Annotated in this window: 46 protein-coding genes and 1 pseudogene (1 of these 47 running past the window's edge); 27 read left to right on the forward strand and 20 right to left on the reverse strand. The window is 69.7% G+C overall.

Annotated features, from left to right (window positions below; genetic code table 11):
- Positions 1 to 110 precede the first annotated feature (110 nt).
- On the reverse strand, positions 111 to 1,958 hold the full coding sequence (locus tag ACGFY9_RS26235; protein ID WP_393758006.1) for a transketolase: 1,848 nt from the start codon (positions 1,956 to 1,958) through the stop codon (positions 111 to 113).
- A gap of 135 nt (positions 1,959 to 2,093) precedes the next feature.
- Between ACGFY9_RS26235 and ACGFY9_RS26240 the strand changes: the two genes are divergently transcribed.
- A complete protein-coding gene (locus ACGFY9_RS26240; protein ID WP_393758008.1) occupies positions 2,094 to 2,441 on the forward strand; it encodes a VOC family protein in 348 nt (115 codons plus the stop codon).
- A 30-nt stretch (positions 2,442 to 2,471) separates the two neighbouring features.
- Here the strand turns inward: ACGFY9_RS26240 and ACGFY9_RS26245 are convergent.
- A pseudogene (locus tag ACGFY9_RS26245) lies at positions 2,472 to 4,432 on the reverse strand (DUF5107 domain-containing protein).
- Positions 4,433 to 4,591: 159 nt separating this feature from the next.
- On the opposite strand from ACGFY9_RS26245, the gene ACGFY9_RS26250 reads away from it, so the two are divergent.
- Positions 4,592 to 4,939 carry a DUF6204 family protein gene (locus ACGFY9_RS26250; RefSeq protein ID WP_393758010.1) on the forward strand — a complete coding sequence of 116 codons (348 nt, stop codon included), beginning with the start codon at positions 4,592 to 4,594 and terminating at the stop codon, positions 4,937 to 4,939.
- Here ACGFY9_RS26250 and ACGFY9_RS26255 read toward each other — a convergent pair.
- The 7 genes from ACGFY9_RS26255 to ACGFY9_RS26285 form a co-directional block, all read right to left on the reverse strand.
- Entirely contained in the window at positions 4,911 to 5,462 is a 552-nt protein-coding gene (locus ACGFY9_RS26255) for a GNAT family N-acetyltransferase (protein WP_393758012.1), read from the reverse strand. The genes ACGFY9_RS26250 and ACGFY9_RS26255 overlap by 29 nt on opposite strands.
- A 20-nt stretch (positions 5,463 to 5,482) precedes the next feature.
- The gene (locus ACGFY9_RS26260) at positions 5,483 to 5,725 is read right to left on the reverse strand and encodes a LapA family protein (RefSeq protein ID WP_266774077.1); all 243 of its coding nucleotides are present in this window, start codon (positions 5,723 to 5,725) and stop codon (positions 5,483 to 5,485) included.
- A 43-nt stretch (positions 5,726 to 5,768) separates the two neighbouring features.
- Positions 5,769 to 7,562 carry a CocE/NonD family hydrolase gene (locus tag ACGFY9_RS26265; protein ID WP_393758014.1) on the reverse strand — a complete coding sequence of 598 codons (1,794 nt, stop codon included), beginning with the start codon at positions 7,560 to 7,562 and terminating at the stop codon, positions 5,769 to 5,771.
- Between the two features lie 148 nt (positions 7,563 to 7,710).
- Positions 7,711 to 8,643 (reverse strand): LD-carboxypeptidase, encoded by a 933-nt coding sequence (locus ACGFY9_RS26270; protein WP_393758016.1) that lies wholly within the window; start codon positions 8,641 to 8,643, stop codon positions 7,711 to 7,713.
- Positions 8,640 to 10,592: an LpqB family beta-propeller domain-containing protein gene (locus ACGFY9_RS26275; protein WP_393758018.1), complete on the reverse strand. Its 1,953-nt coding sequence runs from the start codon at positions 10,590 to 10,592 to the stop codon at positions 8,640 to 8,642. The genes ACGFY9_RS26270 and ACGFY9_RS26275 overlap by 4 nt, the downstream gene beginning before the upstream one ends.
- A 15-nt stretch (positions 10,593 to 10,607) precedes the next feature.
- On the reverse strand, positions 10,608 to 11,918 hold the full coding sequence (locus ACGFY9_RS26280) for a M20/M25/M40 family metallo-hydrolase (protein WP_393758020.1): 1,311 nt from the start codon (positions 11,916 to 11,918) through the stop codon (positions 10,608 to 10,610).
- A complete protein-coding gene (locus tag ACGFY9_RS26285; RefSeq protein WP_393758022.1) occupies positions 11,911 to 12,744 on the reverse strand; it encodes a M55 family metallopeptidase in 834 nt (277 codons plus the stop codon). The genes ACGFY9_RS26280 and ACGFY9_RS26285 overlap by 8 nt, the downstream gene beginning before the upstream one ends.
- Before the next feature lie 364 nt (positions 12,745 to 13,108).
- Between ACGFY9_RS26285 and ACGFY9_RS26290 the strand changes: the two genes are divergently transcribed.
- A complete protein-coding gene (locus ACGFY9_RS26290) occupies positions 13,109 to 17,389 on the forward strand; it encodes a discoidin domain-containing protein (protein WP_393758023.1) in 4,281 nt (1,426 codons plus the stop codon).
- Between the two features lie 76 nt (positions 17,390 to 17,465).
- On the opposite strand, the gene ACGFY9_RS26295 is transcribed toward ACGFY9_RS26290, so the two are convergent.
- Positions 17,466 to 18,818: a beta-1,3-glucanase family protein gene (locus ACGFY9_RS26295; RefSeq protein WP_393758025.1), complete on the reverse strand. Its 1,353-nt coding sequence runs from the start codon at positions 18,816 to 18,818 to the stop codon at positions 17,466 to 17,468.
- A gap of 268 nt (positions 18,819 to 19,086) precedes the next feature.
- Between ACGFY9_RS26295 and ACGFY9_RS26300 the strand changes: the two genes are divergently transcribed.
- The gene (locus ACGFY9_RS26300) at positions 19,087 to 19,893 is read left to right on the forward strand and encodes a thioesterase family protein (protein ID WP_393758027.1); all 807 of its coding nucleotides are present in this window, start codon (positions 19,087 to 19,089) and stop codon (positions 19,891 to 19,893) included.
- A 21-nt stretch (positions 19,894 to 19,914) separates the two neighbouring features.
- Here ACGFY9_RS26300 and ACGFY9_RS26305 read toward each other — a convergent pair whose 3' ends face one another.
- Both ACGFY9_RS26305 and ACGFY9_RS26310 read right to left on the reverse strand, forming a co-directional pair.
- Positions 19,915 to 20,685 carry an SDR family NAD(P)-dependent oxidoreductase gene (locus ACGFY9_RS26305; protein WP_393758029.1) on the reverse strand — a complete coding sequence of 257 codons (771 nt, stop codon included), beginning with the start codon at positions 20,683 to 20,685 and terminating at the stop codon, positions 19,915 to 19,917.
- Between the two features lie 21 nt (positions 20,686 to 20,706).
- Entirely contained in the window at positions 20,707 to 22,242 is a 1,536-nt protein-coding gene (locus ACGFY9_RS26310) for a long-chain fatty acid--CoA ligase (protein ID WP_393758031.1), read from the reverse strand.
- 212 nt (positions 22,243 to 22,454) lie between these two features.
- Between ACGFY9_RS26310 and ACGFY9_RS26315 the strand changes: the two genes are divergently transcribed.
- The 3 genes from ACGFY9_RS26315 (at position 22,455) to ACGFY9_RS26325 (ending at position 25,521) form a co-directional block, all read left to right on the forward strand.
- The gene (locus ACGFY9_RS26315; protein ID WP_393758033.1) at positions 22,455 to 23,234 is read left to right on the forward strand and encodes an enoyl-CoA hydratase/isomerase family protein; all 780 of its coding nucleotides are present in this window, start codon (positions 22,455 to 22,457) and stop codon (positions 23,232 to 23,234) included.
- Positions 23,235 to 23,306: 72 nt separating this feature from the next.
- Positions 23,307 to 24,365: a 2,3-butanediol dehydrogenase gene (locus ACGFY9_RS26320; protein ID WP_393758035.1), complete on the forward strand. Its 1,059-nt coding sequence runs from the start codon at positions 23,307 to 23,309 to the stop codon at positions 24,363 to 24,365.
- A 1-nt stretch (position 24,366) separates the two neighbouring features.
- Entirely contained in the window at positions 24,367 to 25,521 is a 1,155-nt protein-coding gene (locus ACGFY9_RS26325; protein ID WP_393758037.1) for an acyl-CoA dehydrogenase family protein, read from the forward strand.
- Positions 25,522 to 25,564: 43 nt separating this feature from the next.
- Here ACGFY9_RS26325 and ACGFY9_RS26330 read toward each other — a convergent pair whose 3' ends face one another.
- Positions 25,565 to 26,272: a TetR/AcrR family transcriptional regulator gene (locus ACGFY9_RS26330; protein WP_393758039.1), complete on the reverse strand. Its 708-nt coding sequence runs from the start codon at positions 26,270 to 26,272 to the stop codon at positions 25,565 to 25,567.
- A gap of 141 nt (positions 26,273 to 26,413) precedes the next feature.
- On the opposite strand from ACGFY9_RS26330, the gene ACGFY9_RS26335 reads away from it, so the two are divergent.
- Positions 26,414 to 28,411: a pyruvate dehydrogenase complex E1 component subunit beta gene (locus tag ACGFY9_RS26335; RefSeq protein ID WP_393758041.1), complete on the forward strand. Its 1,998-nt coding sequence runs from the start codon at positions 26,414 to 26,416 to the stop codon at positions 28,409 to 28,411.
- 63 nt (positions 28,412 to 28,474) lie between these two features.
- Here the strand turns inward: ACGFY9_RS26335 and ACGFY9_RS26340 are convergent, their stop codons facing one another.
- The gene (locus ACGFY9_RS26340) at positions 28,475 to 29,524 is read right to left on the reverse strand and encodes a cyclase family protein (RefSeq protein ID WP_393758043.1); all 1,050 of its coding nucleotides are present in this window, start codon (positions 29,522 to 29,524) and stop codon (positions 28,475 to 28,477) included.
- A gap of 156 nt (positions 29,525 to 29,680) precedes the next feature.
- On the opposite strand from ACGFY9_RS26340, the gene ACGFY9_RS26345 reads away from it, so the two are divergent.
- Positions 29,681 to 30,079 carry a YybH family protein gene (locus ACGFY9_RS26345; RefSeq protein WP_393758045.1) on the forward strand — a complete coding sequence of 133 codons (399 nt, stop codon included), beginning with the start codon at positions 29,681 to 29,683 and terminating at the stop codon, positions 30,077 to 30,079.
- Between the two features lie 50 nt (positions 30,080 to 30,129).
- On the forward strand, positions 30,130 to 30,528 hold the full coding sequence (locus ACGFY9_RS26350) for a nuclear transport factor 2 family protein (RefSeq protein ID WP_393758047.1): 399 nt from the start codon (positions 30,130 to 30,132) through the stop codon (positions 30,526 to 30,528).
- A 63-nt stretch (positions 30,529 to 30,591) separates the two neighbouring features.
- Here the strand turns inward: ACGFY9_RS26350 and ACGFY9_RS26355 are convergent, their stop codons facing one another.
- The gene (locus tag ACGFY9_RS26355) at positions 30,592 to 32,220 is read right to left on the reverse strand and encodes a flavin-containing monooxygenase (protein ID WP_393758049.1); all 1,629 of its coding nucleotides are present in this window, start codon (positions 32,218 to 32,220) and stop codon (positions 30,592 to 30,594) included.
- 245 nt (positions 32,221 to 32,465) lie between these two features.
- Here ACGFY9_RS26355 and ACGFY9_RS26360 point away from each other — a divergent pair, with 245 nt between their 5' ends.
- Genes ACGFY9_RS26360 through ACGFY9_RS26385 form a run of 6 tightly spaced genes read left to right on the forward strand, consistent with a single transcriptional unit; the run spans position 32,466 to position 37,377 of the window.
- On the forward strand, positions 32,466 to 32,861 hold the full coding sequence (locus ACGFY9_RS26360) for a carboxymuconolactone decarboxylase family protein (RefSeq protein WP_393758051.1): 396 nt from the start codon (positions 32,466 to 32,468) through the stop codon (positions 32,859 to 32,861).
- 55 nt (positions 32,862 to 32,916) lie between these two features.
- Positions 32,917 to 33,657, forward strand: a complete 741-nt coding sequence (locus ACGFY9_RS26365) for an SDR family NAD(P)-dependent oxidoreductase (protein ID WP_393758053.1) — start codon at positions 32,917 to 32,919, stop codon at positions 33,655 to 33,657.
- Between the two features lie 44 nt (positions 33,658 to 33,701).
- Entirely contained in the window at positions 33,702 to 34,907 is a 1,206-nt protein-coding gene (locus ACGFY9_RS26370; protein WP_393758055.1) for an NAD(P)/FAD-dependent oxidoreductase, read from the forward strand.
- A 28-nt stretch (positions 34,908 to 34,935) separates the two neighbouring features.
- A complete protein-coding gene (locus ACGFY9_RS26375) occupies positions 34,936 to 35,130 on the forward strand; it encodes a ferredoxin (protein ID WP_033279370.1) in 195 nt (64 codons plus the stop codon).
- Between the two features lie 52 nt (positions 35,131 to 35,182).
- Positions 35,183 to 36,424 carry a cytochrome P450 gene (locus ACGFY9_RS26380; protein ID WP_393758057.1) on the forward strand — a complete coding sequence of 414 codons (1,242 nt, stop codon included), beginning with the start codon at positions 35,183 to 35,185 and terminating at the stop codon, positions 36,422 to 36,424.
- Between the two features lie 38 nt (positions 36,425 to 36,462).
- Entirely contained in the window at positions 36,463 to 37,377 is a 915-nt protein-coding gene (locus ACGFY9_RS26385; protein ID WP_393758059.1) for an SDR family NAD(P)-dependent oxidoreductase, read from the forward strand.
- A 47-nt stretch (positions 37,378 to 37,424) separates the two neighbouring features.
- Here the strand turns inward: ACGFY9_RS26385 and ACGFY9_RS26390 are convergent, their stop codons facing one another.
- From ACGFY9_RS26390 to ACGFY9_RS26405, 4 genes are all read right to left on the reverse strand, one after another.
- The gene (locus ACGFY9_RS26390) at positions 37,425 to 38,150 is read right to left on the reverse strand and encodes a class I SAM-dependent methyltransferase (RefSeq protein WP_393758061.1); all 726 of its coding nucleotides are present in this window, start codon (positions 38,148 to 38,150) and stop codon (positions 37,425 to 37,427) included.
- A gap of 162 nt (positions 38,151 to 38,312) precedes the next feature.
- Positions 38,313 to 40,769 carry a SpoIIE family protein phosphatase gene (locus tag ACGFY9_RS26395; RefSeq protein ID WP_393758063.1) on the reverse strand — a complete coding sequence of 819 codons (2,457 nt, stop codon included), beginning with the start codon at positions 40,767 to 40,769 and terminating at the stop codon, positions 38,313 to 38,315.
- Positions 40,770 to 40,917: 148 nt separating this feature from the next.
- Complete coding sequence (locus tag ACGFY9_RS26400) at positions 40,918 to 43,308, reverse strand: MFS transporter (RefSeq protein ID WP_393758065.1); 2,391 nt, start codon at positions 43,306 to 43,308, stop codon at positions 40,918 to 40,920.
- Positions 43,309 to 43,474: 166 nt separating this feature from the next.
- A complete protein-coding gene (locus ACGFY9_RS26405) occupies positions 43,475 to 43,918 on the reverse strand; it encodes an SRPBCC family protein (RefSeq protein WP_393758067.1) in 444 nt (147 codons plus the stop codon).
- A gap of 180 nt (positions 43,919 to 44,098) precedes the next feature.
- On the opposite strand from ACGFY9_RS26405, the gene ACGFY9_RS26410 reads away from it, so the two are divergent.
- The 4 genes from ACGFY9_RS26410 (at position 44,099) to ACGFY9_RS26425 (ending at position 47,904) form a co-directional block, all read left to right on the forward strand.
- Positions 44,099 to 45,145 (forward strand): Rv2578c family radical SAM protein, encoded by a 1,047-nt coding sequence (locus tag ACGFY9_RS26410; RefSeq protein ID WP_393758069.1) that lies wholly within the window; start codon positions 44,099 to 44,101, stop codon positions 45,143 to 45,145.
- A gap of 139 nt (positions 45,146 to 45,284) precedes the next feature.
- Positions 45,285 to 46,865 (forward strand): alpha/beta hydrolase, encoded by a 1,581-nt coding sequence (locus ACGFY9_RS26415; RefSeq protein ID WP_393758071.1) that lies wholly within the window; start codon positions 45,285 to 45,287, stop codon positions 46,863 to 46,865.
- Between the two features lie 66 nt (positions 46,866 to 46,931).
- Positions 46,932 to 47,330 carry a RidA family protein gene (locus ACGFY9_RS26420; RefSeq protein WP_393758073.1) on the forward strand — a complete coding sequence of 133 codons (399 nt, stop codon included), beginning with the start codon at positions 46,932 to 46,934 and terminating at the stop codon, positions 47,328 to 47,330.
- A gap of 40 nt (positions 47,331 to 47,370) precedes the next feature.
- Positions 47,371 to 47,904, forward strand: a complete 534-nt coding sequence (locus ACGFY9_RS26425; protein WP_393758075.1) for a GNAT family N-acetyltransferase — start codon at positions 47,371 to 47,373, stop codon at positions 47,902 to 47,904.
- Positions 47,905 to 47,925: 21 nt separating this feature from the next.
- Here ACGFY9_RS26425 and ACGFY9_RS26430 read toward each other — a convergent pair whose 3' ends face one another.
- Positions 47,926 to 48,501 (reverse strand): adenylosuccinate lyase, encoded by a 576-nt coding sequence (locus ACGFY9_RS26430; protein WP_393758077.1) that lies wholly within the window; start codon positions 48,499 to 48,501, stop codon positions 47,926 to 47,928.
- Positions 48,502 to 48,841: 340 nt separating this feature from the next.
- On the opposite strand from ACGFY9_RS26430, the gene ACGFY9_RS26435 reads away from it, so the two are divergent.
- The 7 genes from ACGFY9_RS26435 to ACGFY9_RS26465 form a co-directional block, all read left to right on the forward strand.
- Positions 48,842 to 50,647, forward strand: a complete 1,806-nt coding sequence (locus ACGFY9_RS26435; RefSeq protein WP_393758079.1) for a 3-hydroxyacyl-CoA dehydrogenase family protein — start codon at positions 48,842 to 48,844, stop codon at positions 50,645 to 50,647.
- 118 nt (positions 50,648 to 50,765) lie between these two features.
- Positions 50,766 to 51,593, forward strand: coding sequence for a TetR family transcriptional regulator (locus ACGFY9_RS26440; protein WP_393758081.1), 828 nt, complete (start codon positions 50,766 to 50,768; stop codon positions 51,591 to 51,593).
- A gap of 428 nt (positions 51,594 to 52,021) precedes the next feature.
- Positions 52,022 to 53,365 carry a crotonyl-CoA carboxylase/reductase gene (ccrA, locus tag ACGFY9_RS26445; protein ID WP_393758083.1) on the forward strand — a complete coding sequence of 448 codons (1,344 nt, stop codon included), beginning with the start codon at positions 52,022 to 52,024 and terminating at the stop codon, positions 53,363 to 53,365.
- Between the two features lie 10 nt (positions 53,366 to 53,375).
- Complete coding sequence (locus ACGFY9_RS26450) at positions 53,376 to 55,415, forward strand: protein meaA (protein WP_393758085.1); 2,040 nt, start codon at positions 53,376 to 53,378, stop codon at positions 55,413 to 55,415.
- Entirely contained in the window at positions 55,412 to 56,383 is a 972-nt protein-coding gene (locus tag ACGFY9_RS26455; protein WP_393758087.1) for an HpcH/HpaI aldolase/citrate lyase family protein, read from the forward strand. The genes ACGFY9_RS26450 and ACGFY9_RS26455 overlap by 4 nt, the downstream gene beginning before the upstream one ends.
- Before the next feature lie 5 nt (positions 56,384 to 56,388).
- Positions 56,389 to 56,901, forward strand: coding sequence for a MaoC family dehydratase (locus ACGFY9_RS26460; protein ID WP_393758089.1), 513 nt, complete (start codon positions 56,389 to 56,391; stop codon positions 56,899 to 56,901).
- Positions 56,902 to 56,903: 2 nt separating this feature from the next.
- On the forward strand, positions 56,904 to 57,671 hold the 5' portion of the coding sequence (locus ACGFY9_RS26465) for an acyl-CoA dehydrogenase family protein (protein WP_033279387.1). 438 nt of this gene lie beyond the right edge of the window; 768 of the gene's 1,206 nt are visible here — the first part of the coding sequence; it begins with the start codon at positions 56,904 to 56,906; its stop codon lies off the right edge, out of view.

Raw genomic sequence — 57,671 nt, forward strand, 5'->3', positions numbered from 1 at the left:
ACGGGAATGGCTGCGGCTTGCGTCATCCACAGGCTTCGTGGCCCGGAACGGACGGGGGGGGGGGGCCCGCCGCGCGCGGGGGGGCCCCGGGCCCCTGGCGTTGAGCGCGTTCAGCGCACGATCGCCGTCTCCACCAGCAGCCGCCCGGCCGCCGCGATCGACGCCGCGTCGATCCCGGCCTCGTGCAGCTGCTCGGCCGGGCTCGCCGAGCCGGGCATGGTGCGTACGGCGAGACGGACCAGGCGCGGCACCGGCCGACCGTCGAGGAAGGCGTCGAGGACCGCGTCCCCGAGGCCGCCCTCGGGGTGGTGGTCCTCGACGGTGAGCAGACAACCGGTGTCCTCGGCGGCCTGGCGCAGGGTCTCGACGTCGACGGGCTTGACCGAGTACAGGTCGATCACTCGCACCTGGATGCCCTCGCGGTCGAGTGCGTCGGCGGCGGCCAGCGCCTCCTTCACGGTGACACCGGCGGCCACGACCGTCAGCCGGTCCCGGCTGGAGAAGCGCAGCACCTTGCTGCCGCCGACCGGGAACTCCTCGTCGGGGCCGTAGACGACCGGCCCGGCGCCCCGCGAGGTCCGCAGATAGCGCACGCCCTCCAGGCCTGCCATCGAGGCGACGAGCCGGGCGGTCTGGTTGGCGTCGCACGGGTACAGCACCGTCGAGCCGTGCACGGCGCGCATCATCGCGAGGTCTTCGAGCCCCATCTGCGAGGGCCCGTCCTGCCCGATGGACACACCCGCGTGCGAACCGACCAGGTTGATCCCCGCGCCACTGACGGCAGCCATGCGGATGAAGTCGTACGCGCGGGTGAGGAACGCCGCGAACGTGGAGGCGTACGGCACCCAGCCGCGCGCCGCCAACCCGACGGCCCCGCCGACCAGTTGCTGCTCAGCGATGTAGCACTCGAAGTAGCGGTCGGGGTGCTCCTTGGCGAAGTACTCCGCGCGCGTGGAGTCCCCGACCTCACCGTCGAGCGCCACGACGTCCCCGCGGGCGGAGCCGAGCGCGGCGAGGGCCTGGCCGAAGGCGTCGCGGGTGGGGACGTCGTCGCCGCGGTCGTAGCGCGGGAGTTCCAGGCGGTCGGCGCGCACGGAGTGCAGCGCGCGGGCGTCCAGGGGCTCCCGTACACGGACGCGGAGGTCGCGCCGGCCACCGAGTTCGGCGATCGCCGCCTCCGCGTCCGGCAGCGGTTTGCCGTGCAGTCCCTCGCGGTCCTGGACGGAGGCGACGCCCTTGCCCTTGAGGGTGCGGGCGAGGATCACGGTCGGCTGACCGCTGGTGGACGCGGCCTCGCCGTAGGCGCGGTCGACGGCGTCCACGTCGTGTCCGTCGACCTCGACCGTGTGCCAGCCGAAGGCCCGGAACCGGCGCGCGTACGCATCGAGATCATGTCCGTGCCGGGTCGGGCCGCGCTGCCCGAGCCGGTTGACGTCGACGATCAGGGTCAGATTGTCGAGGTGTTCGTACGCCGCGTGCTCGGCGGCCTCCCACACCGAGCCCTCGGCCAGCTCGCTGTCCCCGCACAGCACCCACACGCGGTAGCCGGTGCGCTCCAGCCGCTTGCCGGAGAGGGCGATACCGACGCCGACCGGCAGCCCCTGCCCGAGCGAACCCGTGGCGGTCTCGACCCACGGGAGCCGCTGCGGAGTGGGATGCCCTTCGAGACGGCTGTCCAGCATGCGGAAGGTGAGCAGTTCGGCGTCGTCCACGGCTCCCACGGCCTTGTAGGCGGCGTAGAGCAGGGGTGAGGCGTGTCCCTTGGAGAGGACGAAGCGGTCGTTGCCGGGGTGGGCGGGGCGGTCGAAGTCGTAGCGGAGGTGGTGGGCGAGCAGGACGGCCATCAGATCGGCGGCGGACATGGAGGACGTGGGGTGTCCGGAGCCCGCCGCGTCGGCGGCCCGCACACTGTCCACGCGCAGTTGCTGTCCGAGTTCGACGAGTTCACCGGTGTCCATGAGGCTCCTTCCGGGGATGTTCCTGCGAGGCATTCCGCGTCCCCCTGATCAAGCCGCCCAAACACGTGCCGAACGGTCACCGGGATCGTCCGAAAGGATCACCAAGTCCCGCCCGCCCCAACTAGGCTCGTCCGTATGGAGATTCTGGGAGCCACGCTGCGTATCTGCGTCGACGACCTGGAGACCGCCGTCCCCTTCTACGAACGGCTCGCGGGTGGCACCGCGCTCCGCTTCGAGCGCGGTGGGGTGTCGGTGGCCGCGGTCGGCTGTTTCCTGCTGATGAGCGGGCCTCCGACGGAGCTGGAGGTGTTGCGCAAGGTCGCCGCCACCATCGCCGTCAAGGACGTCGACGAGACCCACGCGGTGCTGACCGAGCTGGGCGCCCACATCGTCGCGGGCCCCATCGCCTCACCGGCGGGCCGCAACCTGATCGCGATGCATCCGGACGGCATGGTCTACGAGTACGTGGACCGGCGGGCCTGATCGGCGACCGCCGGTCCGCGGTCCGTCGTCTCAGGGCGTGTCCGGCCGCATCCTGAAGTCGTAGCGCGTCGGCAGTGGTTCATCGGTGAGCCGGGACCACAGCCGGCCGATCGACTCGGCGCCCTCGCGCAGATCGGCGACCTCGAACCCCTCGTCGAAGACGGCCCACGCGTCGTCGCGCCGCCCTTCAGCGAGCAGCAACTCGGCCTGGAGCAACAGGAATCGGCCGCGTTCCCGGGTGACGGGATGCAGCATCTCCCAGACCGCGCGGGCATCGGCAGTCCGTCGCACCCGCAGCAACGCCTCGACGGCCTCACGCCCGAGCGCGGCCGTCGCGGCGGTCCACCGCTCCCCGCGTCCCGCCGCTCATGACACAGGTCCGCGAAGGCCTCGTTGTACCGGTCCGCGGCCCGCCCGTGGTTCCCCGCCTCCTGATCCGCCACGGCGAGACAGCGCAGCAACGGCCAGAGGGACGGGGCGAGTTCGAGGGCCCGCTCCCAACTGCGCACCGCCTGCGCCCGATCGCCGGCGTGCCACTGCGCGACACCGAGGTGGTACTCGGTGAGCGGGGTCGCGGGCGCGGTCTCCAGCATGTCCCGCCAGTGCGAGGCGACCAGCGTCTCCCCGGGCGGCCGGACCCGGCGCGGCTCGGGCAGGACGCCGCTCCGCAGCAACTCCGCCCAGGGCGCCTGTGCCTCGCCGAGCATGGACTCCTCGAAGGGGGTACCGGGCAACTTCCAGTCGGTGCGCAGGACTTCGAGCGCGCCCCACCCCGAGCCGGTGGCGAGTATCTCCCCGGGTTCGGTGTCGGCGTGCGGCTTCCATGCGGCGTAGGCGGCGTCGAACTCGGCGCGGGGCAGGGCGGTTTCGAGCCGCGCCTCGGCACCGTCCACGACGGTGGCCCACTCCCCCTCCGTCTGCGCGTCGAGCGGTCCGTACGCCTCCAGCCAGGACGCCTCGCTCTCCGGGTCCAGCCGTACATGCTCCAACTGCGTGCGGGCCAGGCCCGCTTGGATCTCGCAGTAGCCGCCGGTCCCCGGCTCGGTGAGCCACTCCTGCCAGCGCCGGCCACCACTGCCGGCGCCCCACACGAACAGCTTGCGGCCCCGCAGCACATCGGTGGATGTCTGCACCAGCCCGTGCCCGTCCGCGTCGAGCGCGGCGATCCATCGGCGCCGGCCGTCCGGCAGTTCGTAGAAGTAGTCGGCGGCGTAAGGGCTGTTGAGGGGATAGGACCGGTCCACTCCGTCGTACGACGGCACCGGCACCCGGCGCAGCCGCCGCTCGTACCCGAAGTGCCAGGCCTCCGACGCCGGTGCGAGAACCCGGCGTTCCTCCGGTACGGCGATGTTGGACCACCAGTAGGTGGGCGCGGGCCGCTCGTGCGGGTTGCGGACGCGGACGCCGACGTAGAGGAAGTCGGAGCCGTCCGGGAGCCAGAGGTCGACCTGGAAGGGGAGGTCGCGGAGGCGTTCCCACTCCCACAGGCGGAGCATCTCGCCGCCGCCGGGGGCGGGGACGCGGGCGGCGTGCAGGGGTGCGCAGGAGAGGGTGGTGTGGCCGGTCGCGCCGATGTTCCACTCGATGCCGCCGGAGAACCAGGCGCCGTTGAGGGCGAAGTTGGCGGGCTGCAACACCGGGTTGCGGTACAGGAGTTCACGGTCGGCGGGCTTGTGGACGAGGGAGGCGATGCGGCCGCCGAGGGTGGGGAGCACGATGGCGCGGAGCCGGTCGTTCTCGATCACGAGGGCGTCGATGCGGCGGGGGGTGCGGTCTCTGTCGTAGCCGTCCCGGACGCGGGTCGGCAACAGGCTGCGGAGGGGTTCGTAGCCGACCTGGCGGGCCATGTCGCGCGGGAGGTCCTCGCGGTCGCGGTCGTCTATGCGGTGTTCCTCGTCGAGCGGACGCAGTGGGGGCAGCGGATTGTCGGGACCCAACTCCGCGGCGGGGAGCGTCAGTACCTCACGTCGGATCGTCGTCACGATCACCATGGAACCCGGCAACGGGTGCGGTGGCCAGGGGCATTGCCAGTCAGGATTCCGCAAAGACGGTGGCCCGCGGGGAGCGGGCGGAAAAATCCGCGTGCGGTCGCCGCCCGCCGCCGTACAGTCGGGCCGTTCGACGACATGGACCGAGGAGTGGAACGGCTGATGGGCGAGCAGCACACGTACCGGGTGATCGTCCGGGGCACCTGGGACGCGCTGACGGACGAGGCGCGGGAGCGGCTGCTCGGCGAGGCGGCGGAGCACGGGATGCTGAGCATGCGGTTCGCCGAGGAGGGCTCGCTCAGTTACGAACCGGCGCCGCTCAAGCACTTCTCGTGGCGGTATGTGGTGGTCTCGGACGCGGTCGACGGCGACGAGATGGCGGCCGCGCTCGCGGAGGACCGCGCCGAGACCGCGCTGAAGGATCTCGGCTACGGCTTCCGTGACCTGAAATCGACGGTCACGGACCTCGACACGATGAAGGTCAACCGGAAGTCCGCATCTCGGCGGTGATCGCCCAGCGCTCGTGGTCCCGCCACGCGCCGTCGATGTAGATCATGTCCGGCGAGAAGCCTTCGAGGCGGAACCCGCAGCTGCGGGCGAGGGCTATGGAGGGGAGGTTGGTGGGCTGCACGTTGATTTCGAGCCGGTGCAGCCGCATCGGCCCGAAGGCGTGTCCCACCACGAGGTTCATCCCCTCGCGCATCAGCCCTCGCCCTGCCGCGTGCGCGAAGACTCCGTAGCCGAGCGCTCCGCACTGGAAGCCGCCCTCGACGATGTTGTTGATGTTGATGAACCCGGCGATGCCCCCGCCGTCCAGCTCGCACACGAGAAATCCGGCTTTGGACCGGTCCTCGATCAGCCGCCGCGCGTAAGCGGTGTACGCGTCCCCGCCGGCCGGCGGGAACAGCCACGGCTGGTGCAGGTCCTTGCTCTCCCGGGCACACGCGGTGAACTCGGCACCGTCCTCGTACGTGAAGTGGCGTATGCCCACGCGGGGGCCCTCGGCGAGATAACGGGATGCGGTGTGCGGCATCCCGTCACCTTAGTTCGGGGTCAGCGGCGCCGTCGCATGAAATACCACCCGCACAGGGCGCCGATGACCGCCGTGCCCAGCAGTGCCATCCACAGAGGCATGGTGACCTCGGGGATCAGCAGACGGATCTTCGTGGCGCGGGTGTTCTCGAAGATGAAGATCAGGGCCAGGACGGCGAGCAGCAGCACCGTGATCCGGGCGGGCGTCAGCACGCGTTCCCGCTGGCCGGTCCTGCCGCCGCTCTCGGTGGTCTTCGGGCTCATGCCTCCAGGGTGAGCCCGAATCGGCCATCACGCACGGTGAGACTCAGTCCGCGACGACCGGCAGCTCCAGCACCCCGGTGTCCTGCGGCGAGCTGACCACGGTGACCGGCTTGATGCCCCGGTTCCCGGTGTACGCGTCGTCGCTCGCCGCGATCACGAACTGGAGCCGGTGCCCCTTCGCGTACCGGTGCACGATCCCCGGCAGGGTCACCGTGAAGCTCTTCGTGACGTCCGGCACGCGGACAGGGGCGACCAACCTGTGGACAAGCGTCTTGCTGCCGTCGGGGGCGACATCGTAGAGCTTGGCGAAGAGGACGAGGTTGTCGGCGGCGTCGCCGGAGTTCTGGGTGCGCTGCGCCTTCGGGGAGACGACCTTCAGCGTCGCTTTCGGGGCGCCCACGACGTCCGTGGTGCGGGTCAGGGGCTCACTGGTCCACCCCAGGTACGTGCCCGCCGTGTCGTACGGCGCCGGGTCCGGCAGGCCGATCGTTCCGCTCAGCGAGCTCTCCGAATGGTTGGTGGGGACAAGCCAGTTGGTGTAATCACGGCTGCCGCGCGCCACCTTCGCCCGGTTGTCCACGAGCTTGCCGTCGCCGGAGAGGTAGAACTTCTCGTCGAGCGCGGGGAGTTGGCTCGCCGTGGCGTAGGTGTCGGCCGGGTCCGTGATCCAGTCCCGGTAGTAGGCGAAGGCCGGTCCCGTGTCCGTGTTCTTGCGCTGGAGCAGGTACCGGTCGAACCAGGCGAGAATCCGCCTCCCGACGTAGCTCGATTCCAAGTCACCCTTGCTGAGGTCGAGTTCACCGGCGGCGGGGTCGGTCATCCCGCCGCTGTGACCCCACGACTGCCAGACCATCTTGGCGGTCGTCCCCTGCGCCTTCAGCGTCTTGTACGTCGCCGTCGCCTCGTTGAGGTTGAAGAGGGTGTCGGCCTGCCCCTGGACGAGGAGCGTCGGGGCCTTCACCCGGTTCAGATACGACACCGGCGAGACGCTGTGCGCGTACGCGAGCAGGTCTGCCGTCGCCTCGGCCGGATAGCTGCCGGAGTTCAGGGTGCGGATTATGGCGCAGGCCCGGGTGACGAAGTGCAGGCAGCTGAGGGAGTTGATCCGGGTCGGGTCGAGGTTCGGGACGGTCAGGGGCTGGGTCTCGCCGATGAGGTAGAAGCCGTTGGTCCACTGCCATTTGAAGGCGCCTGGAACGGTCCGACTGCCTTGACCCACCGCGTTGTCGGGGTCGAGGGAGTACACCAGGTCGTTCCAGGTGATCAGGGGGACGAGCGCGTCGACCCGGTGGTCCACGGCCGCCGTCGCCAGCTGGATCGCGCCGCCGTACGATCCGCCGATCATCCCGACGCGCGGGTCGCCCTTCGCGTCGAGGGTCACGAAGTCGGCCTTGGTCCCGTCGTCGGCGGCCCGTGTGCCCGCCAGGAAGTCGATCAGCCCGGACGCGGCCTCGCCGTCGATGTCCGGGTCGTCGAGGGAGACGAGACACCCGGACTTGCCGAAGCCGAGCCCGGAGTAGACGAGTCCGACATAGCCGCGCTGCGCGAAGGCCTTGCCGATGGCGTCGGTCGAGCCGTCCGACTTGCTTCCCCCGAAGCCGTTGGTCGCCAGCACGGCGGGCGCCGGGTGGGCGCGGTCCACACCCGCGGGCCGGTACAGATCGGCGTCGACCGCGCAGTCGCGGCCGCCCGCGGGGACGGTGAACTTCAGTGCGGTGACGGTGTATTGGCCGGCGGCCGCGGCGGGGCGGCCCAGGACGAGCGGGGCGGTGAGGGTGAGCGGGGCGGTGAGAGTGAGAGCCAGCGCGGCGCGGATTCCAGGCACACGACGGGACACAGGGACCTCCACACTGAGGACAACCCGACTGAGCGAACGGCGACTTACCGACCGGTAAGTACCGGTCCACGCCCATGGTGTGACACGTGTCAGGCCAGGTCAATCACCGTGAAGGGTGTTTCTTGACAGGAATTCAACAAGCGCGCGGCTACCGCAGCGCGGGCTCGTCCAGCGTCAACGTGCCCGCTTCAGCGTCGAGTTGGGCAGTCACGCCGAGCGGTATCGTCAGCGCCCCGTCGCCGTGTCCGAACCCGAACTCCTCGACGACGGGTACGCCCAGCCCGCCCAGCCGGTCCGCGAGCACGGGGCGCAGTTTCTCGTACGGTCCGCAGCCGGCCCACGAGCCGAGGGCGATCCCGGCGACGCCGTCCAGCCAGCCGCTGCGCAGCAGTTGGGTCAGCATCCGGTCGATGCGGTACGCCAGTTCGCCGACGTCCTCGATCATCAGCAGCCCGCCACGCGCACCGGCGGACGCGTGCGGGGTGCCGAGGTCGGAGGTGAGCAGGCTCAGGCAGCCGCCGAGGGTTACGCCCCGGGCCCGCCCCGGGACGAGTGCGCCGCCGCCGGTCGGAACGGCGTGGATGGTCCGTACGGACTCCGGGTCGAAGAGGGTCGCCCTCAACTGCTCCTGTGTGCGGGCGTTCTTGATGAAGTCGACACCGGCCGCGGCGGGTCCGTACAGGGTGACGAGGCCCAGCCGGGCGGCGAACGCCTGGTGCAGCACGGTGGGGTCGCTGAAGCCGACGAACACCTTCGGCCCGGCGGCGCGCATCGCCTCCCAGTCGAGGAGGTCGACGATGCGCTGCACGCCGTAGCCGCCGCGGGCGCACAGCACGGCGGACACGGACGGGTCGCACCAGGCGTTCTGCAGATCGGCCGCACGGTCCGCGTCCGTGCCCGCCAGATAGCCCAACTCACCGTGCCGATCCCGGACATGGGGTGCCACGACCGGGTCCAGGTCCCAGCCGCGCAGGATGTCGAGGCCCGCCTCCAGCCGTTCCTCGGACACCGGCCCGCTGGGTGCGACGACGGCCACGCGGGCGCCGGGGGCGAGTCGGAACGGGCGGACGAGCGGGGTCACTTGGTGAGCTCCAGGGTGGGGACGCCGGGCGGGTCGATGCCGAAGACCTGGGCGTACAGGGAGAGTTCTGCCTCCAGGGCGCGGGTCATGGTGTCGGCGCGGCGGAAGCCGTGGCCCTCACCCTCGAACGCGAGGTAGGCGTGCAGTACTTGGCGTCCGCGCATCCGCTCCAGGAAGCGTTCGCACTGGACGGGCGGGCAGATCACGTCGGCCAGGCCCTGCATCAGCAGGAAGGGCGCGGTGACGCGTTCCGCGTGCTCGACGGGTGAGCGTTCGACGTACCGGGCGGGCACCTCGGCGAGCGGGCCGACCAGGGTCTCCAGGTACCGGGACTCGAAGTCGTGGGTCTCCCCCGACCCCCAGTTGGCCAGGTCGAGAACCGGATAGATGATCGTGCCGCAGGCGTAGACGTCGGTCGTCACGAGGGACGCGGCGCTGGTCCAGCCGCCCGCGCTGCCGCCCCGGACGGCGAGCCGGGCGCGGTCGGCGGTGCCTTCGTCTGCGAGGGCCAGCGCGACGGCCGCGCAGTCCTCCACGTCGACGACACCCCACTGCTCACGCAGCCGGTTGCGGTACTCCCGGCCGTGCCCGGTCGAGCCGCCGTAGTTGACCTCGGCGACGCCGATGCCGCGCGAGGTGAAGTAGGCGATCTCCAGGTCGAGGACGAGCGGCGCCCGGCTGGTGGGTCCGCCGTGCGCCCAGATGACGTACGGCGGCAGTTCGTCGCCCGGTGCGGCCCAACTCGGGCTGTGCGGCGGGTAGATGTGGGCGTGGATGTCGCGTCCGGCGGGGCCGGTGAAGGTGCGGATCTGCGGTTCGGGATAGTGCGCGGGGTCCACGGGGTCGTCGTGGGCGGCGCCGATCACCCGGGCTCTGCCGGTGCAGGTGTCGAGTTCGACGACCTCGTAGGCGCTGCGCGGGCTGGCCCCGACGCCGACGATGCGCTCGCCGTTCACCGCGAGGGTGGACGCGAACTCGGTCCAGGGTCCGGCCGCGTCGACGACCTCGCCGGTCTCCGGGTCCAGGATGCCGAGCAGGGTGGCGCCGCGGCCGTGCACGACGGCGATCGGCCCGCTCTCCAGGGGGGCGAACCAGCGCTGGCCGAGCTTCCACAGCGGCCCGCCGAACTCCTCCTCGCGGGCGCACAGCGGCTGGTGGTCGCGGTAGAGGTTCCACCAGCCGGTGCGGTCGCTGGCGTAGAGCAGCGAGCCGTCGAAGCCCCAGTCGACCTGCGCGATCGACTCCTCGGGCCCGCCTGCGACGGCCCGGGGCTCCCCGAACGTGCCGTCGTCCGCGACCTCGGCGAGCAGCAGCTCCGTGCCGTCCCACGGCATCCGAGGATGGTCCCAGGCGAGCCAGGCCGCCCGCCGCCCGTCGGGCGAGACGCGCGGCCCGGACACGAACCGGTGCCGGTCGTCGGTGAGTTCACGTACCGCGCGCCGGTCCTCCGCGGCGGATCCGTCCAGCGGTACGGCGCCCAGCACACGCCGTACATCGCCGGGGGCCTCGCCGGTGAACTCCTCCAGCACGCACCACACTTCACCCAGGTCCGGGCGCAACTGCGGTTCCGCCCAGCGCAGTCCGCCGCCCACCCGCGACACGGGAGTGAGCGGGCTCGGCTCGCTCCCGGGGGCGTAGCGGTACAGGCGCTGGTCGGTGAAGTTCACGAACACCACGAGGGGTTGACCGTCTTGGACCGTTCCAGCCCAGGGCTGTCCGCCGTACTCCATGACCCGGCTGCGGACGTTCCACGGCGCGGGCAGCACCGACTCCTCGGAGCCGTCCGCGAGGCGCCGGACCAGGGTGCGGCGCCCGCCCTCGGTGGGCCGGGGCTCGGTCCACCAGGCCTCGTCGCCGACGAAACCGACGTACTCGGGGTGTCCGTCGTGCGCGGCGGCGAGGGCCGCGTCGATGGGCGAGGGCCACGAGCCGTACGCCAGAGTCTGCACGTTCTCCCCCACTTGCTAGGCCGTCCTCAGGAAGCGGTCCAGGACGCGGACGCCGAAGTGCAGTGCCCCGACCGGGACCCGTTCGTCGACTCCGTGGAACAGCGCCTGGTAGTCGAAGCCCTCGGGGAGCTTCAGCGGTGCGAAGCCGTAGCCGGTGATGCCGAGGCGCGAGAACTGTTTGGCGTCCGTGCCGCCGGACATGCAGTACGGGACCACGTGTCCCTCGGGGGCGAACTCCTCGACAGCGGCCCGCATCTGAGCGTATGTCAGGGAGTCGACCGGTGCCTGGAGGGCCACTTCGCGGTGGTGGAACTCCCAGTCGACGTCCGGTCCGGTGAGCCGGTCCAGGGTGGTGCGGAACTCGTCCTCGCCGCCCGGGAGATAGCGTCCGTCGACGTAGGCCACGGCCTCGCCAGGGATCACGTTGACCTTGTAACCGGCGTTCAGCATGGTCGGGTTGGCGCTGTTGCGGACGGTGGGCTCGACGAGTTTCGCCGCCGGGCCGAGCTTGGCGAGGAGTCCGTCGACGTCGTCGAGGTCGGCCTTGATGTCGTACAGGGCGGCGAGTTCGGTGAGGGCGGCGCGGACGGTCGGGGTGAGCCGCAGCGGCCATTCGTGTTCGCCGATGCGGGTGATCGCGGCGGCGAGACGGGTGACGGCGTTCTCGTGGTTGACCTTGGAGCCGTGGCCCGCGCGGCCGTGCGCGGTCAACTTCAGCCAGCCGGTGCCGCGTTCGCCGGCGGCGATGGGATAGATCTCCCGGCCGGTGCCGTCGTGGAAGGTGAACGCCCCTGATTCGCTGATGCCTTCGGTACAGCCGTCGAAGAGCCCAGGGTGCTGGTCGGCGAGGAATCCGGAGCCGTCCTCGGCGCTCGCCTCCTCGTCGGCGGTGAACGCGATGACGACGTCGCGCCGGGGCCGTACGCCCAGCCTGGTCCAGGCGCGGACGACGGCGAGGATCATCGCGTCCATGTTCTTCATGTCGACCGCGCCGCGCCCCCAGACGACCCCGTCGCGGATCTCCCCGGAGAAGGGATGCACACTCCAGTCCTCGGCCTGCGCGGGCACGACGTCCAGGTGACCGTGCACGAGCAGCGCGTCTGCGGAGGGGTCGGTGCCCTCGATGCGGGCGACGACGTTGGTGCGGCCCTTGGAGCGTTCCAAGAGGGTCGGTTCGAGCCCCGCACTGGCCAGTTGCTCGGCGGCGTACTCGGCGGCGGGCCGCTCCTGGCAGTCGCCGCCACCCCGGTTGGTCGTGTCGATGCGGATCAGGTCCGAGGTGAACGTCACGACCTCGTCCAGGGCCCGCTCGTCGATGTCAGCCATACTGCTCCTCCACCGCGGCCGAGACGATCGTGGTGACCGCCTTGAAGGTCCGGATGCCCTCGTACATGGTGTCGCTGGTGTACGCCACCTTCCGCTCCCCGACCCGCCCGACGCCGGGGACGACGGTGGCGGCCATGGCGAGGTGCTCGGCGTCGAATTCGAGGGCGACGGTGAACGGGCCGCCCCGCACCGGTTCCTGACGGCCCGCCAGTTTCGCCGCCTCCTTCGCCGCCGCGCGGATGTCGGCGGCCGTCCTGGCCGGCGTACGGCACACGGCCGCGTACCGCGACACGTGGTCCTTGACCGCCACCTTCAGCGCCTCGGGCGCGTACCCGAGGGCGTCCTCGCAGGCCACATCGTCACCCGTGACCAGGACGACCGGTACCCCGTACTCGGCGACGACATGCGCGTTGAGGAGTCCCTCGCTCGCGCGCACGTCGTTCAGCCACACGCCGGTGATCGAGTTCGCGAGGTAGGTGTGGGCGAGGACGCCCTCCATGCCGGCGCCCGCGTGGTAGCCCACGAACGCGATGCCGTCGACGTCGCCGTGCTGCACGCCCTCCACCATGGAGAGGGACTTGTGGCGTCCGGTGAGCATCTCGGTCCGCTCGTCGAGCCGTTCGAGCAGCAGGTTGCGCATCGTCCAGTGGGCCTCGTTGACGAGCACCTCGTCGGCGCCGCCGTCGTAGAAGCCGAGGACGGCCGCGTTCACGTCCGAGGTGAACATCGAACGGCACCGCTCCCACTGCGGTGTCCCCGGCAACACGTCGGCCGGCCAGGTGACGCCGGTCGCACCCTCCATGTCGGCGCTGATGAGGATCTTCATGGGGCATCACGTTACGCGTCGACGAGGAATCCGCCAGGAAGAAGCGGCACGGAATTCAACGACATTGGATCGCGCAAGAATTTGCGCGACTTGCGTTCACTTTCGTCCAGCAGACGTAAGCGCACGCAAGCCAACTCCCGCGTGACTCCAGGGCGATGAGTGCTTCTGGTGAATATTGCGCTGTTCCAGCTGTAGACCCGCTCACGTCGCTCTGCAATATTTCGATGAAACAACGCAAAATCCTGCCTCTCAGGGGCAGCATGCACCTCGTCACCTCGCACCTTTCTGCTCCTGCACCACCCACCGGGAACGAGCCGCCCTCGCCGCCCCACCGGCGCGCGAGCCTCCGCAGGAAGTGACCCGTATGACTCGACCGACTCGACACAAGCAGAGATCCCCCAGACGGCGCGCGGCGATCGCCGCGCTCGCCTCCGCGGTGATGGTGCTGGGCCTGCCCGCCGTCGGCGCACACGCGGCCGGCGGTCCCAACGTCGCCGCGGACGCGAACACCACCGCGGGCAGCACCCGCGGCGCGCACAAGGCCACCAACGTCACCGACGGCGACACCGACACCTACTGGCAGGCCGGGAAGAAGTCGGCCCAGTGGGTGCAGACCGACCTCGGGAAGAGCGAGCGCGTCCGGCAGGTCGTGCTGCGGCTGCCCGAGGGCTGGCAGACCCGCAAGCAGACGCTGGCGCTCCAGGGCAGCGACGACGGCAAGAGCTTCGCGACGCTCAAGTCGTCGGCGCAGTACGTCTTCAGCCCCGGTGACGACAACACCGTGAAGATCTCGGTGCCTTCGACCCTGGCCCGGTACGTGCGGGCCGACTTCAGCGCCAACTCGGTCGCCGGTGCGGCCCAGTTGGCCGAGATGCAGGTCCTCACGGCCACCGCCGAGACCGCCAACCTCGCCCAGGGCAAGCCCTTCAGCGAGAGCGGGCACGCCGATGTCTACGGCGCGGCCAACGCCGGTGACGGCAATCGGAACACCTACTGGGAGAGCACGAACAACGCGTTCCCGCAGTGGCTCCAGGTCGACCTCGGCTCGTCGGTCAAGGTCAACCAGGTGACGTTGCGGCTGCCGAGCGGCTGGCCGAGCCGCAGTCAGACGCTCAAGCTCCAGGGGTCGACCGACAACCAGAACTTCGCCGACCTGACGGCCTCGAAGGCGTACACCTTCGACAGTTCGACCGACCAGTCGACGACGATCTCCTTCGACGCGACGACCACGCGGTACGTGCGGGTGCTGATCACGGCGAACACCGGCTGGCCCGCCGGGCAGGTGTCCGAGCTGGAGGTCTACGGACCGGCGACCGGTGACACGCAGGCGCCCACCGCGCCGACGAACCTGAGCTACACCGAACCGGCCACCGGGCAGATCGAGTTGAACTGGGCCGCGGCCACCGACGACACCGCGGTGACCGGCTACGACATCTACGCCAACGGGCAGTTGAGGTCGAGCGTCGCCGGAAACGTCCTGACCTACACGGACACCCAGCCGGCCGGCAGCGACATCACGTACTTCGTGCGGGCCAAGGACGCGGCGGGCAACGTCTCCGCCAACAGCAACAGCGTCACCCGCAAGGGCTCGACCGGCGACACCCAGGCGCCCACCGCGCCGGGCAACCTCGCCTACACGCAGTCGGGCAGCGACGTGAAGCTGACCTGGCAGGCGTCGAGCGACAACGTCCAGGTCACCGGCTACGACGTCTATGCCAACGACCAGGTCGTCAAGTCGCTTGCGGGTGACGTGACTTCGTACACCGACTCCCCGTCGGCGTCCGCCACGGTCACCTACTACGTGAAGGCCAAGGACGCCGCCGGGAACGTGTCGGTGGCGAGCAACAGCGTCACGCGGGCCGGTAACGGTGCCGGATCCGACCTCGCGCAGGGCAAGCCCATCGAGGCCTCCTCGTACACCTTCACCTATGTCGCCGCGAACGCCAACGACGGTCAGGTGAGCACCTATTGGGAGAGCGGGGGCGGCGCCTACCCGGCCACCCTCACCACCAAGCTGGGTGCCAACGCCGACCTCAGCCAGGTCGTCGTCAAACTGAACCCCGACGCCGCCTGGTCGACGCGTACGCAGAACATCCAGGTGCTGGGCCGGGACCAGGACGCGACCGCGTTCACGAGTCTCGCCGCGGCGAAGGACTACGTCTTCAACCCGGCGAGCGGAAACATCGTGACCATCCCGGTCTCCGGTGCCGCCGCCGACATCCAGCTCAAGTTCGCCTCCAACACCGGTGCGCCCGGCGGCCAGGTCGCCGAGTTCCAGGTGATCGGCACCCCGGCCGCCAACCCGGACCTCAAGGTCACCGGCATCACCCACACGCCCGCGGCCCCGGTCGAGTCGGACGCCATCAGCCTGACGGCGACGGTCACCAACAGCGGCAGCAAGGCGTCCAAGGCCACCGACCTGAACTTCACGCTGGGCGGCACCAAGGCCGCCACGGCGGACGTCCCGGCCCTCGCGGCGGGCGCGTCGACGACGGTCACGGCGAGCATCGGCACCCGGGACGCGGGGAGTTACCCGCTCGGCGCCGAGGTGGACCCGTCCAACAAGGTCATTGAGCAGAACGAGGGCAACAACGTCTACACCGCTCCCGACGCCCTCGTCGTCAAGCCGGTCTCCAGCTCCGACCTGGTCGCGGCGCCGGTCGCCTGGACCCCGTCGAGCGCCTCGGCGGGCGACAACGTCACGTTCACCGTGGCGATCAAGAACCAGGGCACGGTCGACTCGGCGTCCGGCGCCCACGGCGTCACGCTGACACTCCAGGACGCCAATGGCGCCACGGTCAAGACACTCACCGGCTCCTACAGCGGCACCATCGCCGCCGGCCAGACGACCACACCCGTCAACCTCGGCTCCTGGACGGCCGTCAACGGCAAGTTCACCGTCAAGACGGTCATCGCCGACGACACCAACGAACTCCCGGTCAAACGGACCAACAACACCACCACACAACCCCTGTTCGTCGGCCGCGGCGCCGACATGCCCTACGACATGTACGAAGCCGAGGACGGCACGGTCGGCGGCGGCGCCCAGGTCGTCGGACCGAACCGCACGATCGGCGACATCGCGGGTGAGGCGAGCGGCCGCAAGGCGGTGACCCTCAACTCGACCGGCCAGTACGTCGAATGGACCACCCGCGCGGCGACCAACACCCTGGTCACCCGCTTCTCCATCCCGGACGGCACCAATTCGACACTCGACATCTACGTCGACGGCCAGTTCCTCAAGGCCATCGACCTCACCTCCAAGTACGCCTGGCTGTACGGCAACGAGACCGCGCCCGGCAACTCGCCGAGCGCCGGTGCCCAGCGTCACATCTACGACGAGGCGAATCTCCTGCTGGGCAGGACAGTTCCGGCAGGCTCCAAGATCCGGCTGCAGAAGGACGCGGCCAACACCTCCACCTACGCCATCGACTTCATCAACACCGAGCAGGCGACGGCGACTCCGAACCCGGACCCGGCCGCCTACGTGGTCCCGGCCGGCTTCGCGCAGCAGGACGTGCAGAACGCGCTCGACAAGGTCCGCATGGACACCACCGGCAAGCTCGTCGGCGTCTATCTGCCCGCCGGCGACTACGAGACCTCCAGCAAGCTGCAGGTCTACGGCAAGGCGGTCAAGGTCGTAGGAGCCGGGTCGTGGTTCACCCGCTTCCACGCCCCCGCATCGCAGGAGAACACCGACGTCGGCATCCGGGCCGAGGCCACCGCGAACGGTTCGTCGTTCACCGGCTTCGCCTACTTCGGGAACTACACGTCCCGAATCGACGGACCAGGCAAGGTATTCGACTTCTCCAACGTCTCCAACATCACCATCGACGACATCTGGGTCGAGCACATGGTGTGCATGTACTGGGGCGCCAACACCGACAGCATGACCATCAAGAACTCCCGCATCCGGGACACGTTCGCCGACGGCATCAACATGACGAACGGCTCCACGGACAACCACGTGGTCAACAACGACGCCCGGGCCACGGGCGACGACAGCTTCGCGCTCTTCTCGGCGATCGACGCGGGCGGCGCCGACGAGAAGAACAACCTCTACGAGAACCTGACGTCCACGCTCACCTGGCGTGCGGCCGGTATCGCCGTCTACGGCGGCTACAACAACACCTTCCGCAACATCCGGGTCGCCGACACCCTGGTCTACTCCGGCATCACGATCTCCTCGCTGGACTTCGGCTACCCGATGAACGGCTTCGGGACCGATCCGACGACGATCGAGAACGTCTCCCTGGACAGAACGGGCGGCCACTTCTGGGGCTCCCAGGTCTTCCCGGCCATCTGGGCGTTCTCGGCCTCGAAGGTCTTCCAGGGCATCCGGGTCAACGACGTGGACATCGACAACTCCACCTACGGCGGAGTGATGTTCCAGACCAACTACGTTGGCGGACAGCCCCAGTTCCCGGTGAAGGACACGATCTTCACCGACATCTCCATCACCAACTCCAAGAAGAGCGGAGACGCGTTCGACGCCAAGTCCGGATGGGGCATCTGGGCCAACGAGCTCCCCGAACCCGGTCAGGGACCCGCCGTCGGTTCGGCGACCTTCGTCAACCTGCGGATGAGCGGCAACGCGCAGGACATCCGCAACACCACGTCCACCTTCACGATCAACGTCCAGTAACTCCCGCCAGGAGAAGCTGAAGCGGGGCCGCCCTTCCTGACGAGGGCGGCCCCGTTTCGCGATGTGTCCGCAGTGCCTACCAGCCGACGGCGACCAGGAGCCACTGCGGGTCGGCGTGCGAGATGAAGGAGGACTGGCCCGCGACATCGTCGTAAGGGAAGCCGTAGGCAAGCTGGTTGATGGCGTTGTCGTGCCAGAACTTGGCGTAGTAGTTCGCGGGCGCCGCCTTGTAGAACTGCGCCGGGTCGGACTGCTGCGACGCCGGCAGCGTCGCCACATGGCGGTTGAGGGCGGCGCACATGGTGGGATCGGCGGCCAGCGAGCCGGCGCAGCCGAAGATGTCGGACGTGGCCGCGTTCACGCCCACCGACTGGGCGTACGACGTGAAGTAGTTGGCGTTGGCGCCACCCGCGCGGAAGCTCGGGTCGCTGCCGGGCGCGATGATCCGGTACGGCGCCTGGGTCTGCGCCAGCACCTTGAACTGGGACGGCACCGCGTCGGTGAACCGCTGGAACGTGGTCGCGCGGTCCTCGGCGAAGGTCGCCCGGTTCTCGCCGACCTCGGTGTCGTAACCGTCCTTGCTGTGCAGGCGCATGGCGAGCTTGAGGCCGAAGGCGTCGACGCGGGTGGTGTTGCCGTTGAAGACGTTGCCGCCGACCGTGAACTCGATGAAGTCGTAGTAGGAGCTGGTGGGCGAGCCCAGGTAGAAGTACATACGGCCCGCGGAGTTGGCCGGCATGTCCAGGTAGGGCTGCTCGGCGATGGAGTGCGTCTGCCCGTTGAAGCTCCAATACACCTGGCTGTCCGGGTACTTGCCGTTGGTGCGGTTGAGGATCTTCACCTCCACGGCGTTGTTGGCCGCGGGGATGTCGCTGGTGCTGCCCCAGAAGTCGTCCGGCGGGGTTGTGCTGCCGGGGCCGTAGACCTGGAACTCCCAGAGGGAGTAGCCCCATTGGGTGGCGCGGGCGGTGCCGTAGAGACGGACGTAGCGGCCGCTGCCGGTGACGGTGAGGTTCTGGGTACCGCCGGTGGCCGTCGTGGTGGAGTAGACCGTGGTCCAGGTGGTCGCGTCGGTGGAGGTCTGGATCTGGTAGCCGGTGGCGTACGCGGCCTCCCAGTTGAGCGAGACGCGGGTGATCTGCTGGACCGTTCCAAGGTCCACCTGAAGCCACTGCGGGTCGGCGAAGGCGGAGGACCAGCGGGTGCCGGTGTTGCCATCCACGGCCGCGCTCGCGGGGAAGGACGCGCTCTCGGTCGAGGACGCGGTGGCGGGCCGTCCTTGGGACAGCAATTGGTCGGCGGCGCGGGCGGGTGAGGGGCTCAGCGCGGCGAAGAAGGCGACGATCAGGACGACGGCCAGACCGAGAGCCGTACGGGAGCGCACGGCTCCGGTCGGAGGTCTGGCGGAGGTGCCGGCGGACGTCTGCATGGGGGGTCTCCTCAGCGGGTTGGGAGCGCTCTCCCCGGGTTGTAGTCCCGCCCTTGGCCGCCGTCAACAACTGAAGCCGAATGAACGGCAGTTCGTCGATGCGGGCGCTCATGGCGGAGCATCCGTTCAGAACCCAACCGCAAGACTCACACCACCCTGCCCCTTTCCTCCATCACTTGACGCGTCCGGTATGGACCTTTCCGCAGGTGGCAGAGTGGTCACAGCACCACCGCGCGCACGGCGAGAACAGCCTTGGGAGAGAAGTCCGTTGAACTCCGGTACCCCGGTCCCCAACAGCTACTACGAGCGCATCGACGAGCACCGCTACAAGCCCACCGCCCACGCGGGCGGCGCCTGGGACCCGGACGAGCTGCACTTCAGCCCGCTCGGCGGGCTCGTCGTCCACGCCATAGAGCACCAGGTGGCGCGGCGGCCGGACAACGGACTCGTGATGGCGCGGATCAGCTACGACATCCTGGGCCGGCTCGCCCTCGACGAGTGCGAGATCCGGGTGGAGGTCGTCCGCCCCGGCCGCACGATCGAGCTGGTCGAGGCCGTGGTGCTGGTCGCCGGCCGGCCGGTGGTGCGGGCCCGGGCCTGGTTCCTTGCCGGCATCGACACCTCCGCCGTCGCGGGCGGCCCCGACGAACGCCTCACCCCTCCCGAGGAGTTGACCCCCTGGGAGATGAGCGCGCTGTGGCCCGGCGGATACATCGCCTCCGTGGACGTACGGCCGCTCGCGCCACCCCGGCCGGGCCGGACGACCGCCTGGATCTCCACCCGGCACGCCCTCGTCGCCGGTGAGCCCAGCAGCCCGCTCGCGTCCTACCTCGCGCTCGTCGACACCGCGAACGGCATCGCCGTACGACAGCCGCCGACCGCCTGGATCTACCCCAACGTCGACCTGACCGTCCACCTGCACCGCCAACCCGTGGGCGACTGGACCGGGTTGGACACGACGGTCACCTTCGGGCCCACCGGACAGGGTCTGACGAGCACTGTTCTGCACGACGTCGACGGCCCGGTCGGGCACGCGCTGCAGATGCTCACCGTGCGGCCCGCGCCGGAGCGGTGACCGCGCTCGTGATCAATACGGCTATCGCGCGGTCCAGCCGCCGTCCACCGTGAGCGTGGTGCCGGTGACGAAACGGGACGCGTCGGAGGCGAGGAAGACCGCGGCTCCGCCGAGTTCCGAGACATCGCCGACGCGGCCCAACGGCGTGCTGCCGACGATGCGTTCGCCCCAGCGGCTGGCCAGCAGGCCGGAGCTGAGGTCGGTGTGGAAGTAGCCGGGCGCGAGGGCGTTGACACGCACCCCGCGGTCGGCCCATTCCACGGCGAGGGACTTGGTGAGGGCCTCGACCCCGCCCTTGCTGGCGGCGTAGGCGGCGATCCGCTCGAAGCCGGTGCGGGCGTGCACCGAGGAGACGTTGACGATCGAGCCGGAACGCTGCTCCAGCATCACCTTGCCCGCCTCGCGGCAGCAGTAGAAGGTGCCTTGGAGGTTGACGTCGAGGACCTGTTGCCAGTCCTCGTCGGTGACGCGCTCGCTGCGGGTGAAGTGCGGGCTCGTACCGGCGCAGTTGACCATCGCGTCGAGGCGGCCGGTGTCGTCGGTGACGCGCTCGACGATGGTCCGTACGGCGGTGGAGTCGGCGACCGAGCCGGGCAGGACCAGCACCTTGCCGCCGTGCGCGGCCAGTTCGGCCTCCAGGCTCTCAAGGTCCGCTGCGGTTCGCGCAGTTGCGGCCACGGTGGCACCCGCCTGGGACAGCGCGACGGCGATCGCCCGCCCGAGCCCCTTCCCCGCGCCCGTCACCCACACCGTCCGTCCGTCGAGCCGGAGTTGGGCATTCACGTCATTCACGTCTTTCGAATCCGCCATGGCTCAGCCCTCCGCGGGGATGTCGCGCAGGGTGCGCTTGAGGACCTTGCCGGACGGGGTGCGGGGCAGCTCGTCGACGATGTCGAAGCGGGCCGGCACCTTGAACTTGGCCAGCCGCGCCCGGCAGAACTCCCTTAGTTCCTCGGGCCCCGCGCGCTCGCCGGGCCTGAACACCACGAAAGCGCGCGGGACTTCACCCCAGCGGGGATGGTCGATCCCGACCACGGCGGCCTCCAGGACGGCCGGGTGCTCGTACAGCACCCGCTCCACCTCGGGCGTGGCGATGTTCTCGCCGCCGGAGACGATCATGTCCTTCTTGCGGTCGTCGATGAAGAGGAAGCCGTCCTCGTCGACGTGCCCGATGTCACCGGTGTGGAACCAGCCGTCCCGGAGCGCCGCTGCCGTGGCCTTCTCGTCGCGCCAGTACCCGGCGAAGACCTTGGGCCCGCGCAGGGTGATCTCGCCGAGTTCGCCCGCCGGGACCTCCTTGCCGGTGTCGTCGACGATCCGCACGCGCGTGTGCGGGACGGGACGGCCCACCGAGCCCAGCTTGGTCAGCGCGTGCTCACGGTCGAGGAAGGTGTCGCCGGAGACGGTCTCGGTCAGGCCGTAGGCGTCGGCGAACCAGGCGTTGGGGAACGCGGTCATGACGCGCCGGAGCACCGGTTCGGGGGTCTTCTCGCCGCCGCCGAGGATGAAGCGCACCGAGCTGGTGTCGTACTCCTCGCGGTCGGGGACCTCCAGGACCGCGTTGACCATGGCGGGCGCCAGCCACACGTTGGTCACCCGGTGCTTCTCGATCGCGTCGAGAACACCCTGCGGATCGAACTTCCGCTGGAGTACGACACTTCCCCCCGCGTACAGCACCCCGAGGGCCGGCATGTCCAGACCGCCCACGTGGTAGAGCGGCCCGCAGACCAACGTGGTGTCCGCCGCCGTCAGACCGAAGTGGACGATGTGGGCGAGGTTCTTGGCCTGGAGGTTTCCGTAGGTGATGCGGACGCCCTTGGGGCGTGAGGTGGTGCCGGAGGTGTACATGAGCCGCTGGAGGTCGTCGAGCTCGATGTCCACCGGCTCCACTCGCTCCCCCTTGTGCCGGGCCAGCAACTCCTCGTAGTCGGTCCACTGCTCCTCGGGCGGATCGCCCCCGCCGATCAGGATCCGGTGCTCCAGGTCCGTCAGACACCCGGCGCTGCGCTCCACCGCCCGCACGAACTCCGGCTCGGTGACGATCACCTTGGCCTGGGCGTGCCCGAGGATGTACTGCCACTCCTCTTCCGAGAGGCGGTAGTTGAGCGGCAGGAAGACCGCGCCGAGCCGGTTGGTCGCGTGGACCAGCTCCAGGAACTCCGGCTGGTTGTAGAGCAGCAGACCGACGACATCACCGCGTCCGACGCCCAGTTCGGCCAGGCCGGCCGCCAACTGGTTCACCCGCTCGCTCAGGTGACGGACTGTCAGACAACGCTCGTCCTGGACGACGGCGACGGCGTCCGGCCGCTGCGCCAGGTGGTAATCGAGGATGCTCGCGAAATTGTGCACGGCTCACTCTCGCTCTGTGGTGTTCGGCACTGAATACGGCTCGACCACGGCTCATGGGGCATACCGGATCCCGACCGGTCGGTTGCCCACTCACATGATTTAGTGTACCCATTGGTCTATAAAACCTGTGAGCCGCACTTTACGACGCAGCGTCCGCATCGACAACCATCCGAGCGCACGCGACGCCGCTTCAGCCGACGAGGAGGGTCTTCGTGCCACGCATCCGGCTCGACACCGACGGACCGGTCGTCACGGTCCGCCTCGACAACCCGCCGATGAACGCCTTCGACTCCCTACAACGGGAGGAACTGGCCACCTGCGTACGCGGGCTGGCCGACTCCCCCGCGGTACGGGCCGTAGTCCTCTACGGCGGCGAACGCCTCTTCGCCGCAGGCGCCGACATCAAGGCCCTGGCCGCGATGGGCCCGGAGGAGATACGAGGCTGGAACCGCGCCCTCCAACGCACCTTCGACGAGGTCGCCCACCTACCGATGCCGGTGATCGCGGCGGTCACCGGCTACGCCCTGGGCGGCGGCATGGAACTGGCCCTGGCCGCCGACTACCGAGTGGCAGCAGAGGACGCGGTCTTCGCCCAGCCAGAAGTACAGCTGGGGATCATGCCCGGCTCCGGCGGCACCCAACGCCTGTCCCGCCTGATCGGCCCGTCCCGCGCGAAGAACCTCCTGATGACCGGCCGCAGGGTCAAGGCGGAGGAGGCACTACGACTGGGCCTGGTCGACGAGGTGGTCCCCACGGGCGAGGCCCTGAAGGCCGCCCAGACCTACGCCCGCCACCTGCCCGAGGGCCCACCCGCAGCCCTGGAGGCCATCAAAGAGGCAGTGGACCACGGCACGGACGCGAGCATGTCGGCCGGCCTGGCACTCGAACGCGCCCTGTTCACAGGAGTGTTCGCGACCAAGGACGCCGCGACGGGCGTCCACTCATTCCTGAACTCCGGTCCTGGCAAAGCAAGGTTCAGCGACCCCACCTAGGGGCGCGGGGAACTGCGCGACCAGCCCCCACCGACCCGCAGCCAAAAAACGACACGAAAGGGGCGGAAAAACATGGAGGCACTCGTCTGGCACGGTGCACAGGATCTCCGTTACGAAGAGGTGGCCGACCCCCCCGACCCCGCCCCCCACGAAGCCGTCGTAGAAGTGACGTGGTGCGGAGTCTGCGGCACAGACCTGCACGAGTTCCTCGAAGGCCCCCACATGATCCGCGAGGCCCCGCACCCCCTCACAGGAGCCAAACCACCCCTCGCCCTCGGCCACGAACTCAGCGGCACAGTAGTCGCGTTGGGCGCGGACGCACCCGGCATCAAGATCGGCGACCGCGTGACCGCGGACCCGGTCTGGCGCTGCGGCACCTGCTTCTGGTGCACGCGCGGCGAGTACCACATCTGCCCCAAGAGCGGCTCCGTAGGCCTCGCTTCACCCGGCGCCTTCGCGGAACGCGTCACCGTCCCGCTGGCCGGCCTGACCCGCCTCCCGGACAACGTCACCGACGAACTCGCCGCCGTAGCAGAGCCGTTGGCGGTCGGGCTGCACGCCGTGACCCGGGCCGGGGTCAAGCCGGGCGACAACGTTCTCGTGGTCGGCGGCGGCCCGATCGGCGTAGCCGTAGTGCTGGCCGCCCAAATCGCGGGCGCCGCAGGCCTGTTCGTGAGCGAACCCCTCGCCGGCCGCCGCGAGATGCTGCTCGGCATCGGCGTCACCGAGGCCTTCGACCCGCGCGCGACGGACGTACGGCGTGAGGTGTTCGTACGGACCGGCCGGATCGGCCCGGACGTCGTCATCGACGCGACCGGCGTGCCCGCGCTCGCGGGGCAGGCCGTGTCGACCGTGCGGCGCGGCGGACGGGTGGTGCTGGCCGGGGTCGGGCACGGCAGTGTCGAGTTCGACATGGGCCAACTCGTGTTCTACGAGCGGTCGGTGGTCGGCACGCTCGGCTACAACTTCGACATCCCGCGCGTGATCGATCTGATGAGCACCGGACGCCTGGACGCCTCCGCCCTGATCACCGGCCGTTTTCCGCTCTCGGGAGGAGCCGGTGTCTTCGAGGACCTGGCCGCCGACCGGGCCAAGCACCTGAAGGTGCTGCTGACCCCGAAGGGACTGTGACATGGACTTCGACCTGCCCGAGGAGACCCTCGCTCTCCAGGACATGGTCCGCGAGTTCGCGGCCAACGAGATCACGCCCCACGCGGCCGAGTGGTCCGAGAACGAGATCTTCCCCACCAAGGTCTTCACCAAGCTCGGCGAACTCGGCCTGATGGGCATGCTCGTGCCGGAGGAGTACGGCGGAGCGGGCTCGGACACCGTCACCTATGTCGCGGTGATGGAGGAACTCGGCGCCGCCGACCAGTCGGTGGCCTCCTCGTGGAACGCCCACTCGACCATCGGCACCCTGCCGCTGCTCGCTTACGGCACCGAGGAGCAGAAGCGGCGCTGGCTGACCCCGCTCGCCAAGGGCGAGGCGCTCGGCGCGTTCGGGCTGACCGAGCCGGACGCCGGCTCCGACGCGGCCGGCATCGCCACCACCGCCCGCCGGGCGGACGGCGGTTGGGTGATCAACGGCACCAAGATGTTCATCACCAACGCGGGCACCGACATCAGTCAGGGCGTCACCCTGCTCGCCACGACGGGCAAGGGCGCGGACGGACGCAAGGGGTACGCGACCTTCTACGTGCCGACCGGTACGCCCGGTTACACGGTCGGCGCCAAGCTGAAGAAGCTCGGCTGGCACGCCATGGACACACGGGAGTTGGTGTTCACCGACTGCTGGGTCTCCGACGACCATCTGATCGGTGAGGAGGGCAACGGGCTGCGGCAGTTCCTGTCCGTGCTCGACGGCGGCCGGATCAGCGTGGCGGCGCTGGGGCTCTCGCTGGCCAAGGCGGCGCTGACGCTGGCCGTCAAACACGCCAAGGAACGGCACCAGTTCGGGCGTCCGCTGGCGGACTTCCAGGCGGTCGCGCACAAGATCGCCGACATCGGTACCGAGTACCAGGCCGCCCGCTGGATGGTCTACCGCGCCGCGTGGCTCGCCGACCAGGGCCGTCCGCACAGCACGGAGGCCGCCATGGCGAAGCTGTACGCCTCCGAGGTCGCCAACCGTGCGGCCTCCCAGTCGCTGCAGATCCACGGCGGCTACGGGTATGTGCGGGAGTCGGAGATCTCCCGTTTCTACGCCGACGCCAAGATCCTGGAGATCGGCGAGGGCACCAACGAGATCCAGCGCAATGTCATCGCCAGGGCCCTGGTCCAGGGCGCGTGAGCGGGCGGGATCCGCGGTGCGCGACGGCGCACCGCGGGTCCGGTCAGCTCGCCACGGAGACCGCTTCCCACAACGCCTCGGGATCGAGGGGCAGTTCGGGCCGGGCCCGCTTGAACTCGGCGGCCAGTGCCTCGACGTCCGGGAGGTCGCCGACGGACGCGGCGAAACCGCGGAACAGGGTCGAGCAGTACTCGCCCGACAGGAACGCGGCGTCCCAGCTGCCGTCCGGCCGCACCCACTGGTAGGTGTGGTTGTGGAGGTTGAGGAACTGGAGGGTGGCCAGGTGCGGTTCGACCGCACGGAAGGTCCCCTCCTCGACGGCCTCCGTGAGCAGGCCGGTGATCAGCCGTTCGAAGTCGGAGCGCTGCCGCAGCACGATCTCCAGTTCCTTGCCGCTGAGGCTGCGGTAGTCGTGCTCGTAGACCCAGATGTGGTCGAGCCTGCGGAAGATGATCGTCAGCAGCGATTCGGACAGCAGGCGCAACCGCAGCAGCGGTACCTCGTCGAGGGCCGCGATCTCCTTGGCGCGGGCCAGCAGCGGGCCGAGCACCCGCGACTGGATCTCGATGAGCAGGTTCTCCTTGGAGCCGATGTAGTAATACAGGGCCCCCTTGGCGAGCCCGACCGCGCGGCCCAGGTCGTTGATGGAGGTCGCGGCGTAGCCCTGTTGTGCGAACAGGGACGCGGCGGTGTCGATGATCTTCTGGCGTCTGACTTCGAAGCCCGGCCCATGACCCGGCGGTCGTGGCATCTCTTCTCTCCCCTTGCCGTGACGACGTGCGTGCTGTCCCGGGTCCGCACAGGCGCCGGATCGTGGCACGCCTGGGGGAAGCAGCCCCGGGGACGTCGCTCTAGTTTGCTAGACCAAACGGTACATTAAAGCGAGGACCGTATGACTCAGGCATCGCATCACACCGGCACCGGCTCCGCACAGACGGACCAGCTCCTGGAGATGTACCGCCGGATGCGGCGCATCCGGCGCTTCGAGGAGCGGGCGTCCGATCTGTACAAGGCGACGGAGATCCCGGGCTTCCTGCATCTGTCGATCGGCCAGGAGGCGAGCGCCGTCGGCGCCTGCTGGCCGCTGGGAGCGCGGGACGGCATCACCTCCACCCACCGCGGCCACGGCCATGTCCTGGCCAAGGGCCTGGACTCGGTGTCGATGATGGCCGAGCTGATGGGCAAGGAGGCGGGCACCTGCCACGGCCGCGGCGGCTCGATGCACATCGCGGACCCCGGTCTCGGGATCTACGGCGCGAACGGCATCGTCGGCGCGGGGCTCCCGATCGCCGCGGGGGTCGCCACCGCCGCGAAACTGCGGGCGGCCGGTGACGTGGTCGTGGCGTTCTTCGGCGACGGGGCGGTGGCCCAGGGCATGTTCCACGAGGCTGTGAACCTGGCCGCCGTATGGGATCTGCCGGTCGTCTTCCTCTGCGAGAACAACCACTACTCCGAGTTCTCGCCCGAGGCCGAACAGCACCGCGCCCCGCTCTCCGCGCGTGCCGCCGGGTACGGCATCGGCTACGAACACGTCGACGGCAACGACGTGGTGGCGGTGGCGCAGACCATGACCGGAGTGGTCGCGCGGCTGCGCGCGGGCGGCGGCCCGGTCCTCGTCGAGGCCGAGACGTACCGCTGGCACGGCCACTACGAGGGCGACCCCGAGCGCTACCGCCCCGCCGAGGAGGTCGCCGCCGCCAAGGAACGCGACCCGCTGCTGGTGGCCCGCCGGCACCTGACGGCGGCCGGGGTGCCGGCCGCGCTGGCCGACGCCGTGGACGAGGAGATCGACAAGGAGATCGAGGCGTCGGTCGAGTGGGCCAGGGGCCTGCCGGAGCCCGCCCCGGAGACCCTGCACGACTACGTGTCGGCCCCCCGCCTCCTCGTCCCCGAGCCCGCGCCGCTCCCGGCCGACGCCGAGATCTTCCGGTCCATGGACGCCGTACGGCTGGCCCTGGAGCACGAACTCGCCGCCGATCCAAGTGTGTTCGTCGCCGGGATCGACGTCGGCGCGGGCGGCAACGTCTTCGGACTGACCCGCGGACTCGCGCAGGCCTTCCCCGGCCGGGTGCGGGACACCCCGATCAGCGAGAGCGCCGTCGTCGGCACGGCGGTGGGAGCGGCCATGGCCGGCATGAAGCCGGTGGTCGAGATCATGTACATGGGCTTCATCGGCGTCGCCTTCGACATGCTCCTCAACCAGGCCGCCAAACTCCGCTTCATGACCGGCGGCCGGGCCTCGATGCCCCTCGTCGTCCGCACCCAGTTCGGCGCGGGCCGCTCCTCGGGCAGCCAGCACTCGCAGAGCCTGGAGGCGCTGCTCGCGCACATCCCCGGCCTGACGGTGGTGATGCCGTCCAACCCGGCGGACACCTACGGCCTGCTCCGCGCCGCGATCCAGGACCCCAACCCGGTGGTCTTCGTGGAGAACCGCCTCCAGTACGGCCTCAAGGGTCCCAAGCCCCCGGCCGACCACCTGATCCCGCTCGGCAGGGCGAAGGTGGTCCGCGAGGGCACGGACATCACCCTGGTCTCCTGGTCGCGGATGGTCCAAGACGCCCTGGCCGCCGCCGAGTTGCTCGCCGGCGAGGGCATCGGCGTCGAGGTGATCGACCTGCGCACCATCTCCCCGCTGGACCGGGTGACCGTCCTCGCGTCCCTCGCCAAGACCAACCGCCTGGTCATCGCGCACGAGGCGGTACGCGACTTCGGCGTCGGCGCCGAACTCGCCGCCATGGCCGTCGACGAGGGCTTCTGGCACCTGGACGCCCCGGTCACCCGGGTGGCACCGCCGCCGGTCCCGGCGCCGTACGCACCCTCGCTGGAGCGGGTGTGGCTGCCGTCGCGGGACACGATCGCGGAGACGCTGCGGCGGATCGCCGCGGTCTGAACGGTCGTACGACGGGAAGGGCCCCCGGAACTCCGGGGGCCCTTCCCGTCGTGCAGCCGACTGTCAGACAGTCGCGACCGGCGTGAGCGGACTGCCCTGCGTCCCCGGCAGGTTGAGCGGGGGCGCGGTGAGGAGGAAGCGGCTGCGGTCGTGCTCGCGCAGCCAGGCGGCCAGCTTCTCCAGGTACCACAACTCGCCGAGCGGGACGCCCAGTTTGAAGAGGCAGAGGTTGTGGATCGGGAGCAGCGAGTGCGGGGTGTTGTCCTCGGGGCCGACGCCCACGCCCTCGACGGCGTAGTTGTCCGAGACCAGCGCGGAGATCTGCGACTCGGCGATCCACTCCAGGAGCGCCGGGTCGAACGCGTCGAGGTAGGAGGCCGTGGTGTGGATGCCCACGGGGTCCGGGTTCTTGCCCCAGGCCATCACCGCGGTGTCGAAACCGGTGTGCAGGAGGAGCATGTCACCGGGTTCGACGACGATGTTGTCCGCGGCCATGATCTCCTGAAGTGTCTTCAGGTTGACCGGCTGCCAGGTGTTGCCCAGGTGGTGGGCCAGGTCGACCAGGACGCCCCGGCCCTGGACCCCGTGCTCCGCCATGTGCTCCAGGCCGAGGTGGCGGGCGAAGCCGAGGGTGCCGCTGCCGTCGCCCTTGGCGTCCTCCTGCGGTCCGACGATGTCGGTGTCGGCGCGGTAGCCGTTGTAGTAGACCGCCTCCTCGACGCCGTCGCCGTCGGCGTCGAACTCCTGGCCCTGGTGGGCGAGCGCGTCCCACTGCGTCGAGTACTGCAGCCAGAGGGTCAACACGTCGTCGGACCAGACGTCCCTGAGGTGCGGCGAGAAGTGCTCCCGCGCCTTGATGTTGTAGAAGACGTCCTGCTTGTGTTCGAGGTCCTCGGTGGGCCGCAGGATCGGAGGGTAGCGCCGCTGGTTCAGCTCACTCCCGCCCGGATAGTCGAGCGGCAGGCTCAGACTGAAGCTGATGCCGTGCTCGACCTCGCGGACCCCCTGCAGAACCTTCTCCGGCGTGAGCAGGTTGATACGACCCAGTTCGTCGTCCTCGCCCCAATCGCCCCACGTAGAGCCCGGCGGACGCTGCTTCCAACGCTTCGTCATGATCACGCCTCCTTCGGCGACAGTCCCCGTTGACCAGCCGCCCGCATGTTATTTGTGATTGTACCGATCGGTCAACGAATCCGACGCGCACCCCTCCCTTTATCTTCGACTCATCAATAGACTGAGTGGTCGAAACACCCGACCTTGGAGCGAAGAATGAGCGAATCCACACAGGCGTGGGTCGTGGCGGGCGTACGGGCCGTGCTCGGCGCGCACACCCAGGCCCAGGACGCCGGCCGCACCGACGACGTCGTCGCGCAGTACGCGCCCGACGCCGTCCTGGAGATCCCGGGCATGGACCCGGTCGAGGGGCGCGACGCGATCCACGCGGCCTTCAAGGGATGGGGGCCGGTCCGGCCGCAGCTGCACCTGGTCACCAACACGGTCGTGACGTCCACGGGCGAGGACGAGGCCCGCGCCCTGAGCGACGTGGTCTTCCTCCAGCGCGGCGAGGCCGGCTGGGCGGTGGGCGTGGTCGGACACTACGACGACACGCTGCGCCGGCACGACGGCGCCTGGCTGCTGCGGCACAGGAAGACGACGTATCAGGCGTAACCGCCGCCCCCCGCAGCCTTCTTGAGCTTCCTTCCCGACCCTGGAGTGAGATGACCACCACGATCGACGCGTCCGTTACGGCGGCCGTACAGACCGCCATCGCCGCCTATGCCCAGGCCCTGGACGCCGGACGGGCCGACGACATCGCCGACCTGTACACGGCGGACGGCGTCGCCGAGATAGTCGGCATGGCCAAGTTCGAGGGCCGGGAGGCGATCCGGCAGGGCTTCGGCGGATTCGCGCCCCAGGCACCGCAGTTGCACCTGATCGCCAACACCGTCGTCACCTCCGCGACCGAGGACGAGGCGACGGCCACCAGCAACCTGGCGTTCTTCGCGCGCGGCGACTCCGGCTGGAGCGTGCAGTTGGTCGGGCGCTACGACGACGTGCTGCGCCGCGAGGACGGCCGGTGGCTGTTCCAGCGGCGGGTGACGACCTTCGCGGAGTAGGCCCCGGCGAGAACCCGGACGCCCGTGCCGCCCACGTCCAGGGCGGCACGGGCGTCCGGGCGTTCAGGTGTCCGGGGTCTCGGCCTTGGAGAGGACGAACGTCGGGAACTCGTTCTCCTTCACCGCGTTGATCGCCTCCTGGAGCGCCCACCGGCCCGTCGGGTTGAGGAGCTGCTTGACCGGCTTGCCGGGGATGTTGCCGCCGTAGAAGTAGCTGCTCTCCAGGAAGGAGGACATCGTGCTGTTGTTCATGCTGTCCGTCCACTCCTCCTCGGCGGCCTCGGTCACCTCGATGACGTCGTAGCCGTGGTCGCGCGCGTGGACGATGGCGTCGGTGACGATCTCCACCTGGTCGCCGGCGTAGCGCGGGTTGTTGCCGGTGGCGCCGTGCGGGCCGCCGGGGAAGAAGAAATTGGGGAAGCCGGCCGTGGCGATGCCGAGGTAGGTGCGCGGACCGTCCGCCCAGTACTCCTTCAGCGGGAGACCCTGACGGCCTTGCACACCGAGGCGGTTGAGGGCGCCGGTGCCGAAGTCGTAGCCGGTGGCCCAGACGATGATGTCGAACTCCTCGACACCGTCGGCGGTTTCGATGCCGTCCTCGGTGATGCGGGTGATCGGCGTGGTGTTGATGTCGACGAGCGAGACGTTCGGCTTGTTGTACGTCTCGTAGTAGCCGGTGCCGAAGGGGGGCCGGCGGCCGCCGTAGCCATGGCCCTTCGGGACCAACTTGTCGGCGGTCTCGGGGTCCTTGACGATGCTGCGGATCTTGTCGGCCATGAACGCGCACCACTCCGCGTTGACGGTCTCGTTCGACAGCATGTCCATGTAGTGCTCGGTCAGCTTGGTGAAGCCCGGGCCGTTCCACCGCTCCTCGTAGAACGCCTGGCGGTCCTCCGGGCGGTCGTCGAGGCCGGAGCGCATGACGATCTGGTGCAGGAAGCCGCTCGGCGAGGTGTTCAGCGTCTCGCGGATGGACTCGAAGTTCGCCTTCAACTCCGCCTGTTCCTCAGGCGTGATGGGCCCGTTGTTGAGCGGTGTGAGCCAGTCGGCGTCCTTCTGATACACCGTCAGCTGTGCTACGTCGTCTGCGATCGCGGAGATGATCTGCACACCGCTGGAGCCGGTGCCGATCTGGGCCACCCGCTTGCCGGTGAAGTCGATGGGCGTCTTCGGCCAGCGCGCGGTGTGGTGCTGCGCGCCGCGGAAGTCGTCGCGTCCCGGGATGTTCGGGATGAACGGCACCGAGAGGTTGCCGGTGGCCGCGACGACGTAGCGGGCCCGGACCTCGGTGCCGTCACTGCCCCGGACGGTCCAGGTGCCGGAGGGCTCGTCGAAGACGGCCGAGGTCACCTTGACGCCGGTGCGGATGTCGCGCCGCAGGTCGAAGCGGTCGACGACGTGATTGAAGTAGCGCTCGATCTCGGGCTGGCCGGCGAACCGCTCCGACCACTCCCACCCCTCCCACAGCTCCTTCGAGAACAGGTAGCCGTAGGTGTAGCTCTCCGAGTCGAAGCGTGCCCCGGGGTACCGGTTCCAGTACCAGGTGCCGCCCACGCCGGTGCCCGCTTCGAGGAGTCGCACCGAGAACCCGGCTTCGCGGGCCTTGTACAGCTGGTAGATGCCCGTGACGCCCGCGCCGACGACCAGCACGTCGACCCGGTCCGTGGCCGCCGGGTTCGAAGCTTCGCTCATTTGCCCTCCAAGGCGACTGGGGCTGCGGCTCGCACATGACCCGGGTTTGATAGTTCGACCAGTCGGTCGAATATTCAGACCGAGAGTAGATGAGGGTCCTGCCCCGATCAATGGCGATGACGGAGAGAGCCTGGACCAGCCATATCCGTAACAGGCATTGATTGTACCGACCGTTTGATCTAACTTTCGCTTGGGACGAATGCAATCGCATGAACCGGGAGTCCCGCATGAACCGGGAGTCGGGCATGAGCGCCGAAGACGTCAAGGAAACCCCCGATCTGCGCGTCGCGGGGCTGAAAGCACTACGGGCCGCGCTGCCCGGGGTGGTTCCCGCCGAGGGCGATCTCGACATGCGGGACGGCAAGCTCGGCGAGGACCTCGTCGAGATCGGCCTGTCCACCGTGTGGGGCGCGCTGTGGGGCCGCGAGGGCCTCGCCCCGCGCGACCGCAGCCTGGTCACCCTCGGCATCCTGATCGCGCTCGGCGCCGAGACCGAGCTGAAGACCCACGTCCGGGTGGCCCTCACCAACGGCGTGACCAGGGACGAGCTGGCCGAGATCCTCTACCACGCCGCCGGGTACGCCGGCTTCCCCCGGGCCGTGGCGGCCCGCACCGCGGCCCGCGAGGCCCTGGGCGAATAGCCGAACCACTGGTGTCCGGTTCGCCGGCACCGCGCACGAGCGCAAGGGAGCGCACATGTCACTTCAACGGAAGGTCGCCGTCGTCACCGGCGGCGGCCGCGGCATCGGCCAGGCGATCGCCAAGGTGCTCGCGGCCAGGGGAGCCGCGGTCGCGGTGTGGGACCTGAACAGCGAGGGCGCCGAGAAGACCGCGGCGGCCATCCAGGAAGCCGGCGGTACGGCGATCGCCGTCTCCGGCGACGCGGCCGAGGCCGGCGCCGTGGCACGGGCGGCCGCCCGCACCCGCGAGGAGCTCGGCCCGGTCACGATCCTCGTCAACAACGCGGGCATCACCGCCTACGAGCCGTTCACGAGCATCTCCGAGGCGTCCTGGGACCGCATGATCGGGATCAACCTCAAGGGCCCGTTCCTCGTCACCAAGGAACTGGTGCCCGACATGGTCGAGGCGGGCTGGGGCCGGATCGTCAACATCTTCTCGTCCTCCGCGCAGACCGGCGCGCCCGCCATGGCCCACTACGCGTCCTCCAAGGGCGGCGTCATCGCCCTCACCCGGGCACTGGCGGTCGAGTACATCGGCCAGGGCATCACCGTGAACCACGTGCCGCCCGGCTTCATCGACACGCCTCTGGTCCGCGAGGGCCCGGTCGACGTGGAGGCGGCCGCCGCCACCATGCCGATGAAGCGGGCCGGCCAGCCTGAGGACATCGCCTACGCGGTGGCGTACCTGGCCTCCGAGGAAGCCGCCTACGTCACCGGCCAGACCCTCAGCGTCAACGGCGGGCGCTACCTGGCGTGAACGCCCGCACAGACCATCGCACCGACGCCGCAACGGAGCAGAACATGAGCATCGAGGACGACACCGGGGCCGTGGCCCATGTGCTGGTGGTGGGCGCGTCCGCGTCCGGGCTGACCACGGTGGAGGCCCTGAGGCGCAAGGGGTACGCGGGCCGGATCACGGTGCTCGGCGCCGAGCCGCACGCCCCGTACGACCGTCCGCCGCTGTCCAAGCAGATCCTCTCCGGCGCCTGGGAACCGGGCCGCGCCGCACTGCGCACCGAGGAGATGCTGTCCGGTCTCGACACCGAGTTCGTGCTCGGCGACCCCGCGGTCGCCCTGGACCCGGCGACCCGGACCGTGCGCACGGAGTCCGGGCGCGAGCCGAGCGCCGACGCGATCGTGATCGCCACCGGCGTACGGCCCCGAGTGCTGCCCGGACAGGGCGAGTTGACCGGTGTCCATGTACTGCGCACCCTCGACGACGCGCTCGCCCTGCGCACGGATCTGCTCGCCGGGTCACGTCTGGTGGTCGTCGGCGAGGGAGTCCTCGGCTCCGAGATCGCCGCCACCGCACGGACGTTGGGCCTGGAGGTCACCCTCGCGGGCCCGCTCACGGGACCGCTGGCCCTTCAGGTGGGCCCACTGGTGTCGGGACTGCTGGCGGAGCTGCACACCGAACGGGGGGTGCGACTCCGGCTCGGGAACGGTGTCGTGGGCCTGACGGACAGCCAAAGCCGGGTCACAGGCGTCGAGTTGAGCACGGGCGAGGTGCTGCCCGCCGATGTGGTCGTGGTCGCCATCGGGGCGACCCCGGCGACGGAGTGGCTGGCCGGCAGCGGGCTCGAACTCGACAACGGCGTGGTGTGCGACTCCCGTTGCCGTGCCGCGCCGGGGATCTACGCCGTCGGTGACGTGGCCCGCTGGCGGCACGAGCGGTTGGGCCGGCTCATCCGGCTGGAGAACCGCACGAACGCCACCGAGCAGGCCATGGCGGTCGCCGGGGCGATCCTCGGCGAGGACCGGGCCTACGAACCGGTGCCGTACTTCTGGACCGATCAGTTCGACGCCAAGCTCCAGGTGCACGGATTCCTGCCGGCCGATGCCGAAGTGGACGTCGTCGACGGGGAGTTGGCGGCCCGCCGGTTCGTCGCGCGCTACCGCAGCGGCGGCCGGGTCACCGGGATCCTCGGCTGGAACATGCCCAAGCAGGCCAGACAGCGCCGTCAGGAGATCGTCGACGCGGTCCCCTCCCCCGCTCCCGCCCACTGAACGACCCGGAACGATCAGGAGAGTTGCCATGAAGGTTGTCGTCGACGAGGACAAATGCGTCGCCGCCGGGCAGTGCGTCGCCGCCGCCATGGACGTGTTCGACCAGCGCGACGAGGACGGCATCGTCGTCCTGCTGAACGAGAACCCGCCGGCCGAACTGGCCGACGACGTACGGAACGCCGCGGCGGTGTGCCCCGCGCTGGCGATCCGTATCGAGGAATGACCCAGCCCTCCCCTCATCGCCCTTCCCCCCACCCTCATCTGGAGGAATGACCATGTCCGAGGCCGAGACGGAACTCGCCGCCCCTGACGCGGAGCTCTTCGACTACCCGGGCGCCCGGGACCGCGCCTGCCCGTTCGCCCCGCCCGCCGGGCAGCGCGCCCTGAACGAGACGGCGCCCGTGTCCCGGGGCCGGATCTGGGACGGCAGCACCCCGTGGCTGGTGACCGGGCACGCCGCACAGCGCGTGATCCTGTCCGACCCGCGGGTCAGCTCCGACGACAAGCAGCCCGGGTTCCCGTATCCGAACGAGGCGATGGCGGAGAACGCTCCCCACCACCCGCTGACCATCTTCAACGCCGACGGCGCCGACCACACGCGGATCCGCCGCATGATGACGGCTCCGTTCACACGCAACCGGATGGAGAAGCTGCGGCCGGAGATCCAGCGGTTCACCGACGAGCTGATCGACAAGATGCTCGCGGGCCCGAACCCGGCGGACCTGAACACCGCGCTGTCGCTGCCGCTGCCCTCGCTGATGATCTGCGCGCTGCTCGGAGTGCCGTACGAGGACCACGAGTTCTTCCAGGAGCACGCCTCGCTGGCGACCCGGAGCGACAAGACCGCCGAGCAGGACCGGGCGGCCAACCAGGCGCTGGGCGGCTATCTGGCCGGGCTGCTCCAGAAGCGGATGGAAGAGCCGAGCGACGACGTCATCTCGGACTTCGCCGGGCGGATCAAGGCCGGCGAGGTCACCCTGCCCGAGGCCGTCATGCTGTGCATGATCCTGCTGATCGCCGGCCACGAGACCAGCGCCAGCATGATCACCCTGGGGACCGCCCTGCTCCTGGACAACCCGGAGCAACTGGCCCTGCTGCGCGGGACGGACGACCCCAAGATCGTCGCGAACGCGGTCGAGGAGATCCTGCGCTATCTGACGATCCCGGCGCTCGGGCAGCGGCGGATCGCCGCCGAGGACATCGAGATCGAGGGCGTCACCATCAAGGCCGGCGAGGGCATCGTCGTCGCGCTGCCCGCGGGCAACTGGGACCCGGCGGCCTTCCCCGAGCCGGAGAAGTTCGACATCTCCCGCGAGGCGCGGCACCACCACGCCTTCGCGTGGGGCATCCACCAATGCCTGGGCCAGCAGCTCGCCCGCATCGAACTCCAGGTCGTCTACGGCACGTTGTACCGCCGCATCCCGACCCTGCGACTGGCCGTCGGTTTCGACGAGTTGAGGTTCCGCCGCGACGACGCGCTCGCCTACGGCCTGCACGCGCTGCCGGTCGCCTGGTAGCCACCGGCGCTTTTACCCGCACACAACTGGAGTCACCCATGAGCGAGTTCGGCTTCGAAGGACGCGTCGCCGTCGTCACCGGCGCGGGCCGTGGCCTGGGCCGCGCCTACGCCCGTCTGCTGGCGGAGCGCGGGGCGAAGGTCGTCGTCAACGACCTGGGCGGGTCGATGGAGGGCGAGGGCTCCGACGCCGGACCCGCGCAGAAGGTCGTCGACTCGATCGTCGCCGCCGGCGGGGAGGCCGTGGCCGACACCCACGACGTGTCCCCGCAGGCCGGCGGCGAGGCCATCATCGACACCGCGATCCAGGCCTTCGGGCGGATCGACGTCCTCGTCAACAACGCCGGGATCATCCGGTACGCGGGCCTGCCGGAGATCGAACTCGACAACCTGGAACGGCACTTGGCCGTCCACCTGATCGGTTCGTTCAACACGATGCGGGCGGCGTGGCCGCACTTCGTCGAGCAGGGCTACGGCCGGGTCGTCCTGACCACCTCCAGCGGCATGTTCGGCATGGACAACAACCTGTCCTACGCCGCCGCGAAGGCGGGCACGGTCGGCATGGCGCGCAGCGCGAAGCTGGCCGGAGAGCCGCACAACATCAAGGTCAACCTGATCGCACCGGCCGCGATGACCCGGATGGGCGGCGGCCCCGAGGAGCCGGCCCAGACCGCGGAGGGCATGCCGTACATGCCGTCGGCAGCCGTCGCGCCGATGGTGGCCTATCTCGCGCACGAGAACTGCCCGGTCAGCGGGGAGATCTACACCGCCGGCGCGGGCCGGTTCGCGCGGGTGTTCCTGGCCTCGACGGAGGGGTACGCGCATGAGGGGGGCGACGCGTCGGTCGAGGACGTGGCGAAGAACTGGGACGCGATCAACGACGAGAAGGGGTACTACGTGCCCGCGGACCTGATGGCGTGGTCCGGGTCGTTCCTCAAGCACCAGTTCGGGTAGTGCGGGTGGGGGGAGGCGGTGAGCCGCCCCGTCTCCCCCCCACCGCCTCAGGCCGTACGGCTCGCGATCACCCACTTCGACGGCAGTTCGATGCGGGCGCCGTCCGCGGTGAACTCGGTGGTAATCAGCGGCAGTTCGCCGCTCGCGATGACGGTGAGGCCGGCCGCGCGCAGGAGTTCCGGCACCTCGTCGTCGGGCACTTCGCCGGGGGCGATGCCGTGGCGGAAGACCGGGACGAGCTTCGGCGGCGGCCCTGCCGGGTCCTGGGCCAGTCCGCCGAGGATCGGGCGGGCGGCCTCGGAGAGCTCGACGAGGAAGGCGTGCCCGCGCTCGCCGATGAGCGTGGCGATTCCCTCGGCCAACGGCTGCCGGTCGTCGGGCTCGACCTGGTGCAGTACGCCCCTCATGTAGACGTTGGCGTCGCCGAGTTCGGCGTGCAGCGTCTCGACCTCGGTCTTGTCTGCGGCGTCCAGCAGCCGGTAGACCGCCTGCCCCGCCGGGTCGTCGTGCCGGGCGTGGTCGAGGGCCGCGGCGGACAGGTCGGCGCCGACGACATGGCTGAACCGGTCGGCGAGGAAACGGGTCTGAGTACCGTTGCCGCAGCCGAGGTCGATCATCTGCAGGCCGGGGTCGCGCAACTTCGGCTCGAACAGGGCGAGATGGAGCCCCACCGTCTGTGCCGCCGCCGCGTCCCAGAAGACGGCTCCTTGTCCGTCGGGCGCCTCGCGCCAGAAGCCTTCCCAGGCCTCCCGGTACCGACTGGTCACGCTCATGCCCAACTCCCCAGGATGCGAGGCCGTTCCGCCATAAGTGACGGGCCAGTACGGTCTATCGCGCCCCGGTCCTGCTCACAAGCACGCGGCGCATTCCTTCACCGCTCATTCGACCGGTGTACGCCGTTGTGCGCCTCTTGCGCCCCCACGGTCACCCGCGATTCAGCGGCGCGGCAGGGTGAGTTCGAACCACACGGTCTTGCCCGTGGTCGTACGGCTGGCGCCCCATTCGCGGGCGAGCGCGCCGACCAGGTGCAGTCCGCGGCCGAACTCGTCGTCGGGGCCCACGCTGAGCAGGGACGGCAGGGTGGGGTCGTCGTCGTCCACCTCGCACAGCAGCGTGTCACCGCGCACCAGGCGCAGTTCGGCGCGGCGGCCGCGGGAGTGCCGTACGGCGTTGGTGACCAGCTCGCCTGCCAACAGGGCGGCGTTGTCGGCGAGTTTGGCCAGGCCCCACTCGTGGAGCTGTTCGCGGACCACCGCGCGGGCCCGGCCGGCCTCCATCGGGTCGAGGGTGAGCCGCCACTCGGCGACGTCGTCGGGCTCTATGCCGTTGAGGCGGGCCATCAGGAGGGCGACGTCGTCCTTGCGTCCGCCGCGGGTGTTGAGGGTGCGGATGATGGTGTCGCAGGCGTCGTCCATGGACGCGGCCGGATGCGCGGCCGACTCGCTCAGCGCCGCGAGTCCTACGCCGATGTCCTCGCCGCGCACCTCGACGAGACCGTCGGTGCACATCACGAGCCGGTCGCCGGGCTCCACGCGCACGCGTACCGCCTCGAAGGGCACCCCGCCGACGCCGATGGGCGCGCCGGTGGGCAGGTCGAGCAGCTCGCTGCGGCCGTCCACGGCCCGCACGATCACCGGCGGGATGTGGCCCGCGTTGGCGAGGTGGAGTTCGCTCGCGATCGGGTCGTAGACGACGTACAGGCAGGTCGCGAGGTACGAGTCGCCGAGGCGCTGGGCCAAGTCGTCGAGGTTGCGCAGGAGTTGGGCGGGCGGCAGGTCCATGGCGGCCATGGTCTGTACGGCGGTGCGCAACTGGCCCATCATGGCAGCCGAGTTGAGGCCGTGGCCCATGACGTCGCCGACGACGAGCGCGGTGCGGGCGCCGGGCAGTTTCACCGAGTCGAACCAGTCGCCGCCGACGCGTCCGAGCAGCGTGCCGGGCAGATAGCGGGTGGCGATGTCGCAGCCCGCCATGCGCGGCGGGATGTGCGGCAGCATGCTGTCCTGGAGGGTCTCGGCGACGCTCTCCTGGTAGGTGTACATACGCGCGTTGTCGAGCACGAGGCCCGCACGGGCGGCGAGTTCGGCGCCGGTGACGCGGTCCATGTCGTTGAACTCGACCCGCTCCGGGTGACGCAGCAGGATCATGAAGCCGAGGACGACGGTGCGGGCCTTGAGCGGGACGACCAGCATGGAGCGGCCGGTGATCAGCGGCCGGATGTCGCGCTTCTCGAACTGCGAGGCGATCATGTGCCCCATCTGTTCGCTGATGCGCGGCACGAGGACGGGTTCGCCGGTGGTCATGCACTGGAAGAACGGGGTGTGCGCGGGGAACGGCATGGCCTCGCCGACCGGTACGACGTCGTCCCAGCGGCCGGGTTCGTCGGTGTGCTCCAGGGCGACCCGGTGCCACATGGTGGTGGTGTCCGGCACGCCGTCCGGGAACCCCTCGCCGGCGACGACCTGTTCGCGGAGATAGGTGCCGGCGACGTCCGTGAACTTGGGGACGACGGCCTTGCTGACCTCGATGATGGTCTGCGCGAGGTCGAGCGAGGTGCCGATGCAGCCGCTGACCTCGTTGAGGAACTCCAACCGCTCGCGTACGGCGGCGTATTCGAGGTCCTCGCCCTCGTCCTCCTGCGGCACCGGGAGTCCTTCGGAGACCGCGACGGCGGCGCGCTCGCGGCGGGCCTTGCGCTCGGCGCGGCGGGCGATTCCCCAGTCGGGGGTCACCGGCACCCGCTCGTTCTGGCTGAACTCCAGGACGGGATAGCCCAGTTCGAGGACCTGGGCGACGATGCGGGCGCTCTCGTCGACGCTCATGCTGGGCAGGATCTCGGGGAGCCTGCGGGCGAGTTCGTCGGCGCCGGGGAAGTCGGTGTGCAGGGCGAAGCCCGGTGCTATGCGCTCGAAGGCGCGGTCCGCTTCGGAGCGGTCCTGGCGCAGGCCGCCCGCGTCGGCGGCGAGCACGAGCAGCCGTTCCTGTCCGGGGCCGACGAGCGGATAGGCCCACCACAGCACGTCTACGCGGTCGTGCTCGGGGACGGTGAGGCGGGCGCGTCCGGCGGCCGGGTAGGACAGGCCTCCGTCGAGGGAGGACTCCAGGTCGGGGCCGAGTCCGTCGTAGGCGGCGAACCCGCCGTAGGGGCTGGTCTCTTCGTCGTCGGGGAGGGCGCCGGAGACGGGGAGCAGGTCGACCGCCGTCTGGCCGATCGCCTCTTCCTTGGTGGCGCCGAACAGGCGTCGGGCGCCGCGGCTCCAGTGGGAGACGAGGCCGTCGCGGTCGATCAGAACCACGGCGAGGGGCACACGGCCCGTCGCGGTGTGTTCGAGCACCACGTCGTCCCCGGCCCCGCGGCCGGGAGGTGTCCCCCGCTCGGTGCCACGGTCCATGACCCAGGCCCTCTCTCCCCACGGCTCCGCATGATCTGTGCCGCCACCCACCACGCTACGGTGACGGCCGGTGGCGATGTGTGGCATTCCTGGAATTGGTTCCACTCCATCTCACCGGCGCACGCCTCAGCGCTCCGTGGGACAGGAGTCAGTCCTCGTGGCCGAGCTGGAGATCGCGCTCGGTGCGTCCTCCGCCCGCCACTTGGAGCACGGTGGCCACGGGCGGGTACCCGGCGGCGATCACCGTGTACTCGCCGGAGGACAGGTCGATGAACCGGAACGTTCCGTCGGGTCCCGTGGTGAGGGTGTCCACGACGTTGCCCGCCGCGTCGAGGAGCGTCACGCGCGCGTCCTCGACGGGTCGCCCGCCGCTCGCCCTGACCGTGCCGCGCAGCACGGCGCCGCCGGCGAGCTCGACGTCCTGGCGGGTCTCGCGGGACGCCTGCACGCTGACCGGGAGTGCGGCCGGGCGGAACGCGGGCGCGCTGGCCGCGAGGGTGTACTCGCCGGCCACCAACTCGCTGATGACATAGGTGCCTTCGCGCCCGCTGCGGGTACTGGCCACGACCTCGCCGTGCACGTTGGTGAGCGTCACGGCGGCCTCCCGCACCGGGGTGCCGTCCGCGGTCAGCACATTCCCGGCGAGGCGTCCGGCGCCGCCGAGGACGACGTCCAGCTCGACGGGCCGCTCGCCGACGGTCACGGACACCGCCTGCGGCTGGTGCCCGCCGGCCGCCGCGATCAGGACGTACGACCCGGAGCCGGGCGTCGACAGCGCGTACCGCCCGTCCGCGCCGCTGGCACCGCGCCCGATCTGCTGGCCGGAGACGTCGATGAGGGTGAGCGCGGCCCGGGGCACGACCGTCCCGTCGGGGTGCTGCACCGTGCCGCAGACGGGGATTCCGGCGGCGTACGCCGAACGGGCCTGCGGGATCGGGGAGTTGAGGGGCGCGGCCTCGGACGTCTCGGCGGGGGCGTTGTGGGACACCAGCGGTTTCTCCTTGAGGAAGAAGGCGATGAGCAGGCCGAGGGCGAGCACCGGCACCAGGTAGAGGAAGATCCGCGGCATGGCGTCGGCGTACGCCTGGATGTAGCCGTCGCGCAGGGCCGGCGGCAGCGTGTGGACGAGCTGCGGGGTGATGGACTCGGGGTCGGGGAGGCCGGCGCCCGCGCGCGGGGGGATGCGGTCGCGCAGGGCGTCGGTGAGCCGGTCGGCGAAGAGGGTGCCGAAGACGGCGGCGCCGACGCTGCCGCCGATCTGCCGGAAGTAGTTGTTGGCGCTGGTGGCGGTGCCGAGGTCGGCGGGGCGTACGGAGTTCTGCACGGCGAGGACGAGGACGGGCATCACCATGCCGATGCCGGCGCCGAGGACGGCCATCCAGACGCTGTACTGCAGCCGGGAGGTGTCGACTTCGAGCCGGGACAGCAGCCACATCCCGAGGGTGGCCAGCGCGCTGCCGAGGAGGGGGTAGATCTTGTAGCGGCCGGTGTGGCTGATGAGTTGGCCGGAGACGATGGACGCTCCGACGATGCCGCCCATCATGGGCAGCATCAGCAGCCCGGACTCGGTGGCGCTGGCCCCGTCGACCATCTGCAGGAAGGTCGGCAGATAGCTGGCGGCCCCGAACAGCGCGACCCCGATCACCAGGCCCACGAGGGCGGTGACGTTGAAGACGGCGTCCTTGAACAGCCGCAGCGGGATGAGGGGTTCGGGCGCGAAGCGCTCGGCGACGAGGAAGAGGACCGCGGCGGCCACGGCTCCCGCGCCGAGCCCGAGGATGACGTGCGAGCCCCAGGCGTACTCGGTCCCGCCCCAACTGGTCAGCAGGACCAGGCACGTCGAGGCGGCGGCGAGCAGCAGCGCGCCGAGGATGTCGAGGCGCGCCTTGGCGGTGGGCTTCGACAGTTTCAGTACGACGGTGACGACGGCGAAAGTCACCACGCCGAAGGGCACGTTGATGTAGAAGCACCACCGCCAGGAGAGGTGGTCGGTGAAGTAGCCGCCGAGCAACGGGCCCGCCACGGAGGCGAGTCCGAAGGTGGCGCCGATCAGGCCCATGAAGCGGCCGCGCTCCCGGGGCGGCACGATGTCCGCGATGATCGCCTGGACGCCGATCATGAGCCCGCCGGCGCCGATGCCCTGCACCGCGCGGAACGCGATGAGTTGGTCCATGGACTGGGCGCGGCCCGAGAGCGCGGAGCCGATGACGAAGACACCGATCGCGAACTGGAACACGCTCTTGCGGCCGAGGAGGTCGCCGAGTTTGCCGTAGACCGGGAGGCCGACCGTGGAGGTGAGGAGATAGGCGGTGATCGCCCAGGACATCTTGTCCAGGCCGTGCAGTTCGCCGACGATCTTCGGGAGCGCGGTGGCGACGATCATCTGGTCGAGGGCCGCAAGCAGCAGCGCGAGCATCAGGCCGAGGAACACCAACCGCACGCGGCGCGGGCTGAGTTCGGCCTTCTCGACGGGTGCGGGGACCGGCGTCTTCGGGGGTGCCGGGGCCTGTTCGTCCTGCACCAGAGTCGTCCCGCCCACGTACCGCTCCCCTCGTCGCGCCTGCCGCACAATTCCCGCTTTAGGCGACAACTGTGAGCAAGCGCGACGAGTTACGGCGTACGCCCGGCTCGAACGGAGATCCACTCGAACCGGTGAGGGACGCGGCCAGGGCGCCAACGCGCCCTGGAGGCTTGGCCCTTGAGGCCTACTTCTCGACCTCGGCGGCGAGCCTGTCGAGCACCAGGTCGTAGATCCGGCCGAGGCCCTTGGGGGCGAAGGTCCGCTCGAAGAAGCCGCCGATGCCGCCGGCACCGTTCCACGTGCTGGTCACGACGACGCGGGACTTGCCCTCGCCGGCCGGGGTGACCCGCCAGGTGGTGACCATGGTGGAGTTGCGGTCCTTCTCGACCAGTTCGCCGTCGGTCGGCTCGGTGACCTCCAGGAGGCAGTCGCGGACGCGCTTGCTGGTGGCCTGGAGCTTCCAGTGGACGAGGGTGCCCTCGCCGTCGCCGCCCTCGCGCACCTCGTACTCGCTGAACTGCTCGGGCAGCACCTTCGCGCGCGTGCCGCTGTAGTCGGCGAGGGCGTCGAAGACAGCCTCCGCGTCGGCTGCGACGACCCGCTCGGTAGTCGCCTCGACCTGCGCCATCGGTTTCCTCCAGGACATGAGTCAGGACATCGGTTCTCGGGGTCGGGGCAAGCCAACCACCCCCGCCCACGGCCACCCAAATCGGGGTACCTCAAGGCGTCGGAAGCGATCTGGAATGACACTTGCACAGTAATTCGAACAAGTGTTTCACTCGGAGGGCAGGCCTACATAGGAGGCGTCATGCGCTGGGAGAACCTCACCGTCGAGTCCGGCGGCCACAGCCGGGCGGCCGACGCCGCGCTGTTCGGCGCGGATGCCGTGGTCAGCCGCACCTTCGACACACCCGAGTTCCGCGGGATCACCTTCCACGAGGTGCGGGCCCGCTCGATCATCAACCGGGTGCCGGGGGCCTCCCGGATGCCCTTCGAGTGGACGGTCAACCCGTACCGGGGCTGCTCACACGCGTGTGTGTACTGCTTCGCCCGCAAGTCGCACAGCTACCTGGACCTCGACACCGGCCTCGGCTTCGACTCGCAGATCGTGGTCAAGGTGAACGCGCCGGACCTGCTGCGCCGCCAGCTCGGATCCCGGCGCTGGCTCGGCGAGCACATAGCGATGGGCACGAACGTCGACTGCTACCAGCGCGCGGAGGGCCGCTACCGGCTGATGCCGGGCATCCTGGGCGCCCTGCGCGACCACGCGAACCCCTTCTCGATCCTGACGAAGGGCACGCTGATCCTGCGCGACCTGGACCTCCTGGTGCAGGCCTCCGAGGTCACCGACGTGGGCATCTCGGTCTCCGTAGGCTTCACCGACCCCGCGCTGTGGCGCACGGTGGAGCCCGGCACGCCGTCCCCGGAGCGGCGCCTGGACGCGGTGCGGACCCTGACCGAGCACGGCATCGACGTCGGGGTCCTGATGGCGCCGGTGATCCCCTTCCTGAGCGACCACCCGGCCCAACTGCGCGCCACCGTAAGGGCGATAGCGGCCTCCGGGGCCAGCTCGGTGACTCCCCTGGTGCTGCATCTGCGGCCCGGTGCCCGCGAGTGGTTCATGGCCTGGCTCGGGCACCATCACCCGCATCTGGTGCGCCGTTACGAGCGGCTGTACGCGGAGGGCGCGTACGCCCCGAAGTGGTACCAGCGCCGGATCACCCGTCAGGTCCACGACCTGGCACAGGAGTACGGCATCGGTCCCGCGCGCGCGGGTATGCCGCGCCGGGTCCCCGAGCCGCCGGACCCGGCGGGCGAGCCGGTGTCCGAGCCGACGCAGCTCTCGCTGATCTGAGGGCGTTCGAGCGCATCCGGCGGCCCAATAGGGTCAAGTATCGGCTGAACAGGTTCTTCCGCCCCGAGATTTCGGGACTATGCGGCGAGGACGGACCGCGAAACCCGCTGTCCGCCGCCTCTCCGTCCAGGGAGGACGTATGAGAAAACGCGCAGCCGTACTGTGCGGTGCCGCCGTCGTCGTGGCCGGGACGGTCACCGCTCTCCCCGCCGACGCGAGCACCACGCACCCCACGGCCACCGTCCAGACCGCGAAGCTCAGCTGGAAGAGCTGTGCCACCACGAACTATCCGACGCTCCAGTGCTCAAGCGTCAAGGTGCCCCTGGACCACGCGAACCCGCACGGCAAGCAGATCTCGCTCGCCCTGTCCCGCGTCCCGCACACCGCGAAGACGTACCAGGGACCACTCCTGGTCAACCCCGGCGGCCCAGGCGGCAGCGGACTGACCCTCGCGGGATTCGTCGCGTCCTCGCTGCCCAAGGCGGTGGCGTCCCAGTACGACGTCATCGGCTTCGACCCGCGCGGCGTCGGCAAGAGCACCCCCGCCCTCGACTGCAAGCCCGGCTACTTCAACCCGGTCCGCCCCGACTCGGTGCCGAGCACCCAGGCGCTGGAAAAGGCCAACCTCACGCGCGTGAAGGCGTTCGCGGCCGCCTGCGGCAAGAAGTACGCGAGCGTGCTGCCGTACATCGACACGATCAGTGCCGTACGGGACATGGACTCGATCCGGGCCGCACTCGGCGCGAAGAAGATCAACTACTTCGGTTACTCGTACGGCACCTACCTGGGCGCCGTCTACGCCAAGCTCTACCCGGAGCGTGTGCGCCGCCTGGTCCTCGACTCCATCGTCGATCCCACCGGTGTCTGGTACGACGACAACCTCGGACAGGACTACGCCTTCAACGACCGCCAGCAGGCGCTCATGGCGTGGATCGCGAAGTACAACTCGACCTACAAGCTCGGCACCGACCCGGCCAAGATCGAGGCCAAGTGGTACGCGATGCGGAAGGCGCTCGCGAAGAAGCCGGCGGGCGGGAAGGTGGGGGCCTCCGAGCTGGAGGACACCTTCATTCCGGGCGGGTACTACAACGGCTACTGGCCCTATCTCGCCGAGGCGTTCGCGGCCTACGTGAACGACAAGAACGCCGATCCGCTGGTCGAGACGTACGAGAACTTCGCCGCGATCGACGCCTCCGGGGACAACGGGTACAGCGTCTACACGTCGGTGCAGTGCCGTGACGCGTCCTGGCCGCGCGACTGGAACCAGTGGCGCAAGGACAACTGGGCGGCCTACGACAAGGCGCCGTTCATGGTGTGGAACAACGCCTGGTACAACGCACCGTGCGCGTTCTGGCCGACGCAGTCGAAGGAGCCGGTCAACATCGCCAACGGCAAGCTGCCGCCGGTGCTGCTGTTCCAGGCGACCAACGACGCGGCCACTCCGTACGAGGGCGGCGCGACGGTCCACCAGATGCTGGCCGGTTCGAGCTTCGTGGTCGAGCAGGGCGGCGGGAACCACGGCATCACGCTGAGCGGGAACGCCTGCCTGGACAAGTACCTGGCGACGTATCTGACCAACGGCAAGGTGCCGCGCAGTGGCGGCGAGGTCGACGCGGTGTGCCAGAAGACGCCGGACCCGGAGCCGTTGACGACGGCGAAGGCGGCGACGAGCACGGCACACGGTTCGACGCTGCACGGCTTGTTGGGCTTCCGCGGCTGAGCCCCGCCTGAACGTCCCTCGGGGGCGGGAATCCTCACTGTCAGACCCATGGTCCGCCATGGACGCATGAGTGGCCTGACGAGGATTCCCGCCCCCGACGGCGTCGCCCCCGCGACGGCCTACGCGCACGTCGTGACGGGCACCGGCAGCTTCGTCGCGATCTCCGGCCAACTCGCCCTGGACGAGAACGGCAAGCTCGTCGGCAAGGGCGACGCGGCGGCACAGGCGCACCAGGTCTTCGAGAACCTCCGCCGCTGCCTGGCCTCCGCGGGCGCCACCTTCGACGACGTGGTCAAACTGACCTTCTACGTCACGGACATGGCCCACATGCCGGCCATCCGCACGGCCCGCGCGGCACACATACCCGACGACCGGCTCCCCGCCGCCTCGGCGGTCCAGGTCGCCGCGCTGGTGCGACCGGAGTTCCTGATGGAGATCGAGGCCTTCGCGGTGGTCGCCGAATAATCGGAGGCGGGCTCGGTCGGCACCTCCCTAGGGTGCCGCCATGGACGACGCCGATCCCCTCCAGATCCGCCCGATGACCCTCGCCGACTGCGACCGCGTCTCCGAAATCCGCGTCCTGGGCTGGCAGTTCGCGTACCGGGGCCTCATGCCGCAGCCCTTCCTGGACGCCCTCAGCGCGAAGGCCGACGCCGAACGCCGCCGGGCCCGCTTCGGGCAAGGGGACGGCAGCGTGCTGAACCTGGTCGCCACGCGGGGCGCCGAACTCGTCGGCTGGGCCGCGATCGGACCGTACCGCGAGGGTGAACTCCGCACCGGTGAGGCCGAGTTGTACGCCATCTATCTCGACCCCCGGTACGTGAGCACCGGCGTCGGCCGGGCCCTCATGCAGGAGTCCCTACGGCAGTGCGCTGCCCTCGGCCACGACCGCGTCTACCTCTGGGTCGTCCGGGGCAACGCCCGCGCCCGCCGCTTCTACGAGCGGGCGGGCTTCCGGGCGGACGGCACGGAGGAGCCGTACGAAGTGGAGGGGGTTGCGGTGCCCGAGGTGCGGTACGTCAAGGACCTGAGGGACTGAGCACCGCACCGGGCCAGCGGCTCACCGCTGCCGCGGAATCCGACCCAGCGCATGCACTGCCGCCTCCGCCAGCGCCGGGTGGGCCAGCGCGTCGTTCAGTACCGGTCTGGCGCGCGGGTCGGCCAGTTCGCCGAGGCCTTCTACGCAGGCCAGAGCCACGCGGCGGTACGGGTCGTGCGGGCGTAGCCGTCGTTGGAGGGTGGTGATGAGGGCGGGCACCGACTCGGGGGCGTGGAGGTCGGCCAGAAGGCGGACGGGGTGCAGGGCGTAGGCGACGCGGAGTTCGTTGGTGGCGAGGGCGGCGGCCGCGCGGGCGGTGCGGGGGTCGTCGAGGCGGGCCAGGGCGTACGCGGCGGAGGCACAGCGGGCTGGGTCGCGGTGGTTGAGGAACAGGACGAGGGACTCGAAGGCACGTCGGTCGCCGGCGAGGCCGAGGCGGAACGCGGCCAACTCCCTTGCCCACAGCGGATGACCGGGGGCGGTGAGGACCTCGGCCAGCTCGTCGAGGTCGCCGGTCGCCACGAGTCGCTCGTACGGCGCCGCCCCTCCCGACTCCTGCCGTAAGCGCTCCGTGAGTGATCGCAACTCTTCGTCCATGAAACCGAGCCTATGGCTGTCACAGGAAGCCCGGGACCTACATCACAAACTCGGGGGCTGGCGCGCTCGTTACTCACCGGTTAAGCTCAGGTGAGCGAGTTACCCACTCGCGCATCTCCTTACGGCGGCCTGGTGACGCAGCCGCCGTGAGTGCAGTCGGTTCGGTGCCTCGTGTACTGCGGTACGACCAGGCCTGGGACAGGGCCGGTCGGAACTCTCTCTTCTCGCCGGGCGTGTGCGCTCGTTGCCCGGCACCACCCGCACCCCTTCTCGCACTCCGTGCGCCCCTCGGCGTACGGCGCGCGCTCCCAGTCGTCACCCTCATTCCAGGAGTCCCGCGATGGCAGCTCCCCTGTCCGACGCTCCCCTGTCCCCGTTCAAGACCATTGCCGTCGTCGGTCTCGGCACGATGGGCACCGGTATCACCGAGGTCCTCGCCCGGGCCGGCCGCGAGGTCGTCGGCATCGACGTCAGCGAGGCCGCGACCGCCCACGCCGTCGCCGCCCTGGAGACCGCGACCGCCCACGCCGTGCGGCGCGGCCGGCTGACCGGGCAGGAGCGCACCGACGCCCTGGCCCGCGTCCGCACCTCCACCGATCTGAGCGCCGCGGCCGACGCCGATCTGGTCATCGAGGTGGCCCCGGAGTCGTACGAGATCAAGCACCAGATCTTCCGCGAGCTGGACGGGATCGTGCGCCCCGACACCATCCTGGCGACCGGCACGAACGCCCTCTCCGTGACCCGGCTGGCGGCCGATTCAGCGCGCCCGGAGCGGGTGTTGGGGCTGCACTTCTTCAACCCGGCGCCCGCGATGAAGCTGGTCGAGATCGTCTCGTCGGTGCTGACCGCGCCCGCCGCCGTCGCCGCCGTCACCGAGCTGGCGATCGAGCTGGGCAAGGAGCCCGTCGCGGTCGGCGACCGGCCCGGGTTCGTCGCGGACGGGCTGCTGTTCGGCTACCTCAACCAGGCGGCCGCGATGTACGAGGCGAAGTACGCCTCCCGCGAGGACATCGACGCCGCGATGCGGCTCGGCTGCGGACTCCCCATGGGCCCGCTCGCGCTCCTCGATCTCATCGGCATCGACACCGCGCGCACAGTCCTGGAGGCCATGTACGCCGAGTCCCACGACCGCCTGCACGCCCCCGCGCCGATCCTGAAGCAGCTCAGCGAGGCGGGTCTGACCGGCCGTAAGACGGGTCGCGGCTTCTACTCCTACGAGACTCCCGGCAGCGCGACCGTCGTGCGGGACGCGCTGACCCCGGTGGAGGGCGCGCGGCTCGTTCCGGGCCGTTCGGTCCGCTCGGTCGGGGTCGCCGGTTCCGGGACCATGGCGTCCGGTATCGCCGAGGTCTTCGCCAAGGCCGGGTACGAGGTCGTGCTCGCCGCGCGCAGCGAGGAGAAGGCGCAGGTCGCCAAGTCCCGTATCGGCACGTCGCTTTCGCGCTCCGTCGACAAGGGCCGCATGACCGCCGAGGCCGCCGCGCAGACCCTGGGCCGGATCACCGCGGCGGGCTCCTACGACTCCTTCGCGGACGTCGACCTGGCCGTCGAGGCCGTCGCCGAGGATCTGGAGATCAAGCAGCAGCTGTTCGCGACGCTGGACAAGGTCTGCAAGCCGGGCGCGGTCCTGGCCACCACAACCTCGTCGCTCCCGGTCGTCGCGTGCGCCCGCGCCACCTCGCGCCCGCAGGACGTGATCGGCATGCACTTCTTCAACCCCGCACCGGCGATGAAGCTGGTCGAGGTCGTCCGTACAGTGTTGACGGATGCTGACGTCCAATCAACAGTGCACGAGGTCTGCGTCAAGATCAAGAAGCATGCGGTCGACTGTGGTGACCGAGCCGGATTCATCGTCAACGCACTGCTGTTCCCGTACCTCAACAACGCGATCAAGATGGTGCAGGAGCACTATGCGTCTCTTGACGACATCGACGCCGCGATGAAGCTGGGCGGCGGCTACCCGATGGGCCCCTTCGAGCTGTTGGACGTCGTGGGGCTGGACGTCTCCCTGGCGATCGAGAAAGTCCTGCACCGCGAGTTCCGCGACCCGGGCCTGGCTCCGGCGCCGCTCCTGGAGCACCTGGTGGCCGCGGGCTGCCTCGGCCGCAAGACGGGCCGCGGCTTCCGCGAATATGCCCGCCGCTGAGGGTTACGGCGACGGGTTCGGTGTCGACGGGGACTGGGGCGGGCTGCTCGATCCCACCGGAGGACCCCTGCCCGCGGCGGGCGGGGGAAACCCCGGACGTGCGCGCCAAGCTGCGCACATGCAGTACGTTCGGGTCATGCCCCAGCCCGCCAAGCCCTCCCGTACACCAGCTACGCCCGACGCACCGGAGAGTGCCGCGGGCAGTCGCGCCGCCGCCCAGCGCCTCAAGATGCGGCGCGAACTGGCGGCGGCCGCGATGGAGCTGTTCGCGACCAAGGGGTACGAGGCGACCACCGTCGACGAGATCGCGGCCGCGGCCGGGGTCGCGCGCCGGACCTTCTTCCGCCACTTCCGCTCCAAGGAAGAGGCGATCTTCCCCGACCACGACGACACCTTGATCCGGGCCGAGGCGGTACTCAATGCCGCCCCCGCGCACGAGCACCCGCTCGACACGGTCTGCCGGGGCATCAAGGAAGTCATGCGCATGTACGCGGCCCAGCCGGAGATCTCGGTCGCCCGCTACAAGCTGACACGTGAGGTGCCCACCCTGCGCGAGGCCGAGATCGCGTCGGTGGCCCGCTATGAGCGGCTGTTCACGCGCTATCTCCTGGGCCACTTCGACGAGCACGCGCACGACGACGACGCCAACGACGACCCGCTGCTCGCCGAGGTCGCCGCCTCGGCCGTGGTCACCGCCCACAACCACGTGCTGCGGCGCTGGCTGCGGGCCGGCGGCCAGGGCGACGTGGAGGCGCAGCTCGACCACGCCTTCGGGATCGTGCAGAAGACGTTCGGCACCGGCATCGGCGTCGGCCGCACCACGACCCCCAGGCCGGCCACCGCGGCGGTGCACCAGCACGGCGAGGTCCTGGTGACGGTCGCCCGCACCGACGCCCCACTGGACGAGGTCATGCGGACCATCGAAGAGGCACTGAGGGACCGCTGAGCCCCATCAGCCTCTGCAATCCCTTGTGATGACGGCCACCCTCCGGGGTGGCCGTTTTGGCATGTCAGAGCCCCTTTTCGCGCACCTTTCAGGCCCCGTTCGATCGATCATCGCTCATTTGTTACGTAAAGATTTCACCTGAGAGCGATTCATGGCACTCGGTGCCTTGCGGGGTGACACGCAGTGTCATACGTTGAAGGTGTCCGGGCGGCCGGCGTGCAGAGACCTTTCGTACGTCGGCTGTCCCCGCAACCCACCACTGGGCTGCGCGCCCGGGCGCCTGCGTCACAGGCAACCTCCCGCGCCACAAAGCGCTGCCGAAGCACCACCCGCCGAACCGACGGCACCTCAGCACCCACCCTCAGCAGCAGCACCGACGTAACCATCGGCGCCCCTCCCTCAGGGCGCACTTCGCCGGAGGCAATACCGTGACCGTCAAGGACATCCTCGAAGCGATCCAGTCGCCGGACTCGACTCCGGCCGATTTCGCCGCCCTGCCGCTCCCCGAGTCGTACCGCGCGATCACCGTGCACAAGGACGAGACGGACATGTTCGCGGGCCTCACCACCCGCGACAAGGACCCCCGCAAGTCGATCCACCTGGACGACGTCCCGGTGCCCGAACTCGGCCCGGGCGAGGCCCTGGTGGCCGTGATGGCCTCCTCGGTCAACTACAACTCCGTGTGGACCTCGATCTTCGAGCCGCTGTCGACCTTCGGCTTCCTGGAGCGCTACGGCAAGCTCAGTGAGCTGACCAAGCGGCACGACCTGCCGTACCACATCATCGGCTCCGACCTCGCGGGCGTCGTCCTGCGCACCGGCCCCGGCGTGAACGCCTGGAAGCCCGGTGACGAGGTCGTCGCGCACTGCCTGAGCGTGGAGCTGGAGTCGAGCGACGGGCACAACGACACGATGCTCGACCCCGAGCAGCGCATCTGGGGCTTCGAGACGAACTTCGGCGGGCTCGCCGAGATCGCGCTCGTCAAGTCCAACCAACTGATGCCCAAGCCGGGCCACTTGTCGTGGGAGGAGGCCGCCGCCCCGGGCCTGGTGAACTCCACCGCGTACCGGCAGTTGGTGTCCCGCAACGGCGCCGGCATGAAGCAGGGCGACAACGTCCTGATCTGGGGCGCGAGCGGCGGACTCGGCTCGTACGCCACGCAGTTCGCGCTCGCGGGCGGCGCCAACCCGATCTGTGTCGTCTCCAGCCCCCAGAAGGCGGACATCTGCCGGGCGATGGGCGCGGAGGCGATCATCGACCGCACCGCCGAGGACTACAAGTTCTGGGCCGACGAGCACAACCAGGACCCGCGCGAGTGGAAGCGCTTCGGCAAGCGCATCCGTGAACTCACCGGCGGCGAGGACGTCGACATCGTCTTCGAACACCCGGGCCGCGAGACCTTCGGCGCAAGCGTTTACGTCACCCGCAAGGGCGGCACAATCGTCACCTGCGCCTCGACCTCCGGGTACAACCACGAGTACGACAACCGCTACCTGTGGATGTCCCTGAAGAAGATCATCGGCTCGCACTTCGCCAACTACCGCGAGGCCTGGGAGGCCAACCGGCTGGTCGCGAAGGGCAAGATCCACCCGACGCTCTCCAAGGTGTACGCCTTGGAGGAGACCGGCCAGGCCGCCTACGACGTCCACCGCAACCTCCACCAGGGCAAAGTCGGCGTCCTGTGCCTCGCCCCCGAGGAAGGCCTGGGTGTGCGCGACGAGGAGAAGCGCGCCCAGCACATCGACGCGATCAACCGCTTCCGGAACATCTGAGGTCCCGTAGATGACTGAGCGTCAGAAAGACCGGCCGTGGCTCATGCGCACGTACGCCGGTCACTCCACGGCCGAGGCGTCCAACGAGCTGTACCGGCGCAACCTCGCCAAGGGCCAGACCGGTCTGTCGGTCGCGTTCGACCTGCCGACGCAGACCGGCTACGACTCCGACCACATCCTCGCCCGCGGCGAGGTCGGCCGGGTCGGCGTGCCGATCGCACACCTCGGGGACATGCGTCGTCTCTTCCAGGACATCCCCCTGGACCAGATGAACACCTCGATGACGATCAACGCCACCGCCATGTGGCTGCTGGCGCTCTATCAGGTCGTCGCCGAGGAGCAGAGTGTGGACATCACCCAGCTCCAGGGCACGACCCAGAACGACATCGTCAAGGAGTACCTGTCGCGGGGTACGCACGTGTTCCCGCCGGTTCCCTCGCTCCGGCTGACGACCGACATGATCTGCTACACGGTCAACCACATCCCCAAGTGGAACCCGATCAACATCTGCAGCTACCACCTCCAGGAGGCCGGGGCCACCCCGGTCCAGGAGATCGCGTACGCCATGTCCACCGCGATCGCCGTCCTGGACGCGGTGTTCGCGTCCGGCCAGATCCCCGAGGACCGCAAGGGCGATGTCGTCGCCCGCATCTCCTTCTTCGTGAACGCGGGCGTCCGCTTCATCGAGGAGATGTGCAAGATGCGCGCCTTCGGCCGCATCTGGGACGAGGTCACGCGCGAGCGCTACGGCATCGAAGACCCGAAGCAGCGCCGGTTCCGCTACGGCGTCCAGGTCAACTCCCTGGGCCTGACCGAGGCGCAGCCGGAGAACAACGTCCAGCGGATCGTGCTGGAGATGCTGGCCGTGACGCTGTCGAAGGACGCACGCGCGCGTGCCGTGCAACTCCCGGCGTGGAACGAGGCGTTGGGGCTCCCCCGACCCTGGGACCAGCAGTGGTCACTGCGCATGCAACAAGTGCTGGCCTACGAGAGCGACCTGTTGGAGTACGCGGACATCTTCGAGGGCTCGCACGTCATCGAGGCGAAGGTGGCCTCCCTGGTCGAGGAGTCCCTCGCCGAGATGGACCGCATCGAGGAGATGGGCGGCGCGATGGCCGCCGTCGAGTCGGGCTACCTGAAGTCGCAGCTCGTGTCCTCGCACGCGGAGCGCCGGGCCCGTATCGAGTCCGGTCAAGAGAAGATCGTCGGCGTCAACATCTTCAACACGACCGAGCCCAATCCACTCACAGCCGACCTCGACACGGCGATCCAGACGGTCGACCCGGCCGTCGAGGCCCGGGTCATCGAGTCGTTGCAGCGCTGGCGAGACACGCGCTACCAGCCGCCGTTCAACCACCCGCGCCCGTGCAAGGCGCTGGAGCGGCTGAAGGAGGCCGCCAAGGGCACCGGCAACCTCATGGAGGCCACCCTGGAGTGCGCCCGCGCCGGTGTCACGACCGGCGAGTGGGCCGGGGCCCTGCGCGAGGTGTTCGGCGAGTTCCGGGCGCCCACGGGCGTCTCGTCGGCGCCGGTCGCGGTGCCCGCCGAGGAGGGCTCGGCGATGGCCGAGGTACGCCGCAAGGTGGATGTGACGGCGCGCGAGATGGGCGCCGGGAAGCTGCGGTTCCTGGTCGGCAAGCCGGGCCTGGACGGGCACTCCAACGGCGCCGAGCAGATCGCCGTACGCGCGCGTGACGCCGGCTTCGAGGTGGTGTACCAGGGCATCCGGCTGACGCCGGAGCAGATCGTGGACGCGGCCCTCGCCGAGGACGTGCACGCGGTCGGTCTGTCCATCCTGTCCGGCTCGCACGCCCAGTTGGTGCCGGACGTCCTCGAACGGCTCCGTGTGGCCGGTGCCACAGACATACCTGTCATCGCCGGTGGGATCATCCCCAATGGTGACGCCGAACAGCTGCGGGCCGCCGGAGTCGCGGCGGTCTTCACACCGAAGGACTTCGACATCACCGGAATCATCGGCCGCATCGTCGACGAGATCCGGAAAGCGAACAAGCTCGACCCTCTGCTCGACCCCTTGGAGGTCCCCGCATGACCACGCCCGCCCCCGCCAACCGGCTTCGCCCGCGGCGCTCCTGTCTCGCGGTCCCCGGGAGCAACCCGCGCTTCCTGGAGAAGGCACAGGGCCTCCCGGCCGACCAGGTGTTCCTGGACCTGGAGGACGCGTGCGCGCCGCTCGCCAAGCCCGAGGCGCGGCACACCATCGTCAAGTTCCTCAACGAGGGCGACTGGACGGGCAAGACGCGGGTCGTGCGCGTCAACGACTGGACGACCGAGTGGACGTACCGCGATGTCGTCACGGTCGTCGAGGGCGCCGGGCAGAACCTCGACTGCATCATGCTGCCGAAGGTGCAGACAGCCCAGCAGGTCGTCGCCCTGGACCTGCTGCTGACACAGATCGAGAAGACGATGGGCTTCGAGGTCGGCAAGATCGGCATCGAGGCGCAGATCGAGAACGCGCAGGGCCTCAACAACGTCAACGAGATCGCGACGGCCTCCCAGCGCGTCGAGACGATCATCTTCGGACCGGCCGACTTCATGGCGTCGATCAACATGAAGTCGCTGGTCGTGGGCGAGCAGCCGCCCGGGTACCCGGCGGACGCCTACCACTACATCCTGATGAAGATCCTGATGGCCGCCCGCGCCAACAACCTCCAGGCGATCGACGGCCCTTACCTCCAGATCCGCAACATCGACGGCTACCGCGCGGTCGCCCAGCGTGCCGCCGCGCTCGGCTTCGACGGCAAGTGGGTGCTGCACCCGGGCCAGGTCGAGGCGTCCAACGAGATCTTCTCGCCGTCCCAAGAGGACTTCGACCACGCCGAGTTGATCCTGGACGCGTACGACTACTACACCTCCGAGGCGGGCGGCAAGAAGGGCTCCGCGATGCTCGGCGACGAGATGATCGACGAGGCCAGCCGCAAGATGGCGCTGGTCATCTCGGGCAAGGGCCGGGCCGCCGGCATGGAGCGCACGTCCAAGTTCGAAGCCCCGGAGGCCTGAGCACCATGCAGTTCGGACGCACCTACGAGGAGTTCGAGGTCGGCGCGGTCTACAAGCACTGGCCCGGGAAGACGGTCACGGAGTACGACGACCACCTCTTCTGTCTCCTGACGATGAACCACCACCCGCTCCACATGGACGCCAACTACGCCGAGAACACAACGGACTTCGGCAAGAACGTGGTGGTCGGCAACTACATCTACTCGCTGCTGCTCGGCATGTCGGTACCGGACGTGTCGGGCAAGGCGATCGCCAACCTGGAGATCGAGTCGCTGAAGCACGTGGCGCCGACGTTCCACGGCGACACGATCTACGGCGAGACCACGGTCCTCGACAAGACGCCCTCGAAGTCGAAGAGCGACCGCGGGATCGTCTACGTCGAGACCAAGGGCTACAAGCAGGACGGCACGCTGGTCTGCGTGTTCCGCCGCAAGGTGATGGTGCCGACCGAGACGTACATCAAGGAGCGCGGCGGCGAGCAGCCCGGCCGCCCCCAGCCGAAGCAGACGGAGAAGTAGCCATGGCGCGACTCGCCCAGACCGCCGGTCTCACCGACATCCAGCGGGAAATCCTGTCCACCGTCCGCGACTTCGTGGACAAGGAGATCCTCCCGGTCGCCACCGAGCTGGAGCACCGCGACGAGTATCCGCAGCAGATCGTCGACGGGCTCAAGGAGTTGGGCCTGTTCGGCCTGATGATCCCGGAGGAGTACGGCGGCCTGGGCGAGTCCCTGTTGACGTACGCCCTGTGTGTGGAGGAGATCGCGCGCGGGTGGATGTCGGTGTCCGGCATCATCAACACCCACTTCATCGTGGCCTACATGCTCAAGCAGCACGGCACGCAGGAGCAGAAGGACCACTTCCTGCCGCGCATGGCGGCCGGCGACATCCGGGGCGCGTTCTCGATGTCGGAGCCCGCGCTGGGTTCGGACGTCTCGGCGATCACGTCGAAGGCGGTCAAGGACGGTGACGAGTACGTCCTGACCGGTCAGAAGATGTGGCTGACGAACGGCGGTACGTCGTCACTCGTCGCCGTCCTCGTGCGAAGTGACGAAGGACACCCGGAGGGCACCGCGCCCCACAAGTCGATGACGACCTTCCTGGTCGAGAAGGAGCCCGGCTTCGGAGAGGTCCGGCCCGGTCTCACCATCCCCGGGAAGATCGACAAGATGGGCTACAAGGGCGTCGACACCACTGAGTTGATCATGGACGGCCTGCGGATTCCGGCCGACCGCGTGCTAGGCGGCGAGACCGGCCGAGGTTTTTACCAAATGATGGACGGAGTCGAG

Origin of the sequence: Streptomyces sp. NPDC048504 (genome assembly GCF_043200035.1) — a bacterium.
Lineage (GTDB): Bacteria > Actinomycetota > Actinomycetes > Streptomycetales > Streptomycetaceae > Streptomyces.

Bases quoted from the DNA above. Each gene is read 5' to 3' on its own strand.
- ACGFY9_RS26450 (WP_393758085.1), top strand. From the start codon at position 53,376: ATGACTGAGCGTCAGAAAGACCGGCCGTGGCTCATGCGCACGTACGCC.
- ACGFY9_RS26320 (WP_393758035.1), top strand. From the start codon at position 23,307: ATGGAGGCACTCGTCTGGCACGGTGCACAGGATCTCCGTTACGAAGAG.
- ACGFY9_RS26350 (WP_393758047.1), top strand. From the start codon at position 30,130: ATGACCACCACGATCGACGCGTCCGTTACGGCGGCCGTACAGACCGCC.
- ACGFY9_RS26430 (WP_393758077.1), bottom strand. From the start codon at position 48,501: ATGGACGAAGAGTTGCGATCACTCACGGAGCGCTTACGGCAGGAGTCG.
- ACGFY9_RS26360 (WP_393758051.1), top strand. From the start codon at position 32,466: ATGAGCGCCGAAGACGTCAAGGAAACCCCCGATCTGCGCGTCGCGGGG.
- ACGFY9_RS26260 (WP_266774077.1), bottom strand. From the start codon at position 5,725: ATGAGCCCGAAGACCACCGAGAGCGGCGGCAGGACCGGCCAGCGGGAA.
- ACGFY9_RS26435 (WP_393758079.1), top strand. From the start codon at position 48,842: ATGGCAGCTCCCCTGTCCGACGCTCCCCTGTCCCCGTTCAAGACCATT.
- ACGFY9_RS26280 (WP_393758020.1), bottom strand. From the start codon at position 11,918: ATGGCTGACATCGACGAGCGGGCCCTGGACGAGGTCGTGACGTTCACC.
- ACGFY9_RS26235 (WP_393758006.1), bottom strand. From the start codon at position 1,958: ATGGACACCGGTGAACTCGTCGAACTCGGACAGCAACTGCGCGTGGAC.
- ACGFY9_RS26240 (WP_393758008.1), top strand. From the start codon at position 2,094: ATGGAGATTCTGGGAGCCACGCTGCGTATCTGCGTCGACGACCTGGAG.
- ACGFY9_RS26285 (WP_393758022.1), bottom strand. From the start codon at position 12,744: ATGAAGATCCTCATCAGCGCCGACATGGAGGGTGCGACCGGCGTCACC.
- ACGFY9_RS26375 (WP_033279370.1), top strand. From the start codon at position 34,936: ATGAAGGTTGTCGTCGACGAGGACAAATGCGTCGCCGCCGGGCAGTGC.
- ACGFY9_RS26330 (WP_393758039.1), bottom strand. From the start codon at position 26,272: ATGCCACGACCGCCGGGTCATGGGCCGGGCTTCGAAGTCAGACGCCAG.
- ACGFY9_RS26255 (WP_393758012.1), bottom strand. From the start codon at position 5,462: ATGCCGCACACCGCATCCCGTTATCTCGCCGAGGGCCCCCGCGTGGGC.
- ACGFY9_RS26290 (WP_393758023.1), top strand. From the start codon at position 13,109: ATGACTCGACCGACTCGACACAAGCAGAGATCCCCCAGACGGCGCGCG.
- ACGFY9_RS26410 (WP_393758069.1), top strand. From the start codon at position 44,099: ATGCGCTGGGAGAACCTCACCGTCGAGTCCGGCGGCCACAGCCGGGCG.
- ACGFY9_RS26390 (WP_393758061.1), bottom strand. From the start codon at position 38,150: ATGAGCGTGACCAGTCGGTACCGGGAGGCCTGGGAAGGCTTCTGGCGC.
- ACGFY9_RS26385 (WP_393758059.1), top strand. From the start codon at position 36,463: ATGAGCGAGTTCGGCTTCGAAGGACGCGTCGCCGTCGTCACCGGCGCG.
- ACGFY9_RS26370 (WP_393758055.1), top strand. From the start codon at position 33,702: ATGAGCATCGAGGACGACACCGGGGCCGTGGCCCATGTGCTGGTGGTG.
- ACGFY9_RS26395 (WP_393758063.1), bottom strand. From the start codon at position 40,769: ATGGACCGTGGCACCGAGCGGGGGACACCTCCCGGCCGCGGGGCCGGG.
- ACGFY9_RS26345 (WP_393758045.1), top strand. From the start codon at position 29,681: ATGAGCGAATCCACACAGGCGTGGGTCGTGGCGGGCGTACGGGCCGTG.
- ACGFY9_RS26440 (WP_393758081.1), top strand. From the start codon at position 50,766: ATGCAGTACGTTCGGGTCATGCCCCAGCCCGCCAAGCCCTCCCGTACA.
- ACGFY9_RS26405 (WP_393758067.1), bottom strand. From the start codon at position 43,918: ATGGCGCAGGTCGAGGCGACTACCGAGCGGGTCGTCGCAGCCGACGCG.
- ACGFY9_RS26295 (WP_393758025.1), bottom strand. From the start codon at position 18,818: ATGCAGACGTCCGCCGGCACCTCCGCCAGACCTCCGACCGGAGCCGTG.
- ACGFY9_RS26380 (WP_393758057.1), top strand. From the start codon at position 35,183: ATGTCCGAGGCCGAGACGGAACTCGCCGCCCCTGACGCGGAGCTCTTC.
- ACGFY9_RS26420 (WP_393758073.1), top strand. From the start codon at position 46,932: ATGAGTGGCCTGACGAGGATTCCCGCCCCCGACGGCGTCGCCCCCGCG.
- ACGFY9_RS26415 (WP_393758071.1), top strand. From the start codon at position 45,285: ATGAGAAAACGCGCAGCCGTACTGTGCGGTGCCGCCGTCGTCGTGGCC.
- ACGFY9_RS26460 (WP_393758089.1), top strand. From the start codon at position 56,389: ATGCAGTTCGGACGCACCTACGAGGAGTTCGAGGTCGGCGCGGTCTAC.
- ACGFY9_RS26455 (WP_393758087.1), top strand. From the start codon at position 55,412: ATGACCACGCCCGCCCCCGCCAACCGGCTTCGCCCGCGGCGCTCCTGT.
- ACGFY9_RS26425 (WP_393758075.1), top strand. From the start codon at position 47,371: ATGGACGACGCCGATCCCCTCCAGATCCGCCCGATGACCCTCGCCGAC.
- ACGFY9_RS26325 (WP_393758037.1), top strand. From the start codon at position 24,367: ATGGACTTCGACCTGCCCGAGGAGACCCTCGCTCTCCAGGACATGGTC.
- ACGFY9_RS26335 (WP_393758041.1), top strand. From the start codon at position 26,414: ATGACTCAGGCATCGCATCACACCGGCACCGGCTCCGCACAGACGGAC.
- ACGFY9_RS26355 (WP_393758049.1), bottom strand. From the start codon at position 32,220: ATGAGCGAAGCTTCGAACCCGGCGGCCACGGACCGGGTCGACGTGCTG.
- ACGFY9_RS26365 (WP_393758053.1), top strand. From the start codon at position 32,917: ATGTCACTTCAACGGAAGGTCGCCGTCGTCACCGGCGGCGGCCGCGGC.
- ACGFY9_RS26340 (WP_393758043.1), bottom strand. From the start codon at position 29,524: ATGACGAAGCGTTGGAAGCAGCGTCCGCCGGGCTCTACGTGGGGCGAT.
- ACGFY9_RS26250 (WP_393758010.1), top strand. From the start codon at position 4,592: ATGGGCGAGCAGCACACGTACCGGGTGATCGTCCGGGGCACCTGGGAC.